Source organism: Streptomyces sp. NPDC002324, assembly GCF_053593335.1.
In genome coordinates this window covers 165,311-222,981 of the sequence record NZ_JBSFCF010000002.1, presented here as the reverse complement: position 1 = coordinate 222,981, position 57,671 = coordinate 165,311, and the positions used below count along the sequence as shown (strand labels likewise).

The following is a 57,671-nucleotide window of genomic DNA, read 5'->3' as shown; positions in this document are numbered from 1 at the left end:
GAGAGGAGCAGGGAGCCGACGGTCGCGAGGAGGTAGCCCGTGACGAGGAGCACCGGGTGGGAGAGGGCGACCGTGTAGCCGACGGTGTGGCCCCGGATCTCGGCCGTCACCGGGCCGGTGACGAGGCCGCGGCCGAGCAGCGCGGCGGTCGCGACGCCGACGGCGAGGAGCACGACGAGCCGGGTGCGGGCGTAGGGCGGGGCCGCGCACAACACGCCGGCGGGCACCCAGACGGCCAGCAGCGGCAGTGCGATGACGGCCCAGGCGACGGTGGCCGCTCCGCTTCCCCCGCCCGAGGACCAGACCACCGCCTCCACGATCTGGTGCGCCCCCAGCAGCAACGGCAGCGCGGCGAGCGGCAGGTCCCGCGCGCTGCGCACCAGCGCCACACAGGCCGCCCCGACAGCCGCGACACCGGCACCCGCCACGAGATCGGCCGTCGCACTCCAGCACATCGCGCCACCATCGGTCGACTGTCCCTCATCAGCGCGGCCACGGTACGTCGCTCCCGCCGGAGGTTCGCGGGACGACACGGGCGTCAGGAGGGTCACCGAACCACGGTGCCGAGGGAACGGGGGAAGGGGGAAGCCGGGAGCCGGGGCAGGGGAGCCGGAGAGCCTGCGAGGAGCGCCCTACGACAGTACGTACCACCTGGAGTGTGCCTGGCACTTCGGCGCTCGACTGATATGCGCCGGTGGTCAGCCGGTGAAGGACTCGGGGCCGAAACGGCCCCATGCGACGGAGGCGGCCAGGGCGAGGTAGATCAGGTCGCCGGCGATCGTGGCCTTCTCGCCACGGCGCAGACGCATGGTGACCGCGCAGGCGAACAGCAGAACAAGTCCGGTGGCGGCCAGCGGCACCAGCACCGGCGCGATGTCGAGCACCGCGGGCAGAATCAGGCCGACCGCAGCCAGCAGCTCGACGGCGCCGATGGCCTTGAGAGCGCCGGGGCTGAACTCCAGGACCCACTGCGCAGAGGAGCCCATCGCGGCCAGCTTCTCCTGCGGCACGAACATCTTGGAGCTGCCCACCAGGCAGACAGCGGCGAGCACCCCAGCGATGATCCACAGCGCGACGTTCATCATCAACTCCCTGATCGAGGACTTCCGTACCCGAGACGAGGCAGCGACTCGGCCTGTGACATGCCCGAACCCAGACAGCGGAGAGACGTGGGTCACACCGTTCCGTGTCACAGGAGTGAGGGCCGCCTCGTCTTGGAGGTGAAGGCATCGACGAACATGGAGGAGCACACGATGGACGCGCGATTGAACTACTTCGCCAACCCGGCCGCCGGCAAGGCCCTCAAGTACTTCATGTCGGTGGGCCGGGAGCTGAAGGAATCGCCGCTGCCGGCCACGACGCAGGAGTTGGTGGCGCTGCGCGTGAGCCAGATCAATGGCTGCGCGGTCTGCATCGACATGCACACCAAGGAAGCCGCCGCGGCCGGCGAGACCCCGGTGCGGCTGAACCTGATCGCGGCCTGGCGGGAAGCGACGGTCTTCACCGCGGCCGAGCGCGCCGCACTGGAGCTGGCGGAGCAGGGAACCCGGGTCGCGGACGCGGCCACCGGGGTCAGCGACGACGTGTGGGCCCGCGCCGCTCAGCACTACGACGAGGAGCAGCTCACGGCCCTCGTGCTGCTGGTCTCGTTCATGAACACGGTGAACCGGCTGAACATCATCACCCAGCAGCCGGCCGGCGACTACCAGGTCGGCCAGTTCCACTGAACCACCACCGCACCCTGGCCCGGGTCAGGCCCGCCGGGGCCAGGACGCCGTGGTCAAGGAGGGCAGGGCGGTCGCGGCACGAGCGTTGTCTGCTCCGTCCACACATCGAATGATCTTCGAAGGATGCCTCGCCGGCGCGGGTCCGGCCGGGCACACAGACCACAAAGGGGGAGTCGGCATGGGCAAGGTCGAGGAGTTCGAGGAACTGCGGCCACTGCTGTTCTCGATCGCGTACCGGATCCTGGGCAGCGTGGGCGAGTCGGAGGACGCGGTGCAGGAGACCTGGCTCCGCTACGACGCCTCGACCACCCGGCCCGTGTCGGCCAAGGCGTTCTTGTCAGCCACGGTGACCCGGATTGCCATCGACGTGCTGCGCTCCGCCCGGGTGCGGCGGGAGGAGTACGTCGGACCGTGGCTCCCCGAGCCGCTGCTGGACGATCCGTACCAGGACCCGGCCCGCGCGGCGGAGCTGGCCGACTCGGTGTCGATAGCGGCGCTGCTGCTACTGGAGCGGCTCAGTCCGCTGGAGCGGTCGGTGTTCGTGCTGCGGGAGGTCTTCGCCTTCGGCTTCGCCGAGATCGCCGCCGCGGTGGGGCGCTCGGAGGCGGCGTGCCGGCAGCTGCTCGTACGGGCACGCCGCCACATGCACGAGGGACGGCCCCGGTTCGAAGCGGACCGCCAGGAGCGGCAGGAGCTGGCGAGGCGGTTCTTCGAGGCACTGACGCAGGGAGACGTGGACGGACTGCAGAATCTGCTGTCCGCCGACGTCCAGCTCATCGGGGACGGCGGCGGCAAGGCACCGCAGCTGGCCAGGGCCGTCGCCGGTGCCGAGAACGTGGCCAGGCTGCTCGCCACCGTCTACCCGCTCATGGCCCGGATCGACATCACGTTCGAACCGCACGAGGTCAACGGCCAGCCGGGCGCGCTCTTCCGTGACCGCGACGGCAAGATCCTCCACATCCTCGCCCTCGACACGCTCGACGGGCAGATCCAGACGATCCGCGCGGTCATCAACCCCGACAAGCTCAGCCACCTCGGCCCGGTCGCCGACGCCTGGGCCGTCGACCAGGAAGTGAAGCAGACCCGTAAAAGCCAGTGATCTCCCGACCAGCCCGACAGGGCAGGACCGGAGGTTTCGGTGCCGCATGCCAAGGGTCCTGGCGCACGGCTCGTCCGTGACGGCTTCCCGCGACACGAACCGCGATCACCCACCGCGCAAGATCGATTATCGACACACCCACTGGGGGTTCAGTCATGATCCTGATCACCGGGGCCACCGGCGTCGTCGGCCGGGAAACCGTCCGCCTCCTGGTCGAGGGGGGAGCGGAGATCGCCGCTGTCACCCGTGACCCGCACGCCGAATTCCCCGCGGGAACACAGCTCGTCCACCCCGCGAAGGTTCCCACCATCGACGGCGTGGAGGCCATCCTGCTCAGTCCGCGTGCCGCCGGAACCATTGCTGTCGACCTGGTGGCCCGTGCCCGCGAGACGGGCGCGGCAAGGGTGGTCGTGCTGTCCGCCGTGACCGTGCAGTACCCGGCCGGGCACGCACGCTTCCGGCGACAGTTCCACGCGGCTGAGGACGTCGCCAAGGAGAGCGGCCTGGACTGGACGATCCTGCGCTGCGCCGATTTCGCCGCCAACACCCTGGCCTGGGCCGGGCAGATCCAGGCGACCGGGACCGTGCGGGGGGCGTACCCGCACGCGAGGACCTCGACCGTCGACGAGCGTGACATCGCCGCGGTGGCCGCCCTCGCTCTCACCCACCCGCAGCACCGCGGTCGGACGTACGTGCTCACCGGAGAGCAGTCGCTGAGCCAGCCGGAGAAGGTCGCCGCGCTCGGCGCGGCGCTCGACCGGACACTGTCGTTCGCCGAGGCCGCACCGGACGAGATCCGCCGCGGCATGCTCGCCGCCGGCCTGCCCGACGAGGTGCCCGACCGGCTGCTCGGCTCGTTGGCCGACTACGCCCGCGAAGCCGGGCCCACCACCGACACCGTGCGGCGGCTGCTGGGCCGCCCGGCACGCACGTACGCCACCTGGGCGCACGACCACCGTGCCGCCTTCACCGCAGGAGGACCCCGATGAGACTCACGATCGTTGCCGCCACCGGCGGTATCGGACGGCACCTGGTCGAGCAGGCGGTGGCCGGCGGGCATGACGTCACCGCCGTGGCCCGCCGCCCACGTGAGCTGCCGGGCGGCGTCCGGACGGTCGCCGTCGACCTCACCAGACCCGACATGCGGACGCTCGCCGCGGCGGTACGCGGCGCCGACGCCGTACTGTCCGCGCTCGGCCCGCGAAACCCGCGCACGGACGCGGGCATCACCTCGCGTGGCACCCGGGCGATCGTCGCGGCGATGCAGGCCGAGCACGTCCGGCGGATCATCATCGTCAGCGCCGCACCCGTCGGACCGGTGCCGGTGCCAGGCCGGCCGACGCCACCCAGGCACGATCCCGGTGACGGCTTCTTCATGCGCCACCTGGGAGTCCCGTTGACCCGGGCGATGTTCGGCCGGCACTACGCCGACCTCGCCGTGACCGAGCAGACCCTGCGCGACAGCGGACTGCAATGGACGGTGTCGCGCCCGCCCAAGCTCACCGACAAGCCCCTGACCGGCACGTACCGGACCGCGTGGAACCGCAACATCCGGGGCGGGTTCTCCGTGCCACGCGCCGACGTCGCCCACCACATGCTCGCGATGGTGAACCAGCCGGACACCATCGAGCAGGTCGTAGGAATCGCGAACTGACGCGTACCGGCCACACACACGACCCGGGCTGCGAGTGAGAAAGCGGGCGACGACCCGCGACGGTGACCAACAGTCAAGAAGACGCCTCGGCCGTCCCGCCCGCCCCTTCGCCGCCCGGGTCACCCATCCCGAAAGAGCGTGATCATGACGAAGTACGCCCGTTTCGTCAGCCTCGTATGCGCGGGACTGTTCGCCGGTTTCCTCACGTCAGTCCTCGTCCTGGAACTCTCACTGCGCGGCTTCGACAGCACCGTCTACACCCAGGTCCGGCTGGTCGAACTCGACTCCCTCGACAAACTCGCCGTCGTCACACTCCTGCCGGCCCTGATCGCCACAGCGGTACTGGCTTGCCAGACCTACCGAACAAGCACCCGATGGCCGACCGTGGCCGCACTCGCCCTCCTGGTCCTCGTTCTCGGCCTCACGCTCACCGTCAACCTGCCCATCAACTCCGATCAACTTCTCTGGAACGCCCAGTCCCCGCCCTCCAACTGGACCGACGTACGGGACCGCTGGCAGATCGCCCACGCCGTCCGGACGGTAGCCGCGGTCCTCGCCTTCGCGGCCCTCGCCTTTGCAACGCCGTTGCCTCGTACACGTCGTTCAAGCCCGCCGAACACCTCGGCGCGGACAATCCGCCGAGGACCGCGCCGGTGACTGCCGGAGTTCGTCGAACACTTCGACACCCACCACGTCCAGCTCCCCTCCCAGGCCGACCTCCTCCGGCAGGCCGTCAGCGAGAACTCGGCTCCGGGCCGACTGCGCCACGAACTGGCGGCGGCCCGCCGACGCCGAGGCCACTGAGAAAGAGGCGGCAGCGGCAGCTCATGATGCGCGTGCGCGTTGCGGATGTCGCCGTAAGGGGTTGACGACCGTGCGTGTGACGGCCACCTTCGATAGCGCGTCACCCTGGGAGCGCTCCCACTCCCTCCGCGCCCCTACGCCCCCCTACGCACCCCCACGCGCACCCCCACCCGTCTGTCGAAGGGACGACCATGCAGACACCCCGCCCGTTACCCCGACGGACGTTGATCGCGGCCTGCGCCGCCGGTCTCGTCGCCACCGTCGCACCCGCCGCCCGGGCCGCCGGGACACGGGCGGACGCCCGGTTCCACACGGTCGGCCGGGTCGAACGGGCCGCGGACGGGACCGTGTCGTACAGCTGGCCCGGCGTCTCCTTCGAGGGGAGGTTCCACGGGACCGGGGTCGGGGTCGTCCTCGACGACGCCGACAACGACTACGACGTCCAGGTCGACGGGGCGACCGTGACCACCCTCGTCACCCCGGGCCGGACGGTCTCCTGGATCGACGGCCTGGCCGACGGCGGACACCGGGTGCGGGTCGTGAAGCGGACCGAGAGCCCGTGGGCGGCCGGCCGCTTCGGCGGTTTCGTCGCGGCGCCCGGTGGCGCGATTCTCGCGAGACCCCGGGCGCGCGACAGGCAGATCGAATTCATCGGCGACTCCTACACCGCCGGTTACGGCAATATCTCCACCACCCAGGACTGTTCCGGAAACGGCGGGGTCAACCGGAACAGCAACGCGGATCTCGCTTTCGGCGCGCTGACGGCGCGGAAGCTGGACGCCGATTTCCAGATCAACGCCTTCTCCGGCCGGGGAATGGTCCGCAACTACAACGGCGGTGAGCCCGGGACCGACTTCCGCACCTACTACGACCGGGCCCTGCTGAACGTCGAGGGGGATGTCTGGCGGAAGCCGGACAGCTGGCGTCCACGCGTCGTCGTGATCGGACTCGGAATCAACGACTTCTCCACGCCCCTCAATCCCGGTGAACGCTGGAGCACGACGGCCGACCTGGTCACCGCCTATGAGAGCGCCTACCACGGGTTCCTCGACAAGCTGCGCGCCCGGTACGGGCGTGGGACGTTCCTCGTGGTGTCCGCCGCCCGCCTCTGGAACACCACCGCGTTCGCGGAGGCCACCCTGCGGATCGTCGAGGAGCGGGTGCGGCGGGGTGACCGCCGGGTCAGCCACTGGTACTACGACGATCCCGGCCTCGATCACCTGGGCTGCGACTGGCATCCCTCGCTGCACGACCACCGGATCGTCTCCGGCCTCCTGGACGACCATCTCGCGGGGCTGCCGCTGCGCTGGTGACGAGGCCGCCGCCGGTGTCCCGTGCGGGCTCAGGCCGTCAGGGCCTGCCCCGGCCGCAGCGTGTGGAGCAGGCCGGCGTGGTGCAGCGTCGCGACGGGGGCGAGCAGGTCGGGGTGGCGCAGGAGCGCGGCGGCCCGCCGGTCGAGTACGTCGGGGCTGAGGAGGCGGCGGTACGCGGCGGGCGAACCGGCCGAGTGGAGGGAGTCGGCAAGAGCGGCCACGGCGGCACGGGCCAGCTCGGGGTCGGCGAGCAGACAGGCCGCCCAGCTGGCCACGACCTCGTCCACCCACGTCCGCCAGGCGTACTCCTCGGGTGTCAGGTCCTCGTCGAAGCCGGTGATCCAGTCGAGCCGCGCCGTGCCGCCCGGACCGGCGACACCGACGAGCGCGGCGTCCATCGGTGTCGGATAGCGGAGCCGGGCGGCCACGGTGACGGCCTGTCGGGCCTGCGCCTCGCAGAGCGCGCCGTCGAGGGCTCCGCCGCCCGCCGGATAGGCGCGCGTCAGCCATTGGGTGGTCGCCGCGATGAGCGGGGAGAGGTCTGCGAGCACTCTGGGCCATCCGTGGGTACTGGGGAACGCGTGGCACAACGTAGTCGCGCGCCGTCCCCCCGGAAATGGCGCAGGCCACGGAATGGACGTGTCCTGGACCACATCCCCTTGGCGCACTGACTCACCGACGCCGATACGACGCGTTCGGGGCCGCGAGGGTTTCACTGACCCCCATAGAGGTCCAGACCGGCACACGGTGGCCCTGGGCGCGCGGGTGAGGAGCGACGGACATGGCTGACTCGCCCCGGCCCGCCCCCATCCGGCGACCTCCACCAAGCCCCCGGGCCAACAAGATCCTCGCGCCGGGCCCCGGTCTCGTCGACCGGGTGCGTGACGCGTTGAGCGGCCGGGGCAGGAAGTCCTGAGAGTCCTGAGAGTCCTGAGCGAACCGCGACCCCGCGGCCACCTCCGGGGACCCCCTACCGTTTCTGGCATGAAGCTCCTGATCATCGGCGGCAGCGGTTTCCTGGGCGGCGAGTTGCTTCGTCGGGCTCCGGCAGCGGGATTCACGGTGGCCGCGACGTACTCCACCAGGCCGCCGGACGCGGCGGAGGACGTCACCCTGCACGCCCTCGACGTCCGGGACCCCGCGCAGGTGGCCGGGGTGATGGACGAGGTGGCTCCCGCCGTGGTCCTCAACGCCTCCAGCGGCGGCGCCGATCGGGCGGTCACCGCCGAGGGCGCGGTCCGGGTGGCGAGGACAGCTGCCGAGCGGGGCTGCCGGCTGGTCCATGTGTCCAGCGACGCCGTGTTCTCGGGTGGGCGGAGCCGCTACGACGAATCCTCGCCGCCCGACCCCGTCACCCCGTACGGGGCGGCGAAGGCCGCGGCGGAGACCGGGGTGCGGTTGTCGGCGCCGCACGCGATCGTGGCACGGACCTCGCTGATCATCGGGGACGGGCACCCGCTGTCCACGCATGAACGGCATGTGCACGATCTCGCGGCCGGCACCCGCGACGGCGTGCTGTTCACCGATGTCGTGCGTTGCCCGGTCCATGTGACGGACCTCGCCGCCGCGCTGCTGGAACTGGCCGCCGTCGAGGAGGGAGGCGTGCGGCATCTCGCCGGGCCGGACGCGCTCACCCGCCACGAACTCGGCGTCCTCATCGCCCGCCGGGACGGTCTGGACGCCTCCCGGCTGCCGACCGGCCGCAGGGGCGAGACCCCCCTGCCCGGACCGCTCGACGTCCGGCTGGACAGCGGGTGGACCCGGCGCCGTCTGCGCACCCGACTGCGCGGCGCCCGGGAGTTCCTCGCGAAGCGGCGCGGTTGACGGCCGAACCCCGGCGACGCTCCTGCCGAGGGCCGCCCCCGCGTAGTCGAAGTGGCCTTCCGCGCCCGGCAGGACGCTGGCCCTTGTCACCCACGGACGAACACCGGCCCCTTGGGACTCATCTCCCGCACACAGAAGGGTGATTGAGCCGGAACACCGCTCCTTCGCTGCCATATTCGAAAGCCACTTCGGAGGTGGCTGTGACGCTAGAGGTGACGACATCCCGGGCGAGGCAGTCGGCGGAGCGGGCGGCCGGGCAGGTGCCCGGGCGGGTGCCCGACACGATCGCCGACCGCACGGTCGACCGGACCGCCGACCGCATCGCCGGCCTGGAGGGCCGCCGGATCCGGGCGGTCGCACCGGCCGGGCCGAGAAGACGCGGGGAGTACGGCGCCCGGGAGCGCATCGATCTGCTGCTGGACACCGACTCGTTCACGGAGACGGGCCAGTTCGTGCGGGCCCGCCCCACCGGGGACGCGGACAGACGGCCGTACGGCGACGGGGTGGTCACCGGGCACGGCACGATCGACGGCAGGCCCGTCTGTGTCTTCGCCCAGGACGCCACGGTGTTCGGTGGCAGCATGGGCGAGGCCTTCGGCGAGAAGACCATCGCGCTGATGGACCTCGCCCTGAAGACGGGCTGTCCCGTCATCGGGCTCAACGACGGCGGCGGCGCCCGTATCCAGGAGGGCGTCACCTCGCTCGCCCTCTACGCCGAGCTGGTGCGCCGCAACGTGCGGGCGTCCGGGGTGATCCCGCAGATCTCGGTCGTCCTCGGCCCCTGCGCCGGCGGGGCCGCGTACTCGCCCGCCATCACCGACTTCACCGTGATGGTGGACGGCGCCTCGCACATGTTCGTCACCGGGCCCGACGTCATCGAGACGGTCACCGGCGAACGCACCAGCGCGGAGGAACTGGGCGGCGCCCGCACCAGCAACGCCGTGAACGGCAACGCCCACTTCCTGGCCGCCGACGAGGTGGACGCCCTCGACACCGTGCGCGACCTGTTGTCGTACCTGCCCGCCAACAACGCGGAGCGGCCCCCGCAGTACACGCCGGGGGCCGCGCCGGCCGGTCTCGGGCTGGACGCGGTGGTGCCGGACCGGCTCGCGCAGGCCTACGACATGCGGGACGTCCTGCGCGCGGTCGTCGACGACGGCGAACTCCTGGAGATCCAGGAGCTGTTCGCGCCGAACATCATCTGCGCGCTGGCCCTCGTCGAGGGTGCCTCGGTCGGCGTCGTCGCCAACCAGCCCCTCCACGCGGCGGGTGTCCTCGACATCGACGCCTCCGAGAAGGCCGCGCGGTTCGTACGGTTCTGCGACGCGTTCGGCATCCCGCTGCTCACCTTCGCCGACGTCCCCGGCTATCTCTCCGGCGTCCGCCAGGAACAGGCCGGCATCATCCGGCGCGGCGCGAAGCTCCTGTACGCGTACGCCGAGGCGACCGTCCCCAAGGTCACGGTGGTGGTGCGCAAGGCGTACGGCGGCGGCTACGCGGTGATGGGCTCCAAGCACCTGGGCGCCGACATCAACCTGGCCTGGCCCACCGCCCGGATCGCCGTCATGGGCGCCGAGGGCGCGGTGGGGGTCCTGCACCGCCGCGAACTCGCCGCCGCGGCCGACCCCGAGGCCCTGCGCGCCCGCCTCGTCACCGCGTACGAGGAGACCTACGGGACGCCGTACCTCGCCGCCGAGCGCGGGTACGTCGACGCGGTCATCGCCCCGCGCGACACCCGCGCCCACATCTGCCGCGCCCTGCGCGCCCTGCGGGGCAAGCGCGCCCCCATGCCGGAGCGCCGGCACGGCAACATCCCGCTCTAGAGCACCCCCGCGTCGTGCGCGCCGAGCCCTCCGGGCCCTGTCACCGCTGCCCGCGAGCCGCCCCCGCGCCCCGCCCCGAGCCGTCCCCCGCGAACCACCGCAAGCCGTCCCCGCGACGTCAGGAGCCATTGCCGATGGACAGCCGCCGCCCCCCGCTCGCGCCCGTGTTCAGCAGTCTGCCGGAGTATGTACGGCACTGGGCCGAGACCACCCCCGACCGCCGGGCGTTCACCTTCGTCGACCATCCGGCGCCGCACTCGCGGGGCGTCCACCGCACCCTGACCTGGCGCAGGCTGGACCTGCGGATGCGGGCCGTGGCCGCCCGGCTCGCGGCGGAGGCCGAGCCCGGGGCGCGGGTCGCGGTGCTGTGCCCGCAGGGGACGGAGTACGTCACCGCATTCCTCGGGGCGCTCGCCGCCGGCCTGGTCGCCGTACCGCTGTATCCGCCCGGTCTGCCCGGGCAGGGCGACCGGCTGTCGGCGGTCCTGACGGACGCGTCCCCGGCGGTCGTCGTCACGACGGGCCACTCCCTCGCCGAGGTCCGCGAGGCGTGCGCGGGCCGGGACGTGAAGGTGGTCGCCGTGGACCACGTGCCCGACGCAGCCGCCGACGGCCTGCGTCCGGCCGAGCCCGACGCCGACGCCCTCGCCTACCTCCAGTACACCTCCGGTTCGACCCGCACCCCGGCGGGCGTGGAGATCACCCATGGCAATGTCGTCGCCAACGCCCGCCAGGCGCTGGCCGCCTACGGTGCCGACGCGCATCCGGTGACCTTCGTGGGCTGGCTGCCGCTGTACCACGACATGGGGCTGGTGCTGAGTGTCGCGGCGCCGGTGGTGCGGGGGCTGCTGTCGGTGCTCATGGATCCCGTGGCCTTCCTGCACGAGCCCGTGCGCTGGCTGCGGCTGCTGGCCGCGCACCCGCGCGCGCTGAGCGCGGCGCCCAACTTCGCCTACGACTACTGCGCCTCGGCCGTCACCGAGCCGCAGAAGGCCGGGCTGCGGCTGGACGGGGTCTTCGCGCTGATCAACGGCAGCGAGCCGGTGCGCCCCGGCACGGCCGACCGTTTCCACGCCGCGTTCGCCGCGCAGGGGCTCGCCGCGGGGACGCACTGTCCGTCGTACGGTCTGGCCGAGGCGACCGTCTTCGTCAGCGCCGCGCGCCCCGGGCGGCCGCTGCGCGCGTTCGCGCTCGACCGTGACGCCCTGGCCACCGGGAAGGCTCTGCCCGCGCGGCCGGACGACCCGAGGGCCGTGCTGCTGGCCGGCTGCGGCGCGCCGGCGGGCCAGCGGGTCCGGATCACGGACCCGGTGTCGCGGGCCGCGCTCGCGGAGGGCGAGGTCGGCGAGATCTGGGTGCAGGGGCCCAACGTGGGGCGGGGGTACCGCAACCAGGACCGGCAGACGCGGCTGGTCTTCGGTGCCGTACCGGCCGAGGTCACGGCGGCGCCGGGCGGGTGGCTGCGGACCGGTGACCTGGGGACGGTGCTGGACGGGCAGTTGCTCGTCACCGGGAGGCTGAAGGACCTCATCGTCGTCGACGGGCGCAACCACTACCCGCAGGACGTGGAGGCCACGGCCCAGGAGACGCATCCGGCCGTACGACGGGACCGGCTCGCCGCGTTCGGTGTGCCGGGCGGCTCCGGGGAGCGGGTGGTCGTGGTCGCGGAGCACGCGCGCGGTGTGCCGCTCGCCGACATCGACGTACCGGACCTCGTGCGGACGGTGCGGGCCGCCGTGTCCGCCCGGCACGGGCTGCGGCTGTCCGACGTCGTCCTCGTCCCGCCGGGCACGGTGCCCCGTACGTCCAGCGGTAAGGTCTCGCGGGCGCTCACCCGAGAACGCTATCTGGCGGATGCCTATGCGGCGGAGGGCGCGCGGTGAGGGTCGTCAGGGACGACGAGGGCGGCCCGATCGGGCCCGTTCCGGTCGGTGCGCGGGGCGCGCTGCGGCAACTGATCGCCGAGCGGGTGGCCCTCTGGAGCGGTACGGCCGCCGAGGACGTGCCGATGGACCTGCCCCTCGCGGATCTCGGGATGTCCTCGCGGGACGCGGTCGTGCTGGCCGGGGAGCTGTCCCGGGCGACGGGGCTGGAGCTGCCGGCGACGCTGTTGTGGGAGGCGACCACCGGGGACGCGCTGGTGGCGCGGCTGTGCGCCACGGCGGCGGAGATAGCGCCCGTGGCGGCCCCACCGCCGGGGGCGCCCCCGACGCCCGGTGAGCCGGTGGCGGTCGTCGGGGTCGGCTGCCGGCTGCCCGGGGGCGTGCGCGGACCGGCGCAGTACTGGCGGTCGCTGCTCGACGGCGTCGACGCGATCCGGCGGGTTCCGGAGGACCGCTGGCGGGACTTCACGCCGTACCCGCCGGCCGACGCGCTCCCGTACGGCGGCTATCTGGACGACATCGCCGGGTTCGACGCGGACTTCTTCCGCATCACCCCGCGCGAGGCGGCGGTGATGGACCCGCAGCAGCGGATCCTTCTGGAGGTCGTCCACGAGACCCTCGACCATGCCGCCGTCCCGGCCGCGTCCCTCGCGGGCAGCGCCACCGGTGTCTTCGTCGGGGTCTCCGCGTCCGAGTACGGACAGCTCACCGGCGCCGACCCCGCCGCCGTGGACCCCTGGGCGCCGACCGGCGGGGCGCTGAGTGTGACGGCGGGCCGGCTGGCGTACGTCCTGGACACGCGCGGGCCGAGCATGGCCGTCGACACCGCGTGTTCGTCGTCGCTGGTGGCCGTGCACCACGCGTGCGTCAGCCTGCGCACGGGCGAGAGCGATCTCGCGATCGCCGCCGGGGTCAATCTGCTGCTCTCCCCGACCGTCACGGTCGCGTTCCGGCGGGCGGGCGCCCTCGCGCCCGACGGGCGGTGCAAGCCGTTCTCGGCGGTCGCCGACGGCATCGGCCGGGGCGAGGGGTGCGCGGCCGTGCTCCTGAAGCGGCTGTCCGACGCGGAGCGGGACGGCGACCGGATCCTCGCCGTCGTCCGTGCCACCGCCGTCAACTCCGACGGCCGCTCGGGCGGGCTCCTGGCCCCCAACCCGGCCGCCCAGCGGGCCCTGCTGAGCACCGCCTACGCGCGGGCCGGCCTGTCCCCCGCGCACATCGACCACGTCGAGGCGCACGGCACCGGCACCCCGCTCGGCGACCCGATCGAGGCGGGCGCCCTCGGTGCCGTCCTCGGCCCCGGCCGCGACCCCGACCAGCCCCTGCTCCTCGGCTCCGTCAAGGGCAACCTGGGGCACCTGGAGTCCGCGGCGGGCATCGCAGGTCTGGTGAAGACGGTGCTCGCGCTCCACCACGACCTGATTCCGCCCTCGCTGCACTGCGCCGGGGGCAGCGCCCTGGAGGACGTACGGCTGCGGGTGGTGACGGAGGCCGAGCCGTGGCCCCGGTACGGCGGCACCGCCACGGCCGGGGTCTCCGGGTTCGGGTTCGGCGGCACCAACGCCCACGCGGTGCTGGAGGAGTGGTCGCCCGGCGCCGTCCTCCCGTCCCCGGCCGAGGAGCCCGCCGCCCGGCTGCACGTCCTCTCCGACATCGACATCGCGCGCGTCCGGGACACCGCCGCCCGGCTGGCGGACTGGCTCGGCACGCCCGAGGGGAGCGCCGCCCGTCCGGCGGACGTGGCGCGCACGCTCGCCGGACGTGCGGGACGGGGCCGGGTGCGGGCCGCGATCGTGGCCGGCGGCCCGGCCGAACTGACGGAGGGTCTGCGTGCGTTGGCCGGGGGCCGGGCGCACGAGCGGGTGGTGGTGGGCGACGGGAACCGCGTCGGACGCGGCCCGGTGTGGGTGTTCTCCGGGTACGGCAGCCAGTGGCCCGGGATGGGGCGCCGATTACTCGCCGAGGAACCGGCCTTCGCCGCGGCCGTGGAGAAGCTCGACGCGCACCTGGCCCCCGAGTGCGGGCTCTCCCTCTACGACCACCTGGCCACCGGCGACGTCCTGGACCGGCTGGAGGTCGCCCAACCCGTCCTCTTCGGGCTCCAGTTGGCGCTGGCAGAGCTGTGGCGGGCGCACGGGGTCGAGCCCGTCGCCGTCATCGGGCACTCCCTGGGCGAGGTGGCGGCCGCGGTGTGCGCGGGCGCGCTGGAGGTGGCGGACGCGGCCCGTGTGGTCGCCGTACGGGCCCGGCTCCTCGGCGGGCTGCGGGGCGGGTCCATGGCGGTGGTTGACCTCGCCGACGACGAACTCGACTTCCTGGCACGGGACTTCCCGGGTGTCCATGTCGCCGTGCACTCCTCGCCCGGCCAGAAGGTGGTCACCGGGGAGGAGGAACCGGTGTCCCGGCTGGTGCGCCGGCTGGAGACGCAGGGGCGGGCCGCGCGGGCGATGCGGGTGGCCGGGGCGGGTCATTCGCCGCAGGTGGAGCCGCTGCTGGCGGAGTTGACGGCGGAGCTGGCGGACATCCGGGGCGGGCGCCCGCGCGTCCCCGTCTACTCCACCGTGCTCGACGACCCGCGCGGCGACTGCGTGTTCGACGCGGCGCACTGGGCCGCCAATCTGCGCAGACCCGTGCGCCTGGACCGGGCGGTCGCCGCTGCCGCCGCCGACGGTCACACCGCGTTCGTCGAAGTCTCGCCCCACCCGGTCCTGACCCGGGCGATCACGGACACCGCCCCCGAAGTCCTGGCCCTCGGCACCCTCCACCGCGACGCCGACACCGCCGCCGGGTTCCTCACCCGGGTGGGCACCCTGCAGTCCGCCGGGCTCCGGCTTCCCCCGCCCCCGGGCGGCGTCATCGACCTGCCCGGGCCCCGCTGGCGGCACACGCGGCACTGGTGGACGGACGGGAGGGCGGGCCTGGCTCTGCCGCCGTCCCCCGCGCGGGCGGACGGCGGCGGAGCGTACGGCAGCATCCACGTGACGGCGGAGCCCCGCGCGGCGCGCGAACGCCACCGACAGGGAGCGGACCCGACGACGGCTGAGGGCCGGGTCGGGGACGAGAACGCCGGGCCGGAGGGCGGCGGCCGGACGGAACCATGGCACACGGCGGACCCCGCCCCGGTGGCCGCCCGCCTCTGCCACCACATCGCCACCGTCACCGGGCACCCCCCGACCCGCATCACCCCGGCCACCGCCCTCGCCGAACTGGGCCTGGACTCCTTGATGGCCGTCCGCATCCGCACCGCCCTGGAACGCGAGTTCGGCATCGAACTGCCCCTGCGCGACCTGCTGGGCGCCGCCACGGTCGCGGCCATGGCGACCCGGATCCAGCGGGCGCTGCCGGGCGGGTCGACGCCGGCCACCGGGGACGGTCGCCGGTCGGTACCGGAGAAGGCGAGCGGCGGACACGTTCCGGCGCGAGCGGCGCAGGCCCAGGACGAGGCCTCCCTGCCCGACGCCCTCCCCCGGCGCCTGCCCCGTCGACACTCCGTCTCCCACCCGCTGCTCCACCCCCTCCACACCTCGGGCCCGTACCCCCCGCTCTTCCTCGTCCACGCGGCGGGCGGCACCACCGACGTGTACCGCCCGCTCGTGGAACGGCTCGGCGGGGAGCGTCCGGTGTACGGGCTGGAGCGGACCGGCGAGGTGCGTACGGTCGTAGAGAAGGCGAGTCGGTACGCCGAGGCGGTGGCCGCCGCGCACCCCGACGGGCCCTGTCTGCTGGGCGGTTGGTCGTTCGGCGGCTTCGTCGCCCAGGAGGCGGCACGGCAGCTGACGGCCGCCGGGCGGGACGTGCGGCTGGTCGTGCTCCTCGACTCCGTACGGCCGCTCCCCCGTCCCGAAGGCGGCGAGGCCGAGCGGATCCGCGCGCACTTCACCGGCTTCGCCCGTCACGTCGCCGACGCGTACGGGGCCGAACTGGACCTGCCGTACGACGAGTTGGCGGCGACGGAGGACGACCGTGAGCGCGTCGAGACCGTGCTGCGGGCGCTGCGGGAGGCGGCCGACGTGCCGCGGGCCGCCCTCGACCACCAGCGGGACTCCTATCTGGACCTGCAGATCGGCGAGGCGCACCGGCCGGGCCGGTACGACGGGCGGGTCCTGCTGTACCGGGCCACCGAGCCCGCCCCGCACACCGTGCGCGACCCCGCGTACGAGCGGGACGACGAGGCGCTCGGGTGGGACGAGGTGTGCCCGCGCCTGACCGTCGTCCGGGTCACGGGTCACCATCTCTCGCTGCTGGACCCGCCGAACGTCGACGAGATCGCCGCCCATCTGCGGTGGCGGCTCGCCGGGGAGACCCGCTGAACACGATCCGAGGAGAGCCGCCATGTCCGACCGCACGCAACCCACCACCCCCACCACCCCCGCCGCCCGCACCCCCTCCGCCGACCGACACGACGGCATCACCGGATCGTCCCGGCGCTCCGTCACCCGAGCGGCCGCCGCCACCGCGCTGGCCGCCCTCGCCGGGTCGGCCGGTGCGACGACCGCCGCCGCGGCCGGCCGCCGGACCGCCGCTCCGGGCGCCCGGTCCGTCACCCGCCTCGGGCCCCGTACCCTCGACCTCTCCCTCCCCTCCGCCGCGCTGGGCCGGAACGCCCCGGTCCGGCTGATCCTCCCCTCCTCCTTCGACGCGCGGCCCGCCCGGACCTACCCCGTGCTGTATCTCCTCCACGGCGCCCACGACGACTACACGTCATGGACCCGGGAGACGGACATCGAGGCGTTCACGGCAGGCCGGGAGCTGATCGTCGCGATGCCGGACGCGGGGCCGACCGGCATCCCCACCGCCTGGCGCGAGGGCCCCGACTACGAGACGTTCCAGGTCTCCGAGGTCCCGGCGCTGCTCGCCCGCGACTACCGCGCGTCCGGCGTCCGGGTGGTCGCCGGGGTCTCCACCGGCGGCTACGGCGCGATGGCGCACGCGGCACGCCATCCGGGGACGTTCAGGGCGGCGGCCTCGTACAGCGGCATCCTCGACACCACGGCACCCGGGGTGCCGAACCTGATGGACGCCATCGTGAGCCGCGAGAACCTGGCCCCCCGGTCGCTGTGGGGCCATCCGATCCTGAACCTGCTCACCTGGCGGGACTTCAACCCGCGCTCCCGGGCGGCGGAGCTGCGCGGCACCGCCCTGTACGTGTCGAGCGGCAGCGGAGTGGTCGGCGGCCTCGGCGACTGGCTCCCGGAGGCGCTGGAGAGCCTGCTCTGGCCGTCCGCGCACGCCTTCACGGACGCCCTCGCGGTGCTCCGGGTGCCGGTGACGACCCATTTCTACGCGGGCGGAGGGCACGGCTGGGCCTACTGGAAGCGGGAGTTCGCCGCGTCGTGGCCGATGCTCGCCGGTGCGCTGGGGGTGCCGGCGTGAGGCCGGTGGCGTCGGGGAACGGAACGGAGCGCGGGGGGCGTACGTCCTACTCGGGACTTGCCCCTCGCCCCACGGGCACCGGCCCGCGGGTGAGCCGCTTCCGGGTGAAAGGAGGGTCCGCCGTGGCTGCCCCCACCCCGCCGTACGGCGTACCGAACGGTCCCGGCGCCCCCCTTGTGCCGCCCGAACTGGTCCAACTGCTGCGTGACGAGCTGGAGACCGTCGCCGACAAGGTGGAGGAGGAGGTGCGCAGACAGGTCCCGGAGTACGCCTCCCGGTCGGCCGACGGAGCGAGCCGCGCACTCCTCAGGTCGGGGGTCGTGCAGGCGCTCACCCTGTTCGTCGACCACATCGCCGATCCGCGCGGCCGGGGAGAGTCGATCACCGCGATCTATCACGAGCTGGGACGCGGCGAGGCGCTGGAGGGCCACAGCCTCGAAACGCTGCAGTCCGCGCTGCGGGTCGGAGGGTTGCACGCCTGGCGGCTGCTGGGCCGCACGACGGAGGAACTCGGCCTGGACTCCTCGGTCATGGCCAGGCTGGGTGAACTGGCGTTCCGGACGGTGCACGAAGTGGCCGAGGCCGCGGCGGCGGGGTACGCGGAGGGGCAGCTGCGCAGCACGGACGAGCTGGAACGGCGCCGGGGGCGGCTGCTCGCCCTGTTGCTGGGCGACAGGCCGGTGCTGCCGGAGGCGGTGCGCGACCTGGCGCACGGCGCCCGGTGGTCCGTGCCGACGCACGTCGCGGTCGTCGTCCTCGCGGCCTCGCCCGACCGGCGGGAGGAGCGGCCGTTGGCCGCCGCCGGGGCGCTGGTGGACATGGAGTCCCGGCCACCACGGATGCTCGTGCCCGACCCGGACGGCTCGGGCGGCTTCGGCGGCCGGGCGTTCACGCTCGCGCTGCGGGGGCGGCCGGCGGCGATCGGGCCTTCGGTTCCGCTCACGGAGGCCGCCAGATCCCTGCGCTGGGCCACCCGCGCGCTCGGGTTGATGGGGCGCGGCATCCTGCCCCGGCAGGGCGTGGTGCGCTGCGCCGACCATCTGTCGACCCTGCTGCTGCACAGCGACGAACCGATGCTCGCCCAGCTCCGGTCACAGGTGCTGGCCCCGCTGGACACGGTCGCGGAGGGGCCGCGCGGCCGGCTCGCCGAGACCCTGCTGGCGTGGCTGCTCGGCGGCAGCAACGTGCCCGATGTCGCCGCCCGCCTCCACATCCACCCGCAGACCGTCCGCTACCGCCTGCGGCAGCTGGAGAAGCTCTTCGGCGACGCCCTGCACGACCCCGGCACCCGGCTGGACCTCATCCTCGCCCTGCGCGCGGAGGCATCGCGGGACGACGACACGTTCACCGCATAGGAATGCGGACGGACTCACCTCGGCACAAAAACGAAGGTGAATTCTGAATTCCCGGCCATAACACCATGCCTGACCGAGCGAATACCTTCGGGACGTCCTTTTCCACAGGCGCACCACGCGCCCGACCCGCAAAGGATCCCCATGCGTATCCGCTTGTGCCTCGCCGCGCTCTCGCTGGCCGGCGGGGCCGGACTGGCCACCGTCTCGGCACCCACGGCCACAGCCGCTGCCTGCACGGACATCGACGTCGTGTCCGCCCGCGGCACCTTCGAGCCGGGCACGCTCGGCTTCATCGTCGGCGACCCCGTGTATTCCGCACTGCAGAAAAAACTCAACGGGAAATCCCTGTCCAGCTACAAGGTGAACTATCCCGCCGACCTTTCACCCACCTCGGCCGCACAGGGAAACGCGGACCTGGTGAACCATGTCCGGAGCCAGGCCGCCTCCTGTCCGAACCAGCGTTTCGTTCTCGTCGGCTATTCGCAGGGCGCGAACGTCGTCGACAACTCCATCGGCATCAGCAGCGCCGGCGCGGTCGTCGGCAGTCCCATCGTGGCCACCATCCCCGCCGCGCTGGAACCCCGGGTCTCCTCGGTGCTGCTGTTCGGCAACCCGATCCGGGCCATCGGCAAGAGCGTCACCGGCGTCTACCAGAGCCGCACCATCGACTTCTGCGCGACCGGTGACCCGGTGTGCCAGAGCGGCGGCGGCGACGTGGGCGCCCACCTCGGCTACCGCGAGAACGCCGACGCCGCGGCGGCCTTCGCCGCGACCAAGGTCTGACCGGTCCGGCCCCCGCGAGACAGGGCGAAGGGCCCGGGAGGAGATCCTCCCGGGCCCTTCCTCCATGGGGGCGGTGGCTATGCGGGGTCGCGCGCGAACTCCGTCAGGCTCGTGGAGACGGGCTCGGGACGGCCGTCGTTCTGGGCGGGCGCGGCGGTCAGTACGTCCAGGTGCTGATAGCCGTCGGCGACGACGGGGTGCAGGTCGGCCGGGACGCGGCCCGCCAGCAGTCCGTCGCCCGCGAGCACGGTGAGCGTCGGGTCGGCGGTGAGTCCGTCCGGGTGGACGACGAGCCGCTTCACCTGAGGTGAGCCGGCGAGTTGGAGGTCGGTGACCAGCTTGGTCGGGAAGTACTGCTCGGTGAAGTCCAGGGGCTGCTGGGCCATGCTGCGGGCCAGCTCCTGGATGTCGGTGACCTCCTTGCCGGCGCCGGTGAACGGGGTCCCGTCGGCGGAGCGGTACCCGGGGTCGTCGGCGTCGCCGACGCGGTCGTAGTTCCGCCAGGTGTAGAGCGGGCCGCCCGGCCGGCCGGGGATCGCCTTGTACTCGGTGCCGAACAGCGCCGGCTGCGCGTCGCTCCCGTTGGCGGCGGGGAAGTTCTTGTCGACGACCGGCCCGCCGTCGAAGAAGCCGACGCTGCTCTGCAGGAAGGCCAGCGGGACGGAGTGGTCGTCCATCAGGGCGCCGAGGACCGCCTCGTTGCTGAGCCGGAAGTCCTTCACCGTCGGTGACCCGGCGAGGAAGGTGGCGGTGTCCTTGGAGAACAGGAAGCGGTTGGTGACCTCGATGTTGGTGTTCGGGGGCAGATAGCGCGGCAGGTCGGCCTCGCCGCCCGGGTTCTGCAGGGCGCCCACCCCGGCGATGGCGAGCAGCGTCATCGTCTCCGGGTTGAGGAGCACCGGCGCCGACAACGAGCGCGGCAGCAGTCCGCTGTCGAGCCCGGCCTGTACGGCGCCGTACCCGAGGCCCACGTCGGGCAGGTTGGTGTCGTCCGGGATGCTGCCGCTGAGGTCGGCGAGCGAGGTGGAGACGGTGGTGTCGAGGGCGAAGTAGCCGGCGCACTGGCGGTGTCCGGCGTCCGCCGTGGTGGCCGGGTCGCCGTCGAAGTCGGCGGTCGCGAAGTACCCGGTGATGACACCGCCCAGGGAGTGGCCGCCGCACAGCACCTTCTCCTCGCGCACGCGCTGGTCGGGCAGTTCGGCGGTGAGGAGGTCGTACTGGTCGCGTACGGTCCGCTCGATGCCGAGCTTCGCCGTCCAGCCCAGGTCGGCGTTGCCGACGTACCCCTCGAAGGTGCGGCCCGCGACCCGCTTGTCGCGGTAGTAGTAGTCGACGGCCGTGTGCTGGTCGCCGGAGGCGATACCGGTGCGGTCCTCCAGGCAGTTGGATCGCCGGTCCAGGGCCCAGAACTCGATGTGCCGGCCCTGAGCGGCGGCGCGGGCCACGGTGTTGCGGGCGACGCTGTCGAAGGCTCCGGCGCCTTCCAGGATGCCCGGCTGGGCGACGAGGATCCGGTCGGCGTCGGCCGAGGCGGCCGGTCCCCCGGCGGAGCGGTAGCGCAGGTACGACAGCCAGTCGCACGCCGCCGGCCGCGCCCCGAAGGAGGCCGGCAGCGGCGCCCGTACCCGCACCATCGTCTCGGTCACACCGGCGACCGGGCTCGTGGAGGCCACGGCCGTCTCGGTCCGCGCCTGCGCGCCCCGGGCGTCCGGGGCGGCTCCGGTGAGCGCCCCGACGCTCAGCAGCACCGCCGGTACGACGCCCCGCAGCGCTCTGAGGGTTGTTCCTCTCCTGCGACTCGTGTTCATGCTGGGACGGTAGGACCGCCGCGACGGCCCCACCGCCCCTTGCTCACAACAACGCAGCCACCGTCGGCGCGTTTGTCACCGAGCACCAACTGCCGCCGCCGCGAACGGAGTCACAGTCCGTCGCTCACCATCGCGGCGACGATCCGGACGTGCCGGTCGGCCGCGGTTCCGGAGTACTCGTTGTCGTAGTTCAGACCGTAGGGCCAGAAGTGGCCGCCCCCGGTGGAGATCTTCGCGCTCGACCCGTCGTACTGCCTCACGAGCGCGGTGGCTCGCGCGCCGGTCCAGGTGCCGCTGCCGCCCAGCCGCGACCAGCCCGCGCTGGTGCCCACGCCTATGGTGTGCGCGATCTCGTGCAGTGCGGTCCGCTCGTTCATGTAGCTGCGGTTGCTGCCGAAACGGATGGTCCCGTTGAGGTTCCCGTCGGCGGTGGGCACGCCGGGCTCGTAGCGGACGGTGATGTTCTTGCCGAGGTCGCTGAGGTTGTTGTAGCGGGCGACCGCGGCGTTCATGGCCGACGTGATCAGGGTGTACGCCGACTGCTGGTCCTGCGTCGGGTTGGCCGCCCGGACGAGGGTCCAGCTGACGGTGGCCGCCGCGGCCTGCGTCCGGGGCACGGGCGCGGCCGGGGGCGCCGCCTGCGCGACACCGGGTCCGGCGAGCAGCGCGGCCGCCAGCGCGGCCACGACCACCTTCTTGCGCGGTGAGTTCATCGGGTCTCTCCTGTGCTTCGTGGGGGGAGTTGCTCAGGCACCGAGCTTTCCGGTGCCTGCCCCGGCCCTGACGAGGGCCGGGACGTCTGCGGCGGGGTCCAGGGTGTAGGCGTAGTAGGTGCGCGGCTCGGTCACCGTGCCGTTGGCCTCACAGGTGCCGGAGCCGGTGAACGCGTTGTTCCGCTGGACCAGCCGGCCCGGCCCGGAGGCGTCGTAGCCACTGGCGGAGTAGCAGGGGTGGGCGACGCCCTCGAAGTGGTTGCCCTCGACGACGACACCGGCGTTCATGGTCGAGGCGACACCGTAGACGGCGTTGCCCTTGTAGTAGTTGTTGTAGACGTGCACCGGCTCGCCGAAGCGGACGCGGGGGTGCCGTTGCCGTGAGCCGTCGAAGAAGTTGTGGTGGATCGAGACCTTCAGCTTCCCGGCGTCCTGAACGCCGTTGCCGTCGGAGTGCCCGAGCAGCATGCTCTTGTCGGTCCTGTTGAACCAGTTCCAGGACACGGTGACGTACTGGGCGCCGCGCACGACGTCGACGGCCCCGTCGAGGGGGGCCACGAACTCGTTGTGGTCGATCCAGATGTGGTGGGAGTCCTGGCCTACGCTGATCGCGTCGTCCTCGGCATCGGTGAATCTGATGTTGCGCACGATGACGTTGTACGAGCGGTGGAAGTCCAGCCCGCCGCCGTTGACGACGGCCGAGGAACCGACGCCGATGACGGTCTTGTTCGGCCGGACGCCCTGCTTGCTGGTGATGTCGACGGTGCCCTGCACGCGGATGACGAGCGGGCCGACCGTGTCGATGTACCGCAGGAACTGCTCGGTGGTGGTGGCGGTCACGGTGGGGCCGCCGACCCCTCCGGTGGTGCCGTTCTGCCCGAGCGCGTCGACGGCTGCGAAGCCGGTCGGGGATGTCTCCGCCGCGGGTGCCGCCGCCGCGTGGGCGACGGTTCCCGCCTCGACAGGCGCTGTGGCGGTCGCTGTCGCTGTCGCGGCGAGCAGCAGGGCGAGCGCGGGGACGGTACGTGACGACCTCATACGGTTTCTCCCGGGACGAGTGGGGGACGTTCCTGGGCCGTGCAATTGGTCGTGCGAATCCATGAACAACAAGGACTAGAAAGCGCTTTCAGTTTCCTGAATGCTAAGCACGTGTTTTGGCCATGTCAACGAAACGGCGTTCGCCTCGTGTTGTGGAAGGGAGTGTCGTGACCCCACGACATCGCATCGTCAGGGCATTGGCGCCCATGGTCCCCCTGGTGCTCGGCGCCGGTCTGATGGCGGCCCCGCCGGCGACCGCGGACACGACGGCCTCGGCGCCGAACTCCGTCACCGTCCGGATCGACCCGTCCTACCAGCAGCAGGAGTTCGAGGGATGGGGCACCAGCCTCGTCTGGTTCGCCAACGCCACCGGCGGCTACCCGGAGCCCATCCGAAGACGGCTCGTCGACATGCTGTTCGGTGAGGACGGACTCCGCCTCAACATCGCGCGCTACAACATCGGCGGCGGCAACGCCCCCGACGTCCGCAAGGACTACATGAAGACCGGCGCGACGATGGACGGCTTCTGGAAGGCACCGGCGGGCACCACCCGGCAGGACATGGAGTGGTGGGACCCCGACAACCCCGACCACTGGGACTGGAACGCCGACCCGGGCCAGCGCTGGTGGGTGGACCAGGTCAAGGACAAGGTCACCAAATGGGAGGCGTTCAGCAATTCGCCGCCCTGGTTCCAGACCGTCAGCGGCTACGTCTCCGGCGGATTCGACGCGAACACGGACCAGATCCGCGCGGACCGCGTCGACGAGTTCGCCGCCTATCTGGTGCGGGTCACCGAGGAGATGGAGAAGCGGCACGGCATCGACTTCGACACGATCGCCCCGCTGAACGAGCCCAACACCAACTACTGGGGCACCCAGATCGGCGCGAACGGCCAGCCCACCGGCGGCCGTCAGGAAGGCGCGCACGCGGGCCCCGCCCTCCAGCAGAAGGTGCTCCTCGCCCTGGAGAAGGCACTGCACGGGGCGAAGACCGAGGCCCGGATCTCGGCGATGGACGAGACCAACCCGACGATCTTCACGCAGAACTGGAACGCCTACGACGCCTCCGCACGGGCGGCCGTCCCCCAGCTCAACGTGCACACCTACGGCACCGGCATGCGCACCAGCGCGCGGGACATCGCCAAGGGCGCGGACAAGAAGCTCTGGATGAGCGAGGTCGAGGGCACCTGGGGCACCGGCAGCGACTTCACGAGCATGGAACCGGGCCTCGGTATGGCCACCCGTATGGTCGACGACATGCGTGAACTGGAGCCATCCGCCTGGGTGTTCTGGCAGCCGATCGAGGACTCGATCCCGCAGGCCGCGGCCGGCAAGAACTGGGGCAGCATCCACGTCCCGTTCAACTGCACGGCCACGGACACCCCGGAGACCTGCCCGATCCGGGCCAACTCCAAGTTCGACACCATCCGGAACTTCACCCATCACATCCGGCCCGGCGACCACTTCGTGAAGGTCGACGACCCCTCCAGCGTCGCCGCCGTCCGCAAGTCCGGCCGTTCGGCCACCGTCGTCCACGTCAACGGCGGTACGACCGCCCGTTCCGTCACCCTGGACCTCTCGCGCTTCCGCAAGATCGACGCGGGCGCCACCGTCACCCCCGTGGTGACGAACGCGGGCGGGGCTCTGGTCAAGGGCACCCCGGTCCCGGTGACCGACCGCTCGGCCACCCTCGACGTCCCCGCCAAGTCCGTCACCACGTTCCTGGTCGACGGCGTCCGCGGTGCGGACAAGGACGCGGCCCTCGTCCAGCCCGGTCACGTCTACCGCCTCCAGGGCGCGCAGAGCGGCAAGGCGTTCACCCCCTCGCAGGACGGCACCGGTGTCGTCCTGCGCACCACCGACGCCGCGAGCGCCCGGCAACTGTGGTCGGTGGAGCAGCTGACCTCCGGCACCGGCAACCGTGAGCGCTACGTCCTGACCAACGCGGAGACCGGCCGGCGGCTCGCCGTGCGCGACAACCAGGCCGTCCTCGAAGAACCCGCCACAGGCGAGGTGCCCGCCGCCGCGCAGTGGCTCATGTCGACCACAGGGGACGGCAGTTGGACGTTGGTGAACGCCGCCACCGGCCGTCTCCTCGACGTCACCGGGCAGTCGTCGGCGGACGGCGCCAAGGTGTCGACGTACACCCCGACGTCGGCGGACAACCAGCGCTGGGCCGTGAGCGACGAGACCGTGCTGAGCACCGAGCGGGCGGAGGCGTTCACCGTCCCGGGCCTGCGGCCGAAGCTGCCGGAGACGGTGACCCCGGTGCTCCGCGACGGTGCCCGGGGCTCCGTGCCCGTGGTGTGGGAGCTGCCGGCGGACCGCAAGTGGCGCAAGTCCGGGACCGTACGCGTCAAGGGTGAGGCCACCGACGTCCTCGGCAGGAGGATCCCCGCGGAGGCCCTCGTCACCGTCGACACGATCGCCTCGACCGTCCCCGGCCGCGCCAAGACGTACGAGGGGGGCGAGCCGGACCTGCCGGAAACGGTCGTCGGCGTCGGCCGGGACGGCGGCCGGACCGCCCTTCCGGTGACCTGGGACCGGGCGCCCGACGGGGCGTTCGACGAGAAGGGCGTGGTGACCCTGACCGGCAGGGCGGAGGTCGTCGACGGTTCCACGGTCGACGCGACCGTACGCGTCCAGGTCACCAAGGCTTCGGAGACCAACATCGCGCCCGACGCGGGCGTGTCCGTCGCCGCCACCTACACCGAGAGCGGCTACTCCGCCGAGCGGCTGCGCAACGGCAACACCGCCGAGAAGGCCTGGTCCAACTGGAGGTCGGGCACCAAGAACCCGTCCGACACCATCACCTTCGGCCTGCCGAAGTCCCGCGACCTGAGCCGGATCGTGGCCCACTTCCACCGGGACGGCACCAACGTCTCGTTCCCGCAGAGCCTGAAGGTGCAGGTCAGGGCGGCGGCGGACGGTCCATGGACCGACGCGGGCGGTCCCGTCACGGTCGGCACCGAGGGCACGCCGGTGATCGACGTCCCCCTCGACGCGGGCCCGGTGACCGGGGTGCGCGTGGTCATGACCGCGCGGCAGGGCGGCTACATCACCATGGGCGAGATCGAGGTGTACGCCAAGGCCCCCGGCGCCTCCTCGGACGCCGCCGCCTCCTCCGTAGAGGTCGACGGGAAGCCGATCGACTCCTTCGACCCCGGCACCACCGACTACCGGGTCGTCACCGCCGACCCGGGCCGGGCGGAGGTCACGGCGGCGGCACGCGACCCGTACGCGACCGTCACCGTGGACAGCACCGACGGTTCCGGTGAGGCCTCGGCCGTCGTCACCGTGCGCAGTGAGGACGGTTCCCAGACCCGGAAGTACCGGATCGAGCTGGTACGCGGCTGACGCGACCGGCGGGGGCCACGAGCGGGCCCCCGCCGGTTCACTGCGTCAGCTCCGGTCAACTCTTCGCGCAGGATGCCCCGTTGAGTGTGAAGGCCGTCGGCGCGGTGTTCGTGGCGCCCTTGCCGCCGATGAACCCGAGCGTCACCGAGCCCGCGGCCGGGATGGTGGCGGTGTAGGAAGCGGGCTTCACGCTCACCGATCCACCGCTCTGCGTGGGAGTCCCGCCCCACATGTTGCCGATCGTCTGGCCGTCGGCGAAGGCGAAGGCCAGGGTCCAGCCGCTGACTGCGGTGGTGCCGGTGTTGCGGATGACGATCTCGCCCTGGAAACCACCGGGCCACTCGTTGGTGGCCCGGTACGTCACCGCGCAGTTCCCGGCGGGGGTGCCGCCGCCCTCGTCCGTCGTGACGTTCACCGTGGCGGAACGGTTCGACCGGTTCCCGGCGGCGTCACGGGCGTAGACGGCGAAGGTGTACGCCGTGCCGGCCGTGAGACCGGTCAGGGTCGCCGAGTGGGTGGTGGAGGCCGCCAGCTTGTTCTCGGTGGAGCCGCTCACCCTGACGACGTCGTAGCCGGTGACGCCGACGTTGTCCGTGGCGGCGGTCCAGGACAGGGTGACGGAGGTCGCCGTCACCGCGGAGGCGGTCGGGGTGCCGGGGGTGGTCGGCGCCTGGGTGTCGCCCGGGGTGCCGCCGAAGACCGTGGCCTCCTTCGCCGTCCGCGCGATGCCGTTGGCGCCGTTGAAGACGCGCTCGCCCCAGGCGCTGAGCCGGGTGGGGTCGAAGCCGATCGACAGGTCGAGGACCGGGTCGGTGTTGCCGCTCCAGGACCAGGCCAGGTAGCCGAGGTCCAGCTGCTCGGCGGCGGCCATCATGGTGTCCTCGTCCGGATCGCCCCACTGGTCGGCGGGCCCGCCGAACTCGCCGATGAGCAGGGGCAGTCCGGCGTCCACGAAGGCGTTCAGGTAGTCCGTGATCTCGGCGGCGGTGTCGAAGACGCTGTACATGTGGATCGAGAAGATGAGATTGCCGGTGGTGTCGGCCTCGTACACGGACCGGGCGTTGGCACGCATGACGCCCTGCCAGTCCTGGCCCCAGTTGGGCGCGTCCACCATGATCGTGTGCTCGAAGCCCGCGGCCCGCAGCTTCTGCACGGCGGCCTTGGTGGGAGCGGTCCAGCCCGCGGGGTCGGTGTTGCCCCAGGGCTCGTTGCCGATGTTGACGATGACGTAGTTCTCCTCGCCGACGAGGACGTCCTTGAGGCTGATCCAGTAGTCGGCCGCGTGGTCGAGCGTCCCGGCCGCGGCCTCCTCGCCGTACCCGGTGGTGTCGTGCACCTCCAGGACGCAGATGAGCCGGTTGGCCTTGCACTGGGCGACGACGTTCGCCACGTCGGCGGGGCTGTTCTTCGTCCACCGGTGCCCGTCGGAGAGCACGACCCGGACGGTGTTGGCGCCGAGCGCCTTGATGTCGGCCAGCGACCGTGTCTCGCCCGGGTACCAGGTGTGGGCGTGGTTGACGCCGCGCATCACGAAGTCGTTGCCGTTGCCCTCCACGAGACGGCCGTCACTGATGTGCAGGCCGGTGGCCCGGACGCCGGACGCCGACTGGGCCAGGGCGACGGCCGGGGTGAGGACGCCGAGGAGCGCGAGCCCGATCAGGCCGGCGAGTCCTGCCAGCAGGGTGGTGAGGGGGTTTCTTCGCTGCGTGCTTGGTCCTGTTCTCATTGCGACTCCAAGTGGGGGTGGGCGCCGAGAAGTTCAGGCATCAGACGAGGTGTGGGGGGGTGGGTGTGGGCATGTGGGAGCGCTCCCATGAACCCATCAAGCCGCGTACACGTCAACCCTGCGCGCACGTTCGGGCCGCTCGGCTCTTTCGGGCCGCTCGGCTCGTTCGGCTCGTTCGGCCCGTCGGCCGATCCGGAGTAGACGGGATACCCCATCGCGGAGTCGTCCGCCTGGGCCGGAGCGAAGGGGGCGAGCAGCCCGACGGCCGGTGCTCCGGCCAGGGTTCCGCGGTGCCGGCGTCTTCGTGGTCCGCGCACGACTACCTCCCTGTGCCGCTGACGCCGTCCGGGGCTTCGGGGCGGCTCTCGTCCGTCGTCGGCAGCCAGACGCGCATCGTCGAGGGGCCCCTGCCGGCCCAGGAGTGGTAGGGCACGAGGACGATTCCGGCGGGGTCGGCGGGCTGGGGCGCGGTGGGCCGCCCCAGCGGCTCGTACGGCCACGGCGCCTCGCGCCGGCCCACGTCGGCAGCGACCTCCCCGGCCACCACGACCGTGCCGTCACCGGCCGGCCCGTCCTCGGGGGTGCTGGACGGGTCCACCCGGATCGCGTCGACCTCGTGGCCGTCCGGGAGGTCCACGGACTCGGCGCAGTACACCAGTGGGCCGCGCTGGACGGCCACCGTGCCGCGTACGGCGTCGACGCGGGGGTCCGCGTGGATCCAGCGCGGGGCGACGGGCAGGTCGAGCCGTACCTCCTCGCCGGGCCGGAAGGCCCGGGTGACGGTCGCCGTGCCGGGGGCCACCGGGCGGCGTACGCCGTCGGGGTCGACCAGCCATGCCGGGGCACCCGCCGCCCAGGCGGGCACGCGCAGCGACAGGGTCCAGGGGCCGGCCGGGGAGCGGACGATCCGGACGGTCACGGTGCCACCGGACGGGTAGTCGGTGCGGACCCCCAGGGCGACGGCCCGGCCGCCGGGGAGGGAGGTGGCGATGTCGGCGTCGGCGTACTGGTGCAGCTGCACGCCCTCGTCGTCCGCCGTCGCCAGGTAGGCCGGCAGCTGGGCCAGCGTCCGCGCCACGTTGGTGGGGCAGCACGACACCGCGAACCAGGGGGCGCGCAGCCCCGAGTCGGCGCGGGGGCTGTCGGCGTCCGCGCGCGGGGCGATGCCCCGGTGCCGCCGGTGCAGGGTGTTGGCGTAGAAGAACGAGCGGCCGTCCTCGGAGGGAGAGGTGGCGACCACGTTGAACAGGGTCCGTTCCACGAGGTCGGCGAAGCGGGGTTCGCCGGTGGCGAGCAGCAGCCGCCAGCCGAGCATCACCGAGGCGACGCCCGCGCAGGTCTCCGAGTAGGCGCGGTCCGGGGGTAGCACGAAGTCGGCGCCGAAGGACTCGTCGCGGTGGTGGGAGCCCATGCCGCCGGTGAGGTAGGTGCGGCGCGCGACCGCGGCCTCCCACTGGCGTACGACGGCGGCGAGCAGTTCGGCGTCACCGGTCTCCACGGCCACGTCGACGGCTCCGGCGGCGAGGTAGAGGGCGCGGACGGCGTGGCCGCGCAGCACCGTGGCCCGCCGGACGGGGACGTCGTCCTGGAAGTAGGCGCGGCCGAACTCACCTTCGGCGAGGGTGCCGTGGCCGCGTCGGTCGACGAACAGGGCGGCCTGGTCGAGGTAGCGCTGCCGGCCGGTGAGCCGGGCCAGCTCGACGAGGGCCGACTCGATCTGCGGATGGCCGCAGACGGCCTCGACGCCGCCCGGCCCGAACGTGGCGCAGACGTGGTCGGCGGCCCGCTGGGCGATCTTCGCGAGTTCGCCCTCGCCCCGGGCGCGGGCCTGGGCCACACCGGCCTGGACCAGGTGCCCCTGGCAGTACAGTTCGTGGCCCTCCGCGAGGTCGCTGTAGCGGGCGGGCTGTCCCGGGCGGCCGAAGGCGGTGCTCAGATAGCCGTCCGGGTCCTGGGCGGGGGCCACGAGGTCGGTGAGGGCGGAGATTCCGGCGTCCAGCGGGGCCGACCCGGGCACCGCCCCCGTGCCCCGGAGGACGGGGTCGCCGTTCGCGGCCTCCCAGGCCATGGCTTCGAGCAGCTTGTAGACCTCGGAGTCGGCGAACTCCCGGCCGCGCCGGTCCCGGTCGATCCGGCCCTCGACGGCGGCCCGGAAGTTGCCGGTCCAGCCGACGCGGTCCATCCGGTCGCGGCAGTGGTCGAGTGTGACGGTGGTGTTGGTGTGCCGTCGCCGGGCCCAGAAACCCCCGGTGATCCTGACCTCGTCGAGGCCGAGCGGCCGCAGCCGGCCACGGGTCGGCGCCACGGGCAGGACGGTCGACGTCACCACGTTCTCCCTCACCTGTTCATGCCTTCGGATCGTCCTTTCGGTCACGGTCGTCGGCCGGCTCGTCCACGCGGCGGGACGCGTGGACGACCCGGCGGGACGCGGGGACACCTCGGTCGGATGTGTGGGTGCGGCGGCGGGCTCGGGCGGAGGCGGCCGCTGGTCGCGCGGACACGTCAGCCCTTGAGCGCGCCGGACATGAAGCCCCGGATGTAGTGCCGTTGCAGGAGCAGGAACAGCAGCAGGCAGGGCACGGCGAGGACCACCACGCCCGCCTCGGTCGCGCCGTAGTCGACGGCACCCATGCTCTGCTGCCGCAAGTTGGCGACGGCCAGCGGCAGGGGTGCCTTCGCGCTGTCGGAGACGAGGATCAGGGGTGCGATGAAGTCGTTCCAGGCCGCGAGGAACGCGAACAGCCCCACGGTGATCAGCCCCGGCCGGACCGCCGGAAGCAGCACCCGGCGCAGCGCGCCCGCGGTGCCGCAGCCGTCGACCAGCGCCGACTCCTCCAGTTCGCGCGGCACCGCCTCGAAGGAGATCCGCATCATGAACGTGGCGAACGGCAGTTGGAACATCGCCAGCACCATGCTCAGCCCGATCAGCGAGTTCTGCAGGTGCAGCCTGCCGAGCAGCACGTAGAGCGGGATGAGGAGGGTGGCGTACGGGACCATGAGGATGGCCAGGGTCAGCAGGAACAGCAGGTTCTTGCCGGGAAAGTCGAAGCGGGCGAAGGCGTAGCCGCCGAGCAGGGAGACGCCGAGGGTCAGCACCACGGTCGACACCGAGACGACCGTGCTGTTCCACAGGTACTGCCACAGACCGGCGTCGTACCGCAACAGCGTCCGGTAGTTGCCGAGGCCGTATCCCGAGTCCTGCGCGGTGCCGGGCTGGGGGCTGACCGACGCCCAGGTGTTCCACAGCAGCGGGAAGAGGAAGATGACGGCCAGACCGCCGGCGAGGACGTGGTAGGGCGTACGGCCGAGGGTGCGGGCGGGCAAGGTCGGCTCCCCTCTCATGACGCGTCGGCGCGGCGCAGACCGCGGAACTGGAGGGCGTTGAGCAGGAGCAGTACGGCCAGCACGATGACCGACAGGGCGGCCGCGGTGCCGAGGTCCAGCCGTTGGAAGGCCTCGCGGTAGATCAACTGCACCACGGTGACGGTGCTGTTGTCGGGGCCGCCCTTGGTGAGGACGAAGAACTGGTCGAAGGCGAGCAGCGATCCGGTCACGCACAGCAGCAGGGTGAGGGCGAGGGACGGGCGCAGCAGGGGCAGGGTGATCGAGCGGAAGATCTGGGCGCGGCTCGCGCCGTCCACGCGCGCCGCCTCGTACACCTCGTGCGGGATGCGCTGCAGGCCCACCAGCAGGATCAGCATGTAGAAGCCGGCGAACTTCCAGACGATGAGGAACACCGTCGACAGCAGGGCGGCGGTCGGGGTGCCGAGGAAGGACACCTCGTCGTCGGCGAGGCCGAGTCGTCGGAGGATGTCGCCGAGCGGGCCGGTGGTCGGGCTGTACAGCCCCCAGAAGAGCAGGGACGCGGAGGCCAGGCCGAGGGCACTGGGCAGGAAGTAGACGGTACGGAAGAAGCCGGCGCCCGGGCGGGACTCCTGGACGAGCAGGGCGAGCAGGAGCGCCAGGCCGAGCAGGGCGACGGTGACGACGCCGGTGTAGAGGAGGGTGAAGCGCACGGCCGGCCAGAACAGCGGCGCGTCGGTGATGTCCGTGTAGTTGTCGGGGGCGTTGAGACCTTGGTCCCCGGCGAGGAGCGGCCAGTCGCTGAGCGACATCTGCCCGACGAGCAGGAGGGGCAGCACGAAGAACACCGTGACGAACACGGCGGTGGGGGCCGCGTAGGCGAGACCCTGGACCTTGCGGGACCGCCACCGGGGCGCGGTCGCGCGTGGCGGACGGCCTCGGTGTGCCGGCCGGGGCGGGTGCGCGGTCCGCGCGGGCTCGGCCACCTTCACCTGCATGCCTCTCCTCTGTCGACGGTCGCCGTGGACGTGGTGGGAAGTGGGAAGGGGGTGCCTGGTTTCTCACCCCGCTTGTCGCGCGAGGCCGGGGGAAGTGCTCGGTCGCCTGGCGCGGCCACCGGGCTCAGGCGCCTCTCCCGGATGCCGGACTCAGGCGCCTTGCCCGGATCCCGGGCTCAGGTGTCCCGCCCGGGTTCCGATCCGCTCGGTCTCAGTCGGCGAGCGACTTGCTGACCGCCTCGTTGTCCTGGTCCACCGACGTCCCGTCGCCGAAGACGGCGTCGCGCATCAGCGTCAGCCAGGGCCCGTTGGGGTCGTTGAAGGTCTGGCCGAACTTCAGGGCGTACGGGGTCCGCCCGTCGGCGACGAGTTCGTTGACGGCGACGAGCCGGGGATCGGCGTCGGAGTACTTGTTGGAGGCCAGATCGGTGCGGGCCACGACGTCCTTGTGGGCGGCGACGACGTCGACCTGTGCCTTGTCGCCGAGGGTCCAGGCGAGGAAGTTCCAGGCCTGGTCTGTCTTCTCGCTGGTCGCGGCGATGCCGATGGCGTCACCGCCGACGAACGTGGACCTGCCGCCGTCGGGGCCGGGGATGGGGGCGACCCCGAGGTCCAGATCCTTCGGCATCAGCCCGAGCGTGGTCGAGGGCATGGGCATGACCCCGACCTTGCCCTTCGGGAAGATGCCGGTCCACGTCGTGCCCGTCTCGTCCTTCGCCCCGGGCGCCACGATGTCGTCGTCCACCCAGCCCCGGTAGGTGTCGTAGACCTTCTTGGCGGTGGCGGAGGCGAGGCGCGCCTCCGTGCCGTCCTCGTTCAGCACCTCCTCGCCTCCGGCCCAGATGGACGGCCACCAGGTGAAGACGCCGCAGCCACCGCAGTTGCCGCCGAAGAAGGTCCCGTCGACGTCTCCGCCGAGCGCGTCCACCGCACGCGCCTGCTCGTCCCACTCGCCCAGGGTCGTGGGCGGCTTCTCCGGGTCGAGCTTCGCCTTCCGGTAGAGATCCTTGTTGTAGAAGAGGACCGAGAGGTCGAGGGTGTGCGGCACCACGTACTTCTTGTCCTCGAACGTGCCGGCCTTGATGTGCGACCGGGCCAGGTTCTCGGCGAAGGGCAGGGCGTCGACGCGCTCGGTGAGGTCGGCGAAGAGGCCGCTGGAGGTGTAGTTCGGGACGAAGACCACGTCGGAGGCGAACAGGTCGGGCAGGTCCCGGGAACCGGCGGCGGCACCGACCTTGGCCTGGTAGTCGTCGGTGGGGACGACGGTCAGTTCGACCTTGTTCTTGTGGCTCGCGTTGTACGCCTTGACCAGGGCCTCGCTCTGCGGCCTGGTCGCCGCGCGCGTCCACATGGTCAGCGTGGCGCCGTCGTCCACGCCGGTGGCGTTCGCCGCCCCGCCGCCTCCGCCGCCGTCACCGTCTCCGTTCCCCGACCCGCAGGCCGTGACCAGGGTCGCGGCGGTGAGCAGGGCGACGGTGCTGGTGACGAAACGGCTCGTGCGGCCACGCGGCCCGACCGTGTTCCCCATGGTCGATCCCCCTTGTCTCACGGCGGGCCGTGCGGGGCGCGCCGGTCGGGACGATGGATGCGGTGGCGCTGAACCGAGTGACGGACCGGTCGGCGGACAGGCAGTCGCCGAGCAGCGGACGCACAGTGGACCACAGCGGAAACGAAAAGAACCGAAAAGGCTTTCTGAGACGCTAGGCCGCGCCTGAATACTCGTCAATCCCCTTGCAGCGAGCGGTTGTCGATGGCTCACGGAAACCCGTGGAAGCATTCCGACCGAAACATTTCCCGTACGCTTCCGGGTGGCGCGTGTCATCCTCGGCGAGGTCGGCACGCGTGGCGAGACAGGAGATCACTCATGGCACAGGCCACCGGCCCCTCTCGTTCGCAGCCCGCCACCCTCGGCGACGTCGCCCGGCTGGCGGGCGTCTCGATCGCCACGGCGTCCAAGGCGCTCAACGGCCGCAGCCAGGTCCGGGCGGAGACCAGACAGCGGGTGGTCGAGGCCGCCGAGCGCCTGTCGTTCCGCCCCAACCAGGTCGCACGCGGCCTGCTCGCCGGGCGCACCGGCACCGTGGGTCTGCTCACCAGCGACCTGGAGGGCAGATTCGGCATACCGATCCTGATGGGTGCCGAGGACGCGTTCGGCGCGGGCGAGGTCGCGGTCTTCCTGTGCGACGCACGCGGGGACGCGATCCGCGAACAGCACCATCTGCGCGCCCTGTTGGGCCGTCGCGTCGACGGCCTCATCGTGGTCGGCAGCCGTACCGACCCACGTCCCTCCCTGGGCCGCGAGCTGCCCGTCCCGGTCGTCTACGCCTACGCTCCCTCCGACGACCCGGCGGACTTCTCCGTCGTCCCGGACAGCGTCGGCGCCGGCCGGATCGCCGTGGAGCACCTCCTCGCCTGCGGCCGCAGCCGGATCGCCCACATCACCGGCGACCCCGGCTACCTCGCCGCTCAGGACCGGGCCGCCGGAGCGCGGGCCGCGCTCGCCGACGCCGGGCTCGGCCTGGTCGGGGAACCGCGGTTCGGCGCCTGGTCGGAGGGGTGGGGACGGGCCGCCACCGCCATGCTGCTCGACGGCCACCCCGACCTCGACGCCATCCTGTGCGGCAGCGACCAGATCGCCCGTGGCGTCATGGAGGTCCTGCGCGAGCGCGGCCACCGCGTGCCCGACGACATCGCCGTCATGGGCTTCGACAACTGGCAGATCATGACCGCCGGTTCACGACCCCCACTGACCAGCGTCGACATGAACCTGAAACAGGTCGGCCGAGTAGCCGCCCACGCCCTGTTCGCCGCGATCGCCGGCACCCCGAGCACCGGCATCGACACCCTCCCCTGCAAGGTGGTGATCAGGGGCTCGACAGCACCGCTGTCCTGAGGGGCGCCCCCGGTACGCGCGGCTCACCCGAGAGCACGCCCACCCGCGCGGCGGCGTGGCCGCTCGCCGTAGCCCCGATGTGCCGGTCTCGCCGACATCGAGTCCTCGCCGCCGCGCCGATGCGGACAGGGGGCGCTACGGCGGTTGTTCGGCCCCGGCGACAGGGCGGGAGGCACCTCGCCGGCGGCACGAAGCAGCCACATCCCCGACAGCGAGCCGGTAAGCCATCCCGCGGAACGACCACTGCCCCCTCCCGCCGGCACGGCGCCAGGCAGGTACGCCCCCCGGCGCCACAACGGCGGTCGCACCCCGGCAGCGGGGCCCGCGCGGCGCGGCCGAGCGCGACGGCGTGCCGCACAGCTGGGCCGCCCCCGGAACGACCACCGACACCTCCCCGGCGGCACGGCGGCGGTAACGCCCCCGGTGGAACAACCGCCGGACTGCTCCCGGCGGCCCGACAGCCGGCACATCCCCTCACTGCGACGCAGATTCACCCCGGCAGCGGGACAACGGATACCCCCGGGCACACGACACCGGCCCCCGATGCCAAGCCCGCCAGAACATCCCCCCACACGCATGCCGTACGTCGCCCACCCCCGCACAACGGCCGTAGGTCCCGCCCTCGCTGCGGATATCGGCAACCGCAGCGGCTGCCCGCACCCCTGACAGCTCCCGGACCCGCCGCCCACAAAAGCCACCGCCCCCGCCCCCGCCCAGCCACCCATCCGGCCGGCCGGCCGCACCATCACCACCCCCTAACGCGCCTCCTCCAGATACCCCCGCGCCAACTCCCCCGCCCGTCCGAACCAGTCCGTGAGCAGGGCCAGTTCGTCGGCCGAGTACCGCGCGAACAACTCGGCGAGGCGGGCGTAGAACGGGCCGTAGACGGCCACCACCCGCTCGGCGGCGTCCGGGACCGCGACCACGCGGACCCGGCGGCGGTCGGCCGGGTCCGGCCGGCGGGTCACGAAGCCGCCGCGTTCCAGGCGGTTGAGGATGCCGGTCACCGCGCCCGTGGTGACGTGTGCGCGAGCGGCCAGATCACCGGCGGTGACCGGCGCGTCCCCGGCCTCCATGACGTACGCGAAACAGACGAGGTCGGTGACGCTCAGCCCGAGGTTCCGCGCGAACTCCTGCTGGCCGACGATCATCGTCGCGATCAGGCCGTCCATGGCGCTGATCGCTTCCGGGACGGTGGGGCGGCGTTCGGACTCCATTGAAGTTGCCTCCGAGGCAAGCTATATTCCTTACTTACTAAGACATCATAGTCGGCGCCGTGGGCGTGGCCGCGGCATGCCGTGACACGGGACGGCGCGTGCGAGGGGAGCAGTCACGTGAGTCTTCACGACGAGGGCCACACCGTCGCCGGCTGGACCGGCACCGCCATCGGCACCACCGGGTCGGCGCTTCTCGGCCTGGGGGTCTGCGGCTGGACCCCGGGGTTCGCCCTGGGCGCCACCGTCTCGGTCCTGGCCCTCCTGGTCACCTGGGGCCTGCACCTCGCCGGCTGGGGCAAGCCGCCCGGCCCCCGCCCCCGCGACCAGTGGGGCCTCGGGGTCCGCGACAGCTCCGCGCGCGGCGGCCACGGGGACTGCCTCGGCTGCCGCCTGGCCGGACGCCGCCGCACCCCGGCCCCGCTCCCGGCCGTGCCCGGACCCGACACCGGCCCGGAAGGCGCCGGTGTCACCACGACCGCCACGGCAGCGGCCGCCGACTCCCCCGCCTGACCCGACCGCCGGGCCCATTGCAGTGAAGGCACGCGGCGGCGGTCCTCCTCGTCGGCGGTGCCCAGCAGGACGAGGCGTACCGGCGCGGGATGGCCGGCTACGCGACGGCCCTGGAGGCGGTGGGCTCCCGGCTGGTCCTGGTGGGCCGCCCGCCGCTGCCCGGCGATCTGCCGGTGACGGTGGTGCAGTTACGACAACAGGGGGGCGGCGCCTTCCAGGCCGCCGACCATCTGCTGACCGCCGGACACCGGCCCGTCCTCTTCCTGGGCGGGGCCCCCGGACTCAGCACGGCCGACCAGCGCCGTGACGGCTTCCTGCACGCTCTGCGCGCGCACGGCGGGTGGCGCACGCCGAGGAGCTGGAGCCGCCGGGCCCGTACACCCGCGCCTCGGGCTTTCAGCGCACCCGGGAGGCACTGGCGGCCGGCCTCGATCTCACCGCGGTCCTCGCGGGCACCGGCATGGTGGCGACGGGGGGCGACGGCCGCGCTGCGCGAGGCCGGTCTCGATGTCCCGGGCGACATCTCCCTGATCGGCTTCGCCGACGCCCCGTTCGCCGCGACCTCTCCGCCGCGTTGACCACGGTGCCGGTGCCGTACGAGGATCTGGGGCGCACGGCGGTCCGGTTGGCGCTGGAGTGCGAGGAACGCCTCGGAGGCGACGACCACGTGGTCCTGGGCACGCGGTTGCTGATCCGGCAGTCGGTCCGCACGCTTTCCCGAGGCCTGCGAGCAACCTCCTCGCCTTCACCGGAACTTGACGAAGTGTTCTCCCGCTCTACGGCAACGAGTGGCATCAGGTCAAGCGTCCCGGACTATTGACTCGGATCACCTCAGTGGCGATTCTCGTCACATCGCTTGTGCCAGCCATGACAATCGGACTATGGCGTCGTGGTTGTTCACCGCGTCCCGGAACGGTCTGGCCGATCGACCGTGCATCCCCCCTGACCGAGGACGTGAGTGATGACCAGGACTCCACGCGCCCATAGCCGACGCAGACCCCTCATGGTGCTGGCGCTGTTCCTCACCGCGATGGGCATGCTGCTCAGCCCGTCGCCGAGTTCGGCCGCCACCGGCGAATGGTGGCTGCCCACCTCACGGCCGTCGCCCGACTCCCAGATCAACGTGACGGGTGAGCCGTTCAAGGGGACCGACGCGGCGGGCGACGTGCGCGGCTTCGTCGACGCCCACAACCACCTGTTCTCCAACGAGGCGTTCGGCGGCCGTCTCATCTGCGGCAAGGTGTTCTCGAAGTCCGGCATCGCCGACGCGCTGAAGGACTGTCCGGAGCACTACCCGGACGGCAGCCTCGCGCTGTTCGACTACATCACCCACGGCGGCGACGGCAAGCACGACCCGGTCGGCTACCCGACGTTCAAGGACTGGCCGGCGTACGACTCGATGACGCACCAGGCCAACTACTACGCCTGGATCGAGCGCGCCTGGCGCGGCGGCCAGCGGGTGCTGGTCAACGACCTGGTCACCAACGGGATGATCTGCTCGATCTACCCGTTCAAGGACCGCGGTTGCGACGAGATGACCTCGATCCGACTGCAGGCGAAGCTGACGTACGACCTCCAGGACTACATCGACGCGCAGTACGGCGGCGCCGGCAAGGGCTGGTTCCGGATCGTCACCGACAGCGCGCAGGCCCGAGAGGTCATCAAGCAGGGCAAGCTCGCCGTCGTCCTCGGTGTGGAGACCTCCGAGCCGTTCGGCTGCAAGCAGATCCTCGACATCGCCCAGTGCAGCAAGGCGGACATCGACAAGGGCCTCGACGAGTTGTACGACCTCGGTGTGCGCAGCATGTTCCTGTGCCACAAGTTCGACAACGCCCTGTGCGGTGTCCGCTTCGACGAGCACGGTCTCGGTACGGCGATCAACGTCGGCCAGTTCCTGTCGACCGGCACCTTCTGGCAGACGGAGAAGTGCAAGGGCCCCCAGAAGGACAACCCGATCGGTGACGCGGCGACGAAGGCCGAGGAGGACCTGCCGGAGGGCACCGAGGTGCCCGAGTACGACGACACCGCGCAGTGCAACGTGCGCGGGCTGACCGATCTCGGCGAGTACGCCGTGCAGGGCATGATGCAGCGCAAGATGATGCTCGAGATCGACCACATGAGCGTCAAGGCCACCGGCCAGGTCCTGGACATGTTCGAGGCCGCGTCCTACCCGGGCGTGCTGTCCTCGCACAGCTGGATGGACCTGAACTGGACCGAGCGGGTCTACTCCCTCGGCGGTTTCGTCGCCCAGTACATGCACGGCTCCGAGGAGTTCGCCAAGGAGGCCGCGCGCACCGACGCGCTGCGGACCAAGTACGACGTGGGCTACGGCTACGGCACCGACTTCAACGGCATCGGCGACCACCCCGCCCCGCGCGGCGCGAACACCTCCAACCCGGTGAAGTACCCCTTCAAGAGCGTCGACGGCGGCTCGACGATCGACAGGCAGACCACCGGACAGCGCACCTTCGACTACAACACCGACGGCGCCGCCCATGTCGGCATGATCCCGGACTGGATCGAGGACATCCGGCAGGTCGGCGGCCAGGGCGCCGTGGACGACCTCTTCAAGGGCGCCGAGTCCTACCTCGGCACCTGGGGCTCCTCCGAGGGTCACCAGGCGGGCGTCGACCTGGCCAAGGGGAAGACGGCGACAGCCAGCGCGTCCGAGTCCAACCCCGTCACCAGCTACCAGCCCGGCCGGGCCGTGGACGGTGACGGCGGCACCCGCTGGGCGAGCGACTGGAGCGACTCCCAGTGGTGGAAGGTGGACCTCGGCGCCTCGCACACGATCCGCAAGGTCACCCTGGACTGGGAGCGTGCCTACGGCAAGGCGTACCAGATCGACGTCTCCACCGACGGCTCGACCTGGAAGACGGTCTGGTCCACCACTTCGGGTGACGGCGGCCTCGACACGGCCAAGTTCTCCGCGGTGACGGCCAGATATGTTCGGATGCAGGGGACCGACCGCGGTACGGACTGGGGTTACTCCCTCTACGAGGTCGGCGTCTACAGCAGCTGACCGCATCCGACGGGGGAAAGGGAACCACATGGCACGCCTGCCGTCGGCCGAGCGACGCAGACAGCTCACCGAGGCCGCGATCCGCGCGATGACCCGGGACGGCGTCCCCAGGACGACGACCCGGTCCATCGCGGCCGAGGCGGGCGTGTCGCTGAGCGTCTTCCACTACTGCTTCGAGTCGAAGCAGGAACTGCTGGAGTCCGTCATCACCACCATCACCGGGCACTACGTGGCCCTGGTGCGGGAGGCGATCCGGCCGAGGGAGACGCTCAGGGAGACCGTCCGGGCCGGTTTCCAGGCGTACTGGGACCACGTGTCCGCCCACCCGGGCGAGCACATGCTCACCTACGAGCTGACCCAGTACGCCCTGCGGGAGCCCGGATTCGAGCATCTGGCGCGGCGGCAGTACGAGATGTACCGCGTCACCTACGCCGATCTGATCGAGCAGCTGCGCGGGACGATGGGGTTCGAACTGACGGTGCCCGTCCCGGTCCTGGCGCGCTACCTGGCCGCCATGACGGACGGCCTCACCCTCAACTTCCTCGTCCTCGGCGACGACGCCGCCTGGGCGGACATCCTCGACACCATCACCGACCATGTGGCCGGCCTGGTCCGCGAGGAGGTCCGCCCGTAGTCCTCAGCGGGCCGACGCGGCGATCAGCCGGTCCAGGAGGGCGATCAGGACGTCCCGGCAGGAGGTGCGCTCGCGGGCGTCGAAGAGCAGGACGGGGGTGTTCTCCGGCAGCGCCAGGGACTCGCGGATCACCTCGGGTTCGTAGGGGTGCTCGCCGTGGAACCCGTTGACGCCGATGACGAACGGGATCTTGCGGCGTTCGAAGAAGTCGATGGCGCCGAAGCTGGACTCGGGCCGGCGCACGTCGACGAGGACGACGGCACCGAGGGCTCCGATGGACAGGTCGTTCCACATGAACCAGAACCGCTGCTGTCCGGGCGTGCCGAACAGATAGAGCACGAGGTCCTGGCCGATGCTGATCCGGCCGAAGTCGAGGGCCACCGTGGTGGCGTTCTTCTCGGGGATGCCGTCGAGGTCGTCGACGCCGAGACCGGCCGTGGTGAGGGGTTCCTCCGTGCGCAGCGGGACGATCTCGCTGACCGACCCGACCATGGTCGTCTTTCCGACGCCGAACCCGCCGGCGATGAGGATCTTCACCGTGTCGGGAGCCGCGATCACCTGGGGGTCAGAGCCGGCCAAGACCGTCCCTCACTTTCTTCAGCAGGTCCAGGTCGGGGGCGCGGGAGATCAGCCGTGGCTGGCGGACGTTGATCCGGCCCGCCTCCAGCAGATCGCAGAGCATGATGGCGACCACGCTCACCGGGAGGTCGAGCTTGCTGGCCAGCTCCGCCACCACCATCGGCTTCGCGCACAGTCTGAGGATGCGGGCGTGTTCCGGCTGGGGCCGGGTGCCGCCGGCCGGCTGCGGGTCCACGGCCGTGACCGTGGTGATGAGGGTGAAGTCGCCACGGGCGGGCCGGGTCCGGCCGCCCGTCAGGGTGAACGGGCGAACCAGCCGGCCCGCCGCATCGCCTCCGTTCACCTCACTCGCCGCTGTCGGCCGCGACGACACCCGCGCGTGGGGCCGCGCTGAGGTGCTCGCCGATCTTCTTCACCAGCATGTTCATCTGGTACGCCACCACGCCGACGTCGGCGCCCTGCCGGGTCAGCACGGCGAGGTTGGCGCCGGGTCCGGCGTTGGTGAGGATGAGGAAGGCGTTGCCCATCTCGATGAGCAACTGGCGCACGGGACCGCCGCGGAAGTCCATGCTGACGCCCTTGCTGAGGCTCATCAGGCCGGACGCGGTCGCCGCCAGGCGCTCGGCGTCGTCGCGCAGGAACGCGGTGGACTTGCTGACGACCAGTCCGTCCTCGGAGAGCACGACGGCGTGGTCGACCTCGGCGACCCGGTCCACCAGTCCGGTGAGCAGCTGGTCGAGCTGGCTGTGCGTGGCGGGGATGGGGCGTGTCATCTGTGTGTCCTTCAAAGAGCGGTCTGCGTGGGGAGTCGATGGGCCGTCAGGTGCCGGAGGCGGGGACGCGGTCCCCCGGTTCTTCGGATGCGGATCCCTCCCCCGGGGCGTACTCGGATTCCGCGTCGTCGTCACGTGCCTGGAGGGTGCCGCGCTGGAAACCGGCGAGCGAGGAGGCCGCGCGCTCGGCCGTGAAGTCGTCGGCGTCGCCCTCGGGGCAGGGTTCGGCCTCCTCCTTCAGCTCGGCGGCCAGGCTGGTCTGCGGGATCCTGCGGGGCAGCGGCATCGGGCCGCCCCTCTTCCCGGCCGGGGACTTGCTCCCGGCGGCCGGCCGTGTCCCGTTCGCGTCCCTGACGGCGTCGGCGATCCGGCCGTCGGCGCTCTTGACGGTGTCGGCGCTGTCAGGAGCATCGGCGTTCTCGGGGGCGTCGGCGGTCCGCTCCCGCGGCGCGCCGTCCGCCTCCTGTCCTCCGGGTCCGGACTCGGGGCGGGCGCCCGACGAGGTCGCGGCGACCCGGGCGGCCACCAGCGAGGTGCGGGCGGGCGGTTCGGCGGCCCCGGGGCCGTCCTCCTCGGGGGCGGGGGCCTCGCGGACCACGGTCTCGTCCGGGATCAGCACGATCGCGGTGGTGCCGCCGTACGGCGAGGCCCGCAGGGTGACGGTGATGCCGTGCCGGGTGGCCAGCCGGGCGATGACGAACATGCCGAGCCGGAGGTCGTCGGCGAGCGCGACCACGTCGAACTGCGGGGGCACCGCCAGTTGGGCGTTGAACGCGGCGTAGTCCTCCTCGGACATGCCGAGTCCCCGGTCCTCGACTTCCAGGGCGAGCCCCTTGGCGACGGTCGCGGCGCGGACGCTGACCGGGCTCGGGGCGGGCGAGTAGGAGGTCGCGTTGTCGATCAGCTCGGCGAGGAGGTGGATGACGTCGGCCACTGCGGGCGGGGCGATCCACACGTCGTCGTCGGCGTGCACCTCCACCCGCTGGTACTGGGCGACCTCGCCGACGGCGCTGCGCAGGATGTCGATCAGCGCGACCGGTTCGGTCCAGCTGCGGCCGGGGCGCTCGCCGCTGATGATGACCAGGTTCTCTTCGTAGCGGCGCAACTGGCTGGCCGTGGAGTCCAGTTCGTAGAGGCCCTTGAGGATCTCGGGGTCCTGGTGCTGGCGTTCCAGCTTGTCCAGCTTGGTGAGCTGGAGGTTGACCAGGTTCTGGCTCTGCCGGGCGATGCCGAGGATGACGCGCTGGAAGCCGCGCCGGGTGTCGGCGAGTTCCACGGCGGTGTGGACGGCGGTGCGCTGGGCGGCGTTGAACGCCTTGGCGACCTGGCCGAGTTCGTCGGTGCCGTAGTCCAGCGGGGCCGAGGCGGCGTCCGCGTCGACCTTCTCGCCCCGGTCCAGGCGGGCGACGATGTCGGGCAGCCGCTCCTCGGCGAGGCTGAGGGTGGCCGTGCGCAGCCCCGTGAGCCGGCGGGACAGCGAACGGGTGATGCGCCAGGACATCACGATGCACACCAGCATCGCGGCGAGACCGCCGGCGCTCAGCGAGCCGGCCGTGATCAGCAGACCGCGCGCCTCCTGGCCACTGCGCTCCAGCAGGCCCTGGGTCTGCGCGCGGATGAGCGCCTCGTACTGGGTGGAGAGCTTCGTCATCGCGGCGTCCCAGCGCGCCTGCGCCCGCGGCAGTTCGGTCCGGCGGGACTCCCCGACTCCGGTGGTGTGGGCCGACAGGACCTCGTCCTCCACGGACAGCAGCGCCTGCCAGTCCCTGCCCTGGACGATCCGCTCGACCTCGGTCTTCACCTCGCCCTCCAGCGAGGGGACGAGCTGGTTGTCGACGAGCCAGCGGCGGGCGTTGACCACCTGGGCGAAGTTGTTCCGGGTGGGCTCGTCGAGGCGCCCCGAGGGCCAGTTGAGGGTGAGGAACGCGTCCTCCTGGGAGACCAGCTCCGCGGCCTGTGCGATGGTGACGAGCGGGCCGGCCTGCGAGGTGAGGTCGCCGTCGTCGACCTGGGTCAGCTGCTGGAAGGCGTGGATCTGGCCGTCGATGATCGAGCTGTAGTGCTCCAGGACCTGCTCGGGCGTGATGTCGGTGGGGTCGTCCACCTGGTCCCGGTAGTACTCCAGGCTGTTGGAGGCTCCCATGACCGAGTACAGCTGGTCGCCGATGCGGTCGGGGGCGCGCTCGATCTCGCTCGCGCGGCGGTCCAGCTTGGCGACCGCCTTGTCGGTCTGGCGGCGCTGCTCGTCCAGGGCCTTCATCGAGCTGCCGGGGGCCGCCATGTAGGCGGCGGACAGGGCTCGCTCGCGCTGCAGGGCGAGGGTCGCCTCGGTTCCCATGGCGCCGGTGGACTTGCTCAGGCCGGTCTGCGTCCGCAGCTGCAGTCCCTCGGAGAACATCTGCGTCGTCGTCACACCCCAGCTCACCGCCAGCGTGACGCTGGGGATCAGAGCCAGGAGGATCAGCGAGAGACGTATGGAGCCGAGACGGCGCCGGGCGCCGGTCCGTGGGGGCATCGTCGTCCTTGGGCGGTTGGCGGGGAGCGGAAGGAAGCGGGGGACGGGGCGACAGACGTCCGGAAAAGGCGGGTGGACACCTGTCAGTAGGGCGCACAGGGGATGCGCAGGATGTTATCCGTACAAGTGAGCGCAGGGCGCAGGGGTGGTCGGAAGTTTGGCGTCGCCGTTACACGACCGTTCCGGTTACTTGGGTTCCGTGGCACGGTCACGTCCGAACGGAAGGTTCCGTTTGTCCTTGCGCGGCGGCCGGGCGGCTGCGGCCGACCGGGGGCTCGCGGGGGCCCGGACCGGTCACGTCAACGGGTCCCGTTCTCCGCGAACTTGGCGACTCCCGCGATGTTCTTCCTGGTCACGAACGCGGGACCGGTGAGCACGGGTGCGACGCCGCCACCGCTGACGTTGCCGTTGGTCCGGTACAGCCACAGCCCGTCGACGGCGAGGTAGCCCTGCAGGTAGGGCTGTTGGTCCACCGCGAACTGGACGTCCCCGTCGCGCACGGCCTTGACCAGATCCTTGTTGAGGTCGAACGTGGCGACCTCGGCCTTGCTGCCGGCGTCGCGAACCGAGTCCACGGCGGCGAGCGCGAACTGCGCCCCGAGCGTGACGACCTCGTCGATGGACGGGTCCTGGCGAAGCTTCGCGGCGATCGAGTCGGTCACGGCGTCCATGTCGGTGCCGTCCACGTACAGGTTCTCGGTCTGGCCGCCGAAGGTCTTCCGTACGCCGGCGCAGCGGGCCTCCATGGCCACGTTGCCGCGCTCGTGGATGACGCACAGGGCGCGCTTGGCGGCGCGGGCGTCGAGTTCGTTGCCGACCGCGCGGCCGGCGACGCTCTCGTCCTGGCCGTAGAAGGCCAGCAGACCCTGCGCCTGCCAGGCGCCGATGCCGGAGTTGAGACCCACCACCGGTATACCGGCCGCGCGGGCCTCGGCGACCGCGCCGCGCACCGCCTGCGGCTTGGCCAGGGTCACCGCGATGCCGTCGACCTTGTCGGCGATCGCGTCCCGCACCAGTTTCGCCTGTCCGGCGGGGTCGGGGTCGCTGACGAAGGTCAGGTCGATGCCGTCCTTCGCCGCCGCGACCTGCGCTCCCTTGCGGACCAGGTCCCAGAAGGCGTCCCCCTCGGCGCTGTGCGTGATCAGCGCGACCTTCATCCCGCCCGAGGCACCCGACGCGCCCGTGTCCGAATCGGCCTCCGAGCCACCGAACACCGAGCAGCCGGCGACGGTCAGGCAGAGAGCCGCGGCGAGCGCCGTCGCGCGGAAGGCTGTGAAGACCCTGTGGGACGCGGGCGATGGGTTCATGGGGGCGCGGCACCTCGCTGTGCGACCGGACGGGAGGTCGGGGGGAGCGACATCACCGCCATCACCGCGATGACGTGCGGCGACTGGCTGACTATCGCTGGGCGGAGCCAATCGCGTGTGACGCCCGGTAGTCAAGTGAACAACGTAATCGATGTGTTGCTGTGACGACCCGATCCTGACCTGCGCGCACGTGTCAACGACCGCCGCGGGTCCGGGCCCGCGGACCTGGACCGTTCCATTGCGCGCACCGGAGTCGATTCTCGGCCATCCCCGGCTCCTCCCGAAGTGCCGGTGACCCGGCCGAAATTCGTCCTGAAAGGCGGCAACCTCTTCACATCCGGCGGCGACTGCTCGGCTGACGACCCTCCCCCGCACGGAACGGAAGCGACGCGTGAGCGAGAACCACGGCAAGGCCCGCCACCGCAGAAGGAAGACCGCCGTCGTGGCCGGTGTCCCCCTGACCCTGGCCGCCGCCGGGACCATGGCCTACGGCACGGTCTTCGGTGTGTTCGGCGCGGACGCCCAGCCCCGCGCCGCGGCGGCCGCGCCCACCTGGGCCACCGCGAGCGCCGACGGTTTCGCCTCGGTGAACGCGCTGGGCCAGAACGGCACCTACGGCGGCCGGGACGGCCGGACGGTCACCGTGAAGACCCTGGCCGACCTGGAGAAGTACGCCACCGCCGCCGAGCCGTACGTCATCGTCGTGGCGGCGACCATCGACATGAACCCGGTCGGCAAGGAGATCAGGGTCGCCTCCGACAAGACGATCGTCGGCTCCGGCACCTCGGGCCACATCGTGGGCGGCGGCTTCTTCCTCGGCCAGGGCGTCCACAACGTCGTCATCCGCAACCTGACGATCCGCGACTCCTACCAGGGAACCTGGAACGACAAGGACCACGACTTCGACGCGATCCAGATGGACGGCGCCCACCACGTCTGGATCGACCACAACGACCTGCGGCACATGGCGGACGGCCTCATCGACAGCCGCAAGGACACCACCTACGTCACGGTGTCCTGGAACAAGCTCAGCCAGAACAACAAGACCTTCGGCATCGGCTGGACCACCAACACCACCGCCGACCTGACGATCCACCACAACTGGTTCCGCGACACCGAACAGCGCAACCCCTCCACCGACAACGTGGCCCACGCGCATCTCTACAACAACTTCCTGGAGGACGTCTCCGGCACGGACATCGCCTCCTCGTACGGCAACTACGCGCGCGGGAACACGAAGATGGTCCTGGAGAACAGCTACTTCCAGGGCATGCGCAACCCCGTCACCAAGGACGCGACGGCCGCCCTGGTCCAGCGGGGCAACGTCTTCTCCGGCACCTCCGGCCGCAACGAGAGCGGCGGCACGGCCTTCGACCCGAAGACGTACTACGGCTACACCCTCGACAAGGCGGCCGACGTACCGGCGCTGCTCAAGTCCGGTGCGGGTCCGCGGAGTTCGATCGGTACGACGGCGACCACCAAGGCAGCCGCCGCCACCACGCTCACCGTCGCCAAGGACGGCAGCGGCCAGTTCACCAGCGTGCAGAAGGCCGTCGACGCGGTGCCCGCGAACAACCCCTCTCGGGTGGTGATCTCGGTCAAGCCGGGCACCTACCGGGAACTCGTCAAGGTCCCGTCCAACAAGCCGCACGTCACCATCCAGGGCTCCGGCGGCAGCCGCAAGGACACCACGATCGTCTACAACAACGCGTCCGGCACGCCCAAGCCGGGCGGCGGCACCTACGGGACCGGCGGCAGCGCCACCGTCGCCGTCGAGGCGGACGACTTCCAGGCCCGCAACCTGACCATCTCCAACGACTTCGACGAGGCCGCCAACCAGTCCCTCGACGGCCACCAGGCGGTCGCCCTGCGCACCGCGGCCGACAAGGTGTTCCTCGACGGCGTCATCGTCTCCGGGGACCAGGACACCCTGCTGCTGGACACGGCCTCGAAGGACAAGCTGGGCCGTGTCTACATGACGAACTCCTACGTCATCGGCAACGTCGACTTCATCTTCGGCCGGGCCACGGCCGTCGTCGACAAGTCGGTCATCACCCTGAAGAAGCGCTGGAACGGCACCTCCGCCGGCTACGTCACCGCCCCGAGCACGGCAGCGAACCGCAAGGGTTTCCTGATCACCAACTCCACTGTCAACGGTGACGTGTCCGACCGCAGCTTCCACCTCGGCCGCCCCTGGCACGCGGGGGGTGACGCCTCCCTCGACCCGCAGACGACGGTCCGCAACACCAGCCTCAGCGCCGCGATCAGGACCGCGCCGTGGACCGACATGAGCGGCTTCTCCTGGAAGGACGACCGTTTCGCCGAGTACAAGAACACCGGTCCGGGAGCGGGCGGCGCGAGCACCGACCGTCCGCACCTGACCGACGCCCAGGCCGCCGGCCAGGAGGTCGCGGACTGGCTGGCCGGCTGGACGCCGAGCGCCTGAGGACGGCGGGTACGGCAGGTACAGCGGGTACGGCAGGTACGGCAGGTACGGCAGGCGACGCACCGCTCCGGGTTTCTGTTATCTCCCCGGGGCCGGTGCGTCTCCTGTGCGTGGCTCCCCGCGCGGGCCGGCGCGAGCGCGAGCCGCCACCCCGTACCCGAGATCCGAGGACCCCCACCGTGACAGCACAGATCAGCCGCCGGAGCATGCTGAAGATCGCCGGAACCGCCGCGGGCGCGGCCGGGCTCGGCGTCGGCACGGGCGCGGTGGCGACACCGGCCGCGGCGGCGGGCGGCGTCTACGCGCACCCCGGTCTGCTCCACACCGCGGCGGACCTGGCCCGGATGGCGGCGAAGGTGAAGGCGGGCGCCGCGCCCTACACCGCGGGCTTCGCCAGGCTGACCGCCAACGCCCATGCCCGGAGCTCCTGGACCGCCCGCCCGGCCGCCATCGTCCACCGGGGCGGCGGTACCCCGCAGAACTACGCGGCGCTCTACAAGGACGTCCACGCCGCCTATCAGAACGCTTTGCGCTGGCACGTCACGGGCGACAGCGCCCACGCCGACACCGCCGTGCGCATCCTCAACGCCTGGTCCGGGACGCTGACCGCCGTGCGGGGCAGCGCCGACCGGTTCCTGGCGGCCGGCCTGTACGGCTACCAGTTCGCCAACGCCGCCGAGCTCGTCCGTGACCACCCTGACCTCGAACTGGACCGCTTCACCGCCATGCTGACCGAGGTCTTCGCCCCGCTCAGCGACGACTTCCTGGTCCACCACAACGGCGCCGTCGTCACCAACTACTGGCCCAACTGGGACCTCGCCAACATGGCGTGCGTCCTCGCCACCGGCATCTTCTGCGACGACCGCGCCCGGGTCGCCCGCGCCGTCGACTACTTCAAGAACGGCGACGGCCTCGGCGCCGTCGGGAAGGCCATCCCGGTCGTCCACGACGACGGCCTCGGCGAATGGCTGGAGGCCGGCCGCGACCAGGGCCACGCGCTGCTCGGCGTCGGCCTGATGGGCACCCTCTGCGAGATGGCCTGGAACCAGGGCATCGACCTGTACGGCTTCGACGACAACCGCTTCCTCAAGGGCGCCCAGTACGTGGCCAAGTGGTCTTTGGGCGGCGAGGTCGCCTACACGGCGAACACCCGCGCGAAAGGTGCGGTCGACGGCTGGTCCGGCAGGGAGACCGCGTCCGACGCGGCCGGCGTCGACCCGAACATGACGCGCCCCATCTGGGCCATGATCGCCAACCACTACACCGGGCGCCGGGGCCTCGACGCGTCCTACCTCACCCGCGCCGCGGCCAAGGCGGCCCCCGAGGGAGGCGGCGGCGACTACGGCCCCGACAGCGGCGGTTACGACCAGCTGGGCTTCGGCACCCTGGCGTTCACCCGGGACGCGGAACAGGCCTCCCCCTCCGCCGCCTCCTCCTCCGCCGCCGGTGCCTCGTCCTCCACCTCCCCGTCCCCCTCCGGCGGCGCCTCGGTCGGCGCCCGGGGTGGCCGGGGCGAGGATCTGGCCGCGACCGGCATCTCCGACGTTCCGGCCTGGACCGCCGCGGGGGGACTCGCGGCACTCGCGGGCGGCCTGCTCCTGCTGCGCCGCCGCGACCGCGCCCGAGGCCGGTCGGAATCCTGACCGCGCGCAACGTCCTCGCAACCTGCCGGGGCGTTCACTGCCGGCCATGGATGTCGTCCCGCGCGTAGAGCTGACCCCCGCTGCCGCCGATCTCGTACGGCGGCTGCGGGCGGCCCACGGCCCGTTGATGTTCCACCAGTCGGGCGGCTGCTGCGACGGCAGCGCCCCCATGTGCTACCCGGACGGCGAGTTCCGCACGGGGAACTCGGACGTCCTCCTCGCGGAACTCACCGTCGAGGGGGTCGAGGAGACGGTCGGGTTCTGGATGTCCCGCAGCCAGTACGCGGCGTGGCGCCACACCCGGCTGATCGTCGACGTCGTGCCGGGCCGCGGCAGCGGTTTCTCCCTGGAGGCACCCGAAGGGGTGCGATTTCTCATCCGTTCCCGCGTCGTCGGAGCCGAGCCGCCGCCCGGCCGGTAGTCGTCTGGTGCACTTCCCCTGAGTGCTGGGACGGTTGACGAGACATCAGGGGGCGCCGTGACGCGTCGTGCTGGACGGTTCCGACGGGTACTGACGGTTCTCTCGGCGTGGGGTGTGCTGGCCGGCGCGGTCCTCGTGGGCGCGGCACCGGCCGCCGGCGCGCCCAGGGCCGTCGCCGTCGCGCCGGGCGTCGAGTACAGCCACTTCGACATCCGGGGGGCGGCGGGCGTGGCGCACGCCCATGTGCTGAGTGTCGACCTGCGCAACCGGCAGGTGGGCGTCGGACTGCTGTACCCGGGGAAGGTGGCCGCGCGGGCGACCGTGTCCCGGCTGGCCACCTCGGCGGGTGCCGTGGCCGGGGTCAACGGCGACTTCTTCAACATCACCGAGACCCAGCACCCGGGTGTCGCGGCCACCGGGGCACCGGTCGGCCCGGCGATCGCCGCCGGTCACGCGCTCAAGGCCGCCGTACCGACGGGCCAGCGCTTCGGTCCGTCCCTGCCGCCCGGGACGAGCACCAGGGACGTGCTCGGCGTCACGACCGACGGCACGGCCCAGCTCGACAGCATCACCCTCGACGGAACCGTCACCACCGCCGACGGTGACTTTCCGCTCCGGGGCCTCAACCAGTACGCCCTGCCGGTGGGTTCCGTCGGGGCGTTCACCTCGGACTGGGGCAGCGTCTCCCGGCTGCGGGCCGTCTGCGGCACGGACACCGACCGGGCGGCGCCGTGCGGCACCGACACCCACGAAGTGCTGGTCGAGGACGGCCGCGTGGTCGGCTCGGCCGGCACGCCCGGCAGCGGCCCCATCGCGGCCGGTACGACCGTCCTGGTCGGGCGTGAGGCGGGCGCCCAGCGGCTGCGCAAGCTCGCGCCCGGCGACACGGTGGAGGTACAGCACCTCCTCGTCGCCTCGACCGGAACCCCGTACGCCTTCGCGCTCGGCGGCTATCCGGTCCTGCGGGACGGCGGGCCGCTCCCCGGCCTCGACGACACGACCTCGGCGGTACGCACCGCCGCGGGAGTCGCCGACGGCGGCCACCGTCTCCTGCTCCTCGCCCTGGACGGCGCGGCCGCCCACCGCACGGGGCTGACCATCGCCGAAGTCGCCTCCACCATGAGGGGGTTGGGCTCCACCGACGCGTTCAGCCTGGACGGCGGCGGTTCCTCCACGCTGGTCGCCCGCGCACCCGGCACGACCACCGTCACGGTCCGCAACCACCCCACGGACGGCACGGAACGCGCCGTCCCGAACGGAATCGGCGTCTTCACGAAACCCTGACCATGCATCTCGGGTGTGCGACGGTCCCGCGCCCCCGAGCTGTCAGGAGCCCCCGCGACGCCGCCCTCGCCCCCACCCCCGCTCACGGCTCCACGCTGCTCACGATCTCCGCAGTAGCCGTCAACCCGTTGTGGATCGTCGGCCCCAGACTCGTACCGGCCATCGAGAACCCCAGCAGCACACACACCACCGCATGCGACACCTTCAACGCACCGTTGCGCAGAAAGACCACCGTCAGGATCACGAGCAGCACGACCACAGAGAGGGAAATGGTCATCGTCAACCTCCTCCGCCACGCCCACTTCGCGGCATTCGGCCGTAAGTGTGGCGTAAAGGAGCATTCGTCCGTGCGGCTGACGTGTCCGCCGAACGAGTGGTCTACACCGACCCGCGAGCGTCCAGAAACGCCGCGAGCCCCGCGAGGTCATCCGTGTTGAGGTGGTCGACATCCGCCGCGACCAGCTCACCCCACACCGCGTCCCGGGCCGGGCCCGCCAGATCGGGCGTCGCCCAGAACCGCACCCGCTGTCCCCGCCCGTGGGCCGTCGCGACGATCCGACGCAGCTTCGCGCGCTCGGCCTCGGGGAACGGACCGACGCCCCGCCAGGTGAAGTTGAGGGTCCAGTTGTCGGAGATCAGGGGGACGAACGTGGCCGGCGCGGGCGCGGCGGCGTCGAGATCGGTGAGCCGTCCGTCGTAGAAGGCACGCCGCACGGACTGCGCCTCCATGGGCGGCCGGGCGGCCCGGTCCCCGGAGACCACGGCCGTCACCGCGCCCGGGTACACCCGACCGTGCGCGTACGTGGTGAACAGGTGCCGGTGGCGCCGCAGTTGCCGGTCGAGTGCGAGGTACGTGGACGAGCCCTCGGTCTTGATGTCGATGAGCAGGTGCAACGGCCTGCGATGCCCCCGGTACACCGAACCGCCGAGGGCGCGGACCCGGGCGGCGAGCGGGTCGAGGTAGAGGGATTCGAGGGTGCGTGCGGGGTCGAGGCCGGCCGGGTCGTGGGCGACGAGGAGTTGGCCGTCGACGAGGAAGACGTCCGCCTCGACGCTGCCGAAGCGGTGGTCGAGGGCGTCGAGGAGGGGGCGCGGGTGCTCGTAGTCGTTGTGCGCGTGGGCCCGCCACAACGGGCGCGGGCGGTGACCGCGTTCGCCGGCCAGGGCGCTCGTGGCGGGCAGGGCGACCGTGCCCGCGAGGGCGGCGCCGAGGGTGGTGAGGGCTCTGCGGCGGGTGGTGAGGGCCATGTTCTGCCTCCCGGGTGGGGCCGGTTGCGGACCCTGCGAGTATGCGAGCCGGGAGGGCGGACGAGCAGTGCCGTGCGGGGAGTTGGCCGGACCGCCGTCGTTCGTTCATCCGCGCCACCGCGCGCACGGCGGAAAGCCCGCCCCTGGCGGGACGGGCTTTCCGGGCTTCTCCCGGACGTTGCGTCAGGGGGCCTGGAGGTCGACCAGTCCGGCCAGCGCGGCCCGGTGGGCGCCCGCGGTGCCGTAGGCGATCGAGTCGGCCTTCGCCCGCTTCAGATACAGGTGGACCGGGTGCTCCCAGGTCATGCCGATCCCGCCGTGCAACTGCAGCGCCTCCTCGGCCGCGTGGACGGCCACGGGCGCGGCGAAGGCCTGGGCGACGGCCACCGCGAGGTCGGCGTCGTCGCTTCCGGTGGCGAGCTGGTCGGCCGCGTTCCGGGCGGCCGCCCGCAGGTTGACGACCTCCAGCCAGAGCTGCGCGAGGCGGTGCTTGAGCGCCTGGAAGCCGCCGACGGGCCGGTTGAACTGCTTGCGTTCCTTGAGGTAGCGGACCGTCTCGGTCAGCGTCCACTCGGCGAGGCCGAACTGCTCGGAGGCCAGCAGCCCGGCGCCGGCGCGCAGGGCCCGGCGGACGGCGGGCTCGGCGTCGCCGAGGAGCCGGCCCGGGGCGCCGTCCAGCGTCACCGTCGCCAGCGGTCGGGTGAGGTCCAGGGACACCTGCGGGGTGACGGTCACGGCGGAGGCGTCCACCGCGTACAGGCCGCCGTCGTCGGCGGGCACCAGCAGCACATCGGCGACGGCCGCGTCGGCGATGCCCGTCAACTCCCCGTGCAGGGCGCCGCCCTCGTACCGTACGACCTTGTAGGCGCTGCCCGCGGGCACGCTCAGCGAGACCGCCAGGGCGCCGATCGCCGTCGCGGAGGCCAGCTGGGAGAGGAGGTCGTCGGCGCCGCACTCCAGCAGGGCCTCGGTGGCGACGACCGCACTGGTCAGATAGGGAACCGGCGCGACCGCACGTCCCAACTCCTCCAGCACGACCGCCGCTTCGCGATGGGTGGCACCCTGACCGTCCAGTTCCTCCGGCACGAGCAGCCCCGCGAGGCCCATCGTCCCCGCGAGGGCCTTCCACGTGGCGATGTCGTGCGGCGCGTCCGACTCGGCGCGTGCTATCACGCCCGCCGCGTCGCAGTGGTCGGCCAGCAGGTCGCGGACGGCCGCGCGGAGGGCTTCCTCCTCCTCCGAGTACAAGAGATCGGGCTGCGTGCGCTGTGTCGTCATCGGGACAGGTCCTTCCAGGCGACGTCCTTGTCGGTGCGCGGTTCACCGGGCAGGCCCAGGACGCGCTCGGCCACGATGTTCAGCAGGACCTCGGTGGTCCCGCCCTCGATGCTGTTGCCCTTGGAGCGGAGGTAGCGGTAACCGGCGTCGCGGCCGACGAAGTCGACCAGCTCGGGGCGCCGCATGCTCCAGTCGTCGTACAAGAGCCCTGCCTCGCCCCGGAGTTCCACCTCCAGGCCGCTGATCTCCTGGTTGAGGCGGGCGAAGGCGAGCTTCATGCCGGCGCCCTCGGGGCCGGGCTGTCCGGCGACGAGCTGCTGGCGCAGCCGCTCGGCGGTGAGCCGGGCGGCCTCGGCCTCGACCCAGAGCTTCAACAGCCGCTGGTGGAGGTCGTGGGTGCGCAGTTCGGGGCGTTCGCGCCAGGTCCTGGCGACCGGGCCGATCATGCCGCCTTCACGGGGCAGCCGCATGCCGCCGATGGCGACGCGCTCGTTGTTGAGCGTGGTCTGCGCGACCTTCCAGCCGTCGCCGACGTCTCCGAGGCGACGGGAGTCCGGGATGCGGACGTCGGTGATGAACACCTCGTTGAACTCGGCCTCGCCGGTCACCTGGCGCAGCGGCCGGACCTCGATGCCGGGGTCGGTCATGTCGCAGAGGAAGTAGGTGATGCCCCGGTGCTTGGGCACGTCCGGGTCGGTGCGGGCGATGAGGATGGCCCAGCGGGCGACGTGCGCGCTGGAGGTCCAGACCTTCTGCCCGTTGACGACCCAGTCGCCGTCGCCCTCCCGGACGGCTCGGGTGCCGAGCGCGGCGAGGTCGGAGCCGGCGCCGGGCTCGCTGAACAGCTGGCACCAGACCTCCTCACCCGTCCACAGCGGGCGCAGGAACGTCCGCTTCTGCTCCTCGGTGCCGTAGGCGAGGATCGTGGGCGCGGCCATGCCGAGGCCGATGCCGATACGGCGCGGGTCGTTGTCGGGGGCGCCCTCGGCCTCCAGGTCCGCGTCCACCACGGCCTGCAGGGAGCGCGGGGCGCCGAGTCCGCCGAGACCCTCGGGGTAGTGCACCCAGGCGAGTCCGGCGTCGAAGCGGGCGCGCAGGAAGTCCAGGCGGTCCGTCGTGGCGGGCGGATACGCGGCCAGCAACTCGGCCGTGCGGCGCCTGAGGTCGGCTGCGTCGGTCATGCGGCGGCTCCGTTCTCCAGCGCGGGTACGACGACGACCCGGCCCGTGGTGACGCCGTCCGCGACGCGCTGCACGGCGGCCGCGGCCCCGTCCAGCGGCGCGCGCTCGCTCACCAGCGGCTTGACGACGCCCCGGGCCGCCAGCTCGGTGAGCTGTTCGTGGCAGTGCTGGACCAGCTTCGGGTTCTTGGTGTTGTACAGGCCCCAGTGCAGGCCGAGGATCGAGTAGTTCTTGACGAGGGCGTGGTTGAGGCCGGGGCTGGGGATCGTCCCGCCGGCGAAGCCGACGACCACGATGCGTCCCTCGAAGGCGACGACCTTGGTCGACTGCGTGTAGGCCTCGCCGCCCACGGGGTCGTAGATCACGTCCGCGCCCCGGCCTCCGGTGGCCGCCTTCACGGCGGAGACGACGTCCTCGCTCCGCCGGTCGACCACCACGTCACAGCCCAGCTCCCGGGCCACGGCCGCCTTGCCGGCGCCGCCGACGACACCGATGACCGTGGCCCCGGCCGCCTTGCCGAGCTGCACGGCCGCGCTGCCGACCCCTCCCGCGGCAGCGTGGACGAGCAGGGTCTCCCCCGCTTCGAGGCGGGCCCGGCGGTGCAGAGCGAACCAGGCCGTCTGGTAGCCGATGTGCAGGGCCGCCGCCTCGGCGTCGTCCAGCGCCTCGGGGGCGGGCAGCAGCGCGGCGGCGTCGGCGACCGCGTACTCGGCGAAACCGCCGTACGGCAGGGCCGGGTTGGCGATGACCCGGCGGCCGTCCTCGGTCTCCCCGCAGATCTCCACACCGGGCGTGAACGGCAGCGGCGGCCTGACCTGGTAGTGCCCGCGGCACATCAGGGCGTCGGGGAAGTTGATGTTCGCGGCGCGCACCTTCAGCAGGACCTGGCCGTCACCGGGCGTGGGCCGCTCCACGTCCTGGAGCCGCATCACCTCGCCCGGCTCGCCGTTCTCGTGCACTTGCCATGCCTGCATGCGATGCCTCCACGGACTGCCTCGGACGTCTTCGTCGGACCGGGGTCGACTGTCGCATGCATACTAAGCGGTCGCTTGCCCTCCGGGGAACCGTCGCGGAGGAGTAGCGTGCGTCACGCACGCGCGGGCCGCGCCCGTACGTGCATCCGCTCCCCCTGGGGTCCGAACAGGCTGAGGAACTCCACCGGCCCCTCCCCCGTCGATCCGAACCAGTGCGGGACCCGGGTGTCGAACTCGGCGGCCTCCCCGGCGACCATCACCACATCATGGTCGCCGAGCACGACCCGCAGTTCGCCGGACATCACATACAGCCACTCGTAGCCTTCGTGCGAGCGCGGTTCCGGCTCCTGCCTGGACTGGGGCACGAGCACCTTGAAGGCCTGGAGGCCGCCCGGCTGCCGGGTCAGCGGCCAGTACGTCCGCCCGTGCCGCTGGATCGGCTTCGACCGCACCCGGGGGTCACCGACCGACGGCTCCCCGATCAGCTCGTCCAACGGCACCTGGTGGGCCCGCGCGATCGGCAACAACAGCTCCAGGCTGGGCTTGCGCAGCCCCGACTCCAGCCGCGACAGCGTGCTCACCGAGATGCCGGTGGCCTCCGACAGCCCGGCCAGCGTCGCCTCCCGCTCCTTCCGGATCCGCCGCAGCCGGGGCCCGACCCCCGCCAGGACCTCGTCCGTGCCGCTCGCGTCCGCACTCGTGTCACTCATCCCGCTATTGCAGTTTCGGCAAAGCCATTTGTCAATGTGCCGCTGTACGGGCGACCGTCGTGGTGGAGGTGGTCACCATGACCCAGCAGTACGAAGTGATCGTCATCGGCGGCGGCGCGGCGGGGCTCTCCGCCGCCCTGGTCCTCGGCCGGGCCCGGCGGCACACACTGGTCGTCGACGCGGGCGAGCCCCGCAACACGCCCGCCGCGCACATGCAGGGCTTTCTGTCGCGGGACGGGATGCCACCGGCGGAGTTCCTGGCCGTCGGCCGGGAGGAGATCGCCCGCTACGGCGTCGAGCTGGTCCGGGGCCGGGCGGTGGACGTGACCCGGAACGACGACGGCGGGAGTTTCACCGTGACCCTCGCCGGCGGACGTGCCGTGGGCGCCCGGCGCCTGGTCGTCGCCACCGGCCTCAAGGACGGACTCCCGGCCGTCCCCGGCGTCGCCGAACGCT

General features: G+C 72.2%; 48 protein-coding genes (2 of these 48 running past the window's edge). 25 read left to right on the top strand and 23 right to left on the bottom strand.

Going from position 1 to position 57,671, the window contains the following annotated elements; all coding sequences use genetic code 11:
- Nucleotides 1-455, bottom strand: partial view of a DUF6629 family protein gene (locus ACWCRJ_RS04035; RefSeq protein WP_450937786.1) — the 5' portion only. 220 nt of this gene lie to the left of the window's left edge; only the first 455 of its 675 coding nucleotides appear in the window; the start codon lies at nt 453-455; its stop codon lies beyond the left edge, outside the window.
- 243 nt (nt 456-698) lie between these two features.
- Entirely contained in the window at nt 699-1,082 is a 384-nt protein-coding gene (locus ACWCRJ_RS04030; protein ID WP_450937785.1) for a DoxX family protein, read from the bottom strand.
- A 171-nt stretch (nt 1,083-1,253) separates the two neighbouring features.
- Here ACWCRJ_RS04030 and ACWCRJ_RS04025 point away from each other — a divergent pair, with 171 nt between their 5' ends.
- The 6 genes from ACWCRJ_RS04025 (at nt 1,254) to ACWCRJ_RS04000 (ending at nt 6,597) form a co-directional block, all read left to right on the top strand.
- A complete protein-coding gene (locus ACWCRJ_RS04025) occupies nt 1,254-1,727 on the top strand; it encodes a carboxymuconolactone decarboxylase family protein (protein WP_450937784.1) in 474 nt (157 codons plus the stop codon).
- Nucleotides 1,728-1,905: 178 nt separating this feature from the next.
- Nucleotides 1,906-2,826, top strand: a complete 921-nt coding sequence (locus ACWCRJ_RS04020; protein WP_450937783.1) for an RNA polymerase sigma-70 factor — start codon at nt 1,906-1,908, stop codon at nt 2,824-2,826.
- Nucleotides 2,827-2,981: 155 nt separating this feature from the next.
- On the top strand, nt 2,982-3,815 hold the full coding sequence (locus ACWCRJ_RS04015) for an NAD(P)H-binding protein (protein ID WP_450937782.1): 834 nt from the start codon (nt 2,982-2,984) through the stop codon (nt 3,813-3,815).
- Entirely contained in the window at nt 3,812-4,480 is a 669-nt protein-coding gene (locus ACWCRJ_RS04010) for an NAD(P)-dependent oxidoreductase (protein ID WP_450937781.1), read from the top strand. Before ACWCRJ_RS04015 ends, ACWCRJ_RS04010 begins: the two co-directional genes overlap by 4 nt.
- Nucleotides 4,481-4,624: 144 nt before the next feature.
- Entirely contained in the window at nt 4,625-5,137 is a 513-nt protein-coding gene (locus ACWCRJ_RS04005; RefSeq protein ID WP_450937780.1) for an anthrone oxygenase family protein, read from the top strand.
- A gap of 338 nt (nt 5,138-5,475) precedes the next feature.
- On the top strand, nt 5,476-6,597 hold the full coding sequence (locus tag ACWCRJ_RS04000; protein ID WP_450937779.1) for an SGNH/GDSL hydrolase family protein: 1,122 nt from the start codon (nt 5,476-5,478) through the stop codon (nt 6,595-6,597).
- Nucleotides 6,598-6,626: 29 nt separating this feature from the next.
- Here ACWCRJ_RS04000 and ACWCRJ_RS03995 read toward each other — a convergent pair whose 3' ends face one another.
- Nucleotides 6,627-7,148, bottom strand: coding sequence for a hypothetical protein (locus tag ACWCRJ_RS03995; RefSeq protein WP_450937778.1), 522 nt, complete (start codon nt 7,146-7,148; stop codon nt 6,627-6,629).
- A 230-nt stretch (nt 7,149-7,378) separates the two neighbouring features.
- On the opposite strand from ACWCRJ_RS03995, the gene ACWCRJ_RS03990 reads away from it, so the two are divergent.
- The 8 genes from ACWCRJ_RS03990 to ACWCRJ_RS03955 all read left to right on the top strand — a co-directional run bounded on the left by ACWCRJ_RS03990 (nt 7,379) and on the right by ACWCRJ_RS03955 (nt 19,638).
- A complete protein-coding gene (locus ACWCRJ_RS03990) occupies nt 7,379-7,513 on the top strand; it encodes a hypothetical protein (protein ID WP_450937777.1) in 135 nt (44 codons plus the stop codon).
- A gap of 68 nt (nt 7,514-7,581) precedes the next feature.
- Nucleotides 7,582-8,421, top strand: coding sequence for an SDR family oxidoreductase (locus tag ACWCRJ_RS03985; protein WP_450937776.1), 840 nt, complete (start codon nt 7,582-7,584; stop codon nt 8,419-8,421).
- Between the two features lie 272 nt (nt 8,422-8,693).
- Nucleotides 8,694-10,244, top strand: coding sequence for an acyl-CoA carboxylase subunit beta (locus tag ACWCRJ_RS03980; RefSeq protein WP_450938144.1), 1,551 nt, complete (start codon nt 8,694-8,696; stop codon nt 10,242-10,244).
- A 134-nt stretch (nt 10,245-10,378) separates the two neighbouring features.
- Entirely contained in the window at nt 10,379-12,127 is a 1,749-nt protein-coding gene (locus tag ACWCRJ_RS03975) for a fatty acyl-AMP ligase (RefSeq protein WP_450937775.1), read from the top strand.
- Nucleotides 12,124-16,437, top strand: coding sequence for an acyltransferase domain-containing protein (locus tag ACWCRJ_RS03970; protein WP_450937774.1), 4,314 nt, complete (start codon nt 12,124-12,126; stop codon nt 16,435-16,437). The genes ACWCRJ_RS03975 and ACWCRJ_RS03970 overlap by 4 nt, the downstream gene beginning before the upstream one ends.
- Nucleotides 16,438-16,459: 22 nt before the next feature.
- Nucleotides 16,460-17,500, top strand: a complete 1,041-nt coding sequence (locus ACWCRJ_RS03965; RefSeq protein ID WP_450937773.1) for an alpha/beta hydrolase — start codon at nt 16,460-16,462, stop codon at nt 17,498-17,500.
- A 122-nt stretch (nt 17,501-17,622) separates the two neighbouring features.
- Nucleotides 17,623-18,855, top strand: coding sequence for a PucR family transcriptional regulator (locus tag ACWCRJ_RS03960; RefSeq protein WP_450937772.1), 1,233 nt, complete (start codon nt 17,623-17,625; stop codon nt 18,853-18,855).
- 141 nt (nt 18,856-18,996) lie between these two features.
- Entirely contained in the window at nt 18,997-19,638 is a 642-nt protein-coding gene (locus ACWCRJ_RS03955; protein ID WP_450937771.1) for a cutinase family protein, read from the top strand.
- A gap of 77 nt (nt 19,639-19,715) precedes the next feature.
- Here ACWCRJ_RS03955 and ACWCRJ_RS03950 read toward each other — a convergent pair whose 3' ends face one another.
- The 3 genes from ACWCRJ_RS03950 to ACWCRJ_RS03940 form a co-directional block, all read right to left on the bottom strand.
- Nucleotides 19,716-21,446, bottom strand: a complete 1,731-nt coding sequence (locus tag ACWCRJ_RS03950) for a hypothetical protein (protein ID WP_450937770.1) — start codon at nt 21,444-21,446, stop codon at nt 19,716-19,718.
- Nucleotides 21,447-21,556: 110 nt separating this feature from the next.
- Nucleotides 21,557-22,159 (bottom strand): hypothetical protein, encoded by a 603-nt coding sequence (locus ACWCRJ_RS03945; RefSeq protein ID WP_450937769.1) that lies wholly within the window; start codon nt 22,157-22,159, stop codon nt 21,557-21,559.
- Nucleotides 22,160-22,192: 33 nt separating this feature from the next.
- On the bottom strand, nt 22,193-23,197 hold the full coding sequence (locus ACWCRJ_RS03940) for a pectate lyase family protein (protein WP_450937768.1): 1,005 nt from the start codon (nt 23,195-23,197) through the stop codon (nt 22,193-22,195).
- A 206-nt stretch (nt 23,198-23,403) separates the two neighbouring features.
- Between ACWCRJ_RS03940 and ACWCRJ_RS03935 the strand changes: the two genes are divergently transcribed.
- Entirely contained in the window at nt 23,404-26,553 is a 3,150-nt protein-coding gene (locus ACWCRJ_RS03935) for a glycoside hydrolase (RefSeq protein ID WP_450938143.1), read from the top strand.
- Nucleotides 26,554-26,608: 55 nt separating this feature from the next.
- On the opposite strand, the gene ACWCRJ_RS03930 is transcribed toward ACWCRJ_RS03935, so the two are convergent.
- From ACWCRJ_RS03930 to ACWCRJ_RS03910, 5 genes are all read right to left on the bottom strand, one after another.
- Nucleotides 26,609-28,279 (bottom strand): cellulase family glycosylhydrolase, encoded by a 1,671-nt coding sequence (locus ACWCRJ_RS03930; protein WP_450937767.1) that lies wholly within the window; start codon nt 28,277-28,279, stop codon nt 26,609-26,611.
- Nucleotides 28,280-28,598: 319 nt separating this feature from the next.
- A complete protein-coding gene (locus ACWCRJ_RS03925; RefSeq protein WP_450937766.1) occupies nt 28,599-30,605 on the bottom strand; it encodes a glycoside hydrolase family 127 protein in 2,007 nt (668 codons plus the stop codon).
- Nucleotides 30,606-30,781: 176 nt separating this feature from the next.
- A complete protein-coding gene (locus ACWCRJ_RS03920) occupies nt 30,782-31,603 on the bottom strand; it encodes a carbohydrate ABC transporter permease (protein ID WP_450937765.1) in 822 nt (273 codons plus the stop codon).
- Between the two features lie 14 nt (nt 31,604-31,617).
- Nucleotides 31,618-32,580 carry a carbohydrate ABC transporter permease gene (locus ACWCRJ_RS03915; protein WP_450937764.1) on the bottom strand — a complete coding sequence of 321 codons (963 nt, stop codon included), beginning with the start codon at nt 32,578-32,580 and terminating at the stop codon, nt 31,618-31,620.
- Between the two features lie 211 nt (nt 32,581-32,791).
- Nucleotides 32,792-34,108, bottom strand: coding sequence for an ABC transporter substrate-binding protein (locus ACWCRJ_RS03910; RefSeq protein ID WP_450937763.1), 1,317 nt, complete (start codon nt 34,106-34,108; stop codon nt 32,792-32,794).
- A 336-nt stretch (nt 34,109-34,444) separates the two neighbouring features.
- Here ACWCRJ_RS03910 and ACWCRJ_RS03905 point away from each other — a divergent pair, with 336 nt between their 5' ends.
- On the top strand, nt 34,445-35,473 hold the full coding sequence (locus tag ACWCRJ_RS03905) for a LacI family DNA-binding transcriptional regulator (RefSeq protein WP_450937762.1): 1,029 nt from the start codon (nt 34,445-34,447) through the stop codon (nt 35,471-35,473).
- A 755-nt stretch (nt 35,474-36,228) separates the two neighbouring features.
- Here the strand turns inward: ACWCRJ_RS03905 and ACWCRJ_RS03900 are convergent.
- Nucleotides 36,229-36,690, bottom strand: a complete 462-nt coding sequence (locus ACWCRJ_RS03900; protein ID WP_450937761.1) for a MarR family transcriptional regulator — start codon at nt 36,688-36,690, stop codon at nt 36,229-36,231.
- Nucleotides 36,691-36,807: 117 nt separating this feature from the next.
- Here ACWCRJ_RS03900 and ACWCRJ_RS03895 point away from each other — a divergent pair, with 117 nt between their 5' ends.
- The 4 genes from ACWCRJ_RS03895 to ACWCRJ_RS03880 all read left to right on the top strand — a co-directional run bounded on the left by ACWCRJ_RS03895 (nt 36,808) and on the right by ACWCRJ_RS03880 (nt 40,856).
- Nucleotides 36,808-37,200 carry an HGxxPAAW family protein gene (locus ACWCRJ_RS03895; RefSeq protein ID WP_450937760.1) on the top strand — a complete coding sequence of 131 codons (393 nt, stop codon included), beginning with the start codon at nt 36,808-36,810 and terminating at the stop codon, nt 37,198-37,200.
- An 89-nt stretch (nt 37,201-37,289) separates the two neighbouring features.
- Nucleotides 37,290-37,778 (top strand): substrate-binding domain-containing protein, encoded by a 489-nt coding sequence (locus ACWCRJ_RS03890; protein ID WP_450937759.1) that lies wholly within the window; start codon nt 37,290-37,292, stop codon nt 37,776-37,778.
- A 425-nt stretch (nt 37,779-38,203) separates the two neighbouring features.
- Entirely contained in the window at nt 38,204-40,222 is a 2,019-nt protein-coding gene (locus ACWCRJ_RS03885; protein ID WP_450938142.1) for a galactose-binding domain-containing protein, read from the top strand.
- Between the two features lie 28 nt (nt 40,223-40,250).
- Nucleotides 40,251-40,856 (top strand): TetR/AcrR family transcriptional regulator, encoded by a 606-nt coding sequence (locus ACWCRJ_RS03880; protein ID WP_046917724.1) that lies wholly within the window; start codon nt 40,251-40,253, stop codon nt 40,854-40,856.
- 3 nt (nt 40,857-40,859) lie between these two features.
- On the opposite strand, the gene ACWCRJ_RS03875 is transcribed toward ACWCRJ_RS03880, so the two are convergent.
- The 5 genes from ACWCRJ_RS03875 to ACWCRJ_RS03855 form a co-directional block, all read right to left on the bottom strand.
- Nucleotides 40,860-41,435 (bottom strand): GTP-binding protein, encoded by a 576-nt coding sequence (locus ACWCRJ_RS03875; protein ID WP_450937758.1) that lies wholly within the window; start codon nt 41,433-41,435, stop codon nt 40,860-40,862.
- Nucleotides 41,422-41,778, bottom strand: coding sequence for a DUF742 domain-containing protein (locus tag ACWCRJ_RS03870; protein ID WP_450937757.1), 357 nt, complete (start codon nt 41,776-41,778; stop codon nt 41,422-41,424). The genes ACWCRJ_RS03875 and ACWCRJ_RS03870 overlap by 14 nt, the downstream gene beginning before the upstream one ends.
- A 1-nt stretch (nt 41,779) precedes the next feature.
- Entirely contained in the window at nt 41,780-42,208 is a 429-nt protein-coding gene (locus tag ACWCRJ_RS03865) for a roadblock/LC7 domain-containing protein (protein WP_020114533.1), read from the bottom strand.
- Nucleotides 42,209-42,254: 46 nt separating this feature from the next.
- The gene (locus ACWCRJ_RS03860; RefSeq protein ID WP_450937756.1) at nt 42,255-44,723 is read right to left on the bottom strand and encodes a sensor histidine kinase; all 2,469 of its coding nucleotides are present in this window, start codon (nt 44,721-44,723) and stop codon (nt 42,255-42,257) included.
- A gap of 299 nt (nt 44,724-45,022) precedes the next feature.
- Nucleotides 45,023-46,030, bottom strand: coding sequence for a substrate-binding domain-containing protein (locus ACWCRJ_RS03855; RefSeq protein WP_450937755.1), 1,008 nt, complete (start codon nt 46,028-46,030; stop codon nt 45,023-45,025).
- 391 nt (nt 46,031-46,421) lie between these two features.
- Between ACWCRJ_RS03855 and ACWCRJ_RS03850 the strand changes: the two genes are divergently transcribed.
- The 4 genes from ACWCRJ_RS03850 (at nt 46,422) to ACWCRJ_RS03835 (ending at nt 51,824) form a co-directional block, all read left to right on the top strand.
- Nucleotides 46,422-48,476, top strand: coding sequence for a pectinesterase family protein (locus ACWCRJ_RS03850; protein WP_450937754.1), 2,055 nt, complete (start codon nt 46,422-46,424; stop codon nt 48,474-48,476).
- Between the two features lie 206 nt (nt 48,477-48,682).
- On the top strand, nt 48,683-50,119 hold the full coding sequence (locus ACWCRJ_RS03845) for an alginate lyase family protein (protein ID WP_450938141.1): 1,437 nt from the start codon (nt 48,683-48,685) through the stop codon (nt 50,117-50,119).
- A 46-nt stretch (nt 50,120-50,165) separates the two neighbouring features.
- Nucleotides 50,166-50,540, top strand: coding sequence for a DUF779 domain-containing protein (locus ACWCRJ_RS03840; RefSeq protein ID WP_450937753.1), 375 nt, complete (start codon nt 50,166-50,168; stop codon nt 50,538-50,540).
- 57 nt (nt 50,541-50,597) lie between these two features.
- The gene (locus tag ACWCRJ_RS03835) at nt 50,598-51,824 is read left to right on the top strand and encodes a phosphodiester glycosidase family protein (RefSeq protein ID WP_450937752.1); all 1,227 of its coding nucleotides are present in this window, start codon (nt 50,598-50,600) and stop codon (nt 51,822-51,824) included.
- 82 nt (nt 51,825-51,906) lie between these two features.
- Here ACWCRJ_RS03835 and ACWCRJ_RS03830 read toward each other — a convergent pair whose 3' ends face one another.
- The 6 genes from ACWCRJ_RS03830 to ACWCRJ_RS03805 form a co-directional block, all read right to left on the bottom strand.
- The gene (locus tag ACWCRJ_RS03830) at nt 51,907-52,101 is read right to left on the bottom strand and encodes a hypothetical protein (RefSeq protein WP_450937751.1); all 195 of its coding nucleotides are present in this window, start codon (nt 52,099-52,101) and stop codon (nt 51,907-51,909) included.
- Nucleotides 52,102-52,202: 101 nt separating this feature from the next.
- On the bottom strand, nt 52,203-53,072 hold the full coding sequence (locus ACWCRJ_RS03825) for a phosphatidylinositol-specific phospholipase C/glycerophosphodiester phosphodiesterase family protein (protein WP_450937750.1): 870 nt from the start codon (nt 53,070-53,072) through the stop codon (nt 52,203-52,205).
- Nucleotides 53,073-53,255: 183 nt separating this feature from the next.
- Nucleotides 53,256-54,350 (bottom strand): acyl-CoA dehydrogenase family protein, encoded by a 1,095-nt coding sequence (locus ACWCRJ_RS03820; RefSeq protein WP_450937749.1) that lies wholly within the window; start codon nt 54,348-54,350, stop codon nt 53,256-53,258.
- Nucleotides 54,347-55,531 carry an acyl-CoA dehydrogenase family protein gene (locus tag ACWCRJ_RS03815; protein ID WP_450937748.1) on the bottom strand — a complete coding sequence of 395 codons (1,185 nt, stop codon included), beginning with the start codon at nt 55,529-55,531 and terminating at the stop codon, nt 54,347-54,349. The genes ACWCRJ_RS03820 and ACWCRJ_RS03815 overlap by 4 nt, the downstream gene beginning before the upstream one ends.
- Nucleotides 55,528-56,505, bottom strand: coding sequence for an NADPH:quinone oxidoreductase family protein (locus ACWCRJ_RS03810; protein ID WP_450937747.1), 978 nt, complete (start codon nt 56,503-56,505; stop codon nt 55,528-55,530). Before ACWCRJ_RS03810 ends, ACWCRJ_RS03815 begins: the two co-directional genes overlap by 4 nt.
- 113 nt (nt 56,506-56,618) lie before the next feature.
- Entirely contained in the window at nt 56,619-57,215 is a 597-nt protein-coding gene (locus ACWCRJ_RS03805; protein ID WP_450937746.1) for a helix-turn-helix domain-containing protein, read from the bottom strand.
- Between the two features lie 77 nt (nt 57,216-57,292).
- On the opposite strand from ACWCRJ_RS03805, the gene ACWCRJ_RS03800 reads away from it, so the two are divergent.
- Nucleotides 57,293-57,671, top strand: partial view of an NAD(P)/FAD-dependent oxidoreductase gene (locus ACWCRJ_RS03800; RefSeq protein WP_450937745.1) — the 5' end (the start) only. 560 nt of this gene lie beyond the right edge of the window; only the first 379 of its 939 coding nucleotides appear in the window; its start codon is at nt 57,293-57,295; its stop codon lies beyond the right edge, outside the window.

Coding starts and splice junctions, on each gene's coding strand:
- ACWCRJ_RS04000 (WP_450937779.1), top strand. CDS start 5,476: ATGCAGACACCCCGCCCGTTACCCCGACGGACGTTGATCGCGGCCTGC.
- ACWCRJ_RS03885 (WP_450938142.1), top strand. CDS start 38,204: ATGGTGCTGGCGCTGTTCCTCACCGCGATGGGCATGCTGCTCAGCCCG.
- ACWCRJ_RS03880 (WP_046917724.1), top strand. CDS start 40,251: ATGGCACGCCTGCCGTCGGCCGAGCGACGCAGACAGCTCACCGAGGCC.
- ACWCRJ_RS03825 (WP_450937750.1), bottom strand. CDS start 53,072: ATGGCCCTCACCACCCGCCGCAGAGCCCTCACCACCCTCGGCGCCGCC.
- ACWCRJ_RS03900 (WP_450937761.1), bottom strand. CDS start 36,690: ATGGAGTCCGAACGCCGCCCCACCGTCCCGGAAGCGATCAGCGCCATG.
- ACWCRJ_RS03955 (WP_450937771.1), top strand. CDS start 18,997: ATGCGTATCCGCTTGTGCCTCGCCGCGCTCTCGCTGGCCGGCGGGGCC.
- ACWCRJ_RS04025 (WP_450937784.1), top strand. CDS start 1,254: ATGGACGCGCGATTGAACTACTTCGCCAACCCGGCCGCCGGCAAGGCC.
- ACWCRJ_RS03815 (WP_450937748.1), bottom strand. CDS start 55,531: ATGACCGACGCAGCCGACCTCAGGCGCCGCACGGCCGAGTTGCTGGCC.
- ACWCRJ_RS04020 (WP_450937783.1), top strand. CDS start 1,906: ATGGGCAAGGTCGAGGAGTTCGAGGAACTGCGGCCACTGCTGTTCTCG.
- ACWCRJ_RS03855 (WP_450937755.1), bottom strand. CDS start 46,030: ATGAACCCATCGCCCGCGTCCCACAGGGTCTTCACAGCCTTCCGCGCG.
- ACWCRJ_RS04030 (WP_450937785.1), bottom strand. CDS start 1,082: ATGAACGTCGCGCTGTGGATCATCGCTGGGGTGCTCGCCGCTGTCTGC.
- ACWCRJ_RS04010 (WP_450937781.1), top strand. CDS start 3,812: ATGAGACTCACGATCGTTGCCGCCACCGGCGGTATCGGACGGCACCTG.
- ACWCRJ_RS04005 (WP_450937780.1), top strand. CDS start 4,625: ATGACGAAGTACGCCCGTTTCGTCAGCCTCGTATGCGCGGGACTGTTC.
- ACWCRJ_RS03890 (WP_450937759.1), top strand. CDS start 37,290: ATGGCCGGCTACGCGACGGCCCTGGAGGCGGTGGGCTCCCGGCTGGTC.
- ACWCRJ_RS03830 (WP_450937751.1), bottom strand. CDS start 52,101: ATGACCATTTCCCTCTCTGTGGTCGTGCTGCTCGTGATCCTGACGGTG.
- ACWCRJ_RS03805 (WP_450937746.1), bottom strand. CDS start 57,215: ATGAGTGACACGAGTGCGGACGCGAGCGGCACGGACGAGGTCCTGGCG.
- ACWCRJ_RS03990 (WP_450937777.1), top strand. CDS start 7,379: ATGGCTGACTCGCCCCGGCCCGCCCCCATCCGGCGACCTCCACCAAGC.
- ACWCRJ_RS03965 (WP_450937773.1), top strand. CDS start 16,460: ATGTCCGACCGCACGCAACCCACCACCCCCACCACCCCCGCCGCCCGC.
- ACWCRJ_RS03985 (WP_450937776.1), top strand. CDS start 7,582: ATGAAGCTCCTGATCATCGGCGGCAGCGGTTTCCTGGGCGGCGAGTTG.
- ACWCRJ_RS03810 (WP_450937747.1), bottom strand. CDS start 56,505: ATGCAGGCATGGCAAGTGCACGAGAACGGCGAGCCGGGCGAGGTGATG.
- ACWCRJ_RS03905 (WP_450937762.1), top strand. CDS start 34,445: ATGGCACAGGCCACCGGCCCCTCTCGTTCGCAGCCCGCCACCCTCGGC.
- ACWCRJ_RS03820 (WP_450937749.1), bottom strand. CDS start 54,350: ATGACGACACAGCGCACGCAGCCCGATCTCTTGTACTCGGAGGAGGAG.
- ACWCRJ_RS04015 (WP_450937782.1), top strand. CDS start 2,982: ATGATCCTGATCACCGGGGCCACCGGCGTCGTCGGCCGGGAAACCGTC.
- ACWCRJ_RS03840 (WP_450937753.1), top strand. CDS start 50,166: ATGGATGTCGTCCCGCGCGTAGAGCTGACCCCCGCTGCCGCCGATCTC.
- ACWCRJ_RS03865 (WP_020114533.1), bottom strand. CDS start 42,208: ATGACACGCCCCATCCCCGCCACGCACAGCCAGCTCGACCAGCTGCTC.
- ACWCRJ_RS03950 (WP_450937770.1), bottom strand. CDS start 21,446: ATGAACACGAGTCGCAGGAGAGGAACAACCCTCAGAGCGCTGCGGGGC.
- ACWCRJ_RS03935 (WP_450938143.1), top strand. CDS start 23,404: ATGGTCCCCCTGGTGCTCGGCGCCGGTCTGATGGCGGCCCCGCCGGCG.
- ACWCRJ_RS03975 (WP_450937775.1), top strand. CDS start 10,379: ATGGACAGCCGCCGCCCCCCGCTCGCGCCCGTGTTCAGCAGTCTGCCG.
- ACWCRJ_RS03910 (WP_450937763.1), bottom strand. CDS start 34,108: ATGGGGAACACGGTCGGGCCGCGTGGCCGCACGAGCCGTTTCGTCACC.
- ACWCRJ_RS03940 (WP_450937768.1), bottom strand. CDS start 23,197: ATGAGGTCGTCACGTACCGTCCCCGCGCTCGCCCTGCTGCTCGCCGCG.
- ACWCRJ_RS03945 (WP_450937769.1), bottom strand. CDS start 22,159: ATGAACTCACCGCGCAAGAAGGTGGTCGTGGCCGCGCTGGCGGCCGCG.
- ACWCRJ_RS03845 (WP_450938141.1), top strand. CDS start 48,683: ATGCTGAAGATCGCCGGAACCGCCGCGGGCGCGGCCGGGCTCGGCGTC.
- ACWCRJ_RS03915 (WP_450937764.1), bottom strand. CDS start 32,580: ATGCAGGTGAAGGTGGCCGAGCCCGCGCGGACCGCGCACCCGCCCCGG.
- ACWCRJ_RS03930 (WP_450937767.1), bottom strand. CDS start 28,279: ATGAGAACAGGACCAAGCACGCAGCGAAGAAACCCCCTCACCACCCTG.
- ACWCRJ_RS03860 (WP_450937756.1), bottom strand. CDS start 44,723: ATGCCCCCACGGACCGGCGCCCGGCGCCGTCTCGGCTCCATACGTCTC.